Annotated in this window: 54 protein-coding genes (2 of these 54 running past the window's edge); 37 read left to right on the forward strand and 17 right to left on the reverse strand. The window is 69.9% G+C overall.

Going from position 1 to position 57,220, the window contains the following annotated elements; all coding sequences use genetic code 11:
* Positions 1-1,137: the 3' portion of an iron uptake system protein EfeO gene (efeO, locus tag BM349_RS07235; protein WP_091705611.1), read on the forward strand. The gene continues 93 nt to the left of window position 1, outside the view; 1,137 of the gene's 1,230 nt are visible here — the last part of the coding sequence; the start codon falls outside the window, past its left edge; it ends in the stop codon at positions 1,135-1,137.
* Position 1,138: 1 nt separating this feature from the next.
* The gene (gene efeB / locus BM349_RS07240; RefSeq protein WP_091705613.1) at positions 1,139-2,458 is read left to right on the forward strand and encodes an iron uptake transporter deferrochelatase/peroxidase subunit; all 1,320 of its coding nucleotides are present in this window, start codon (positions 1,139-1,141) and stop codon (positions 2,456-2,458) included.
* 34 nt (positions 2,459-2,492) lie between these two features.
* Here efeB and BM349_RS07245 read toward each other — a convergent pair whose 3' ends face one another.
* Positions 2,493-3,704: an acyltransferase family protein gene (locus tag BM349_RS07245; protein ID WP_091707179.1), complete on the reverse strand. Its 1,212-nt coding sequence runs from the start codon at positions 3,702-3,704 to the stop codon at positions 2,493-2,495.
* 51 nt (positions 3,705-3,755) lie between these two features.
* Between BM349_RS07245 and BM349_RS07250 the strand changes: the two genes are divergently transcribed.
* The 5 genes from BM349_RS07250 (at position 3,756) to BM349_RS07270 (ending at position 9,357) form a co-directional block, all read left to right on the forward strand.
* Positions 3,756-5,210: a carboxylesterase/lipase family protein gene (locus tag BM349_RS07250; RefSeq protein ID WP_091705616.1), complete on the forward strand. Its 1,455-nt coding sequence runs from the start codon at positions 3,756-3,758 to the stop codon at positions 5,208-5,210.
* Between the two features lie 13 nt (positions 5,211-5,223).
* Positions 5,224-6,111 carry an alpha/beta fold hydrolase gene (locus tag BM349_RS07255; RefSeq protein ID WP_091707180.1) on the forward strand — a complete coding sequence of 296 codons (888 nt, stop codon included), beginning with the start codon at positions 5,224-5,226 and terminating at the stop codon, positions 6,109-6,111.
* Positions 6,112-6,274: 163 nt separating this feature from the next.
* On the forward strand, positions 6,275-7,480 hold the full coding sequence (locus BM349_RS07260; RefSeq protein ID WP_091707181.1) for an LLM class flavin-dependent oxidoreductase: 1,206 nt from the start codon (positions 6,275-6,277) through the stop codon (positions 7,478-7,480).
* Between the two features lies 1 nt (position 7,481).
* Positions 7,482-8,132, forward strand: coding sequence for an FMN reductase (locus BM349_RS07265; RefSeq protein ID WP_091705619.1), 651 nt, complete (start codon positions 7,482-7,484; stop codon positions 8,130-8,132).
* Between the two features lie 70 nt (positions 8,133-8,202).
* Entirely contained in the window at positions 8,203-9,357 is a 1,155-nt protein-coding gene (locus BM349_RS07270) for a N(5)-(carboxyethyl)ornithine synthase (RefSeq protein WP_091705621.1), read from the forward strand.
* On the opposite strand, the gene BM349_RS19085 is transcribed toward BM349_RS07270, so the two are convergent.
* Positions 9,354-10,772 carry a DNA/RNA non-specific endonuclease gene (locus BM349_RS19085; RefSeq protein ID WP_368086666.1) on the reverse strand — a complete coding sequence of 473 codons (1,419 nt, stop codon included), beginning with the start codon at positions 10,770-10,772 and terminating at the stop codon, positions 9,354-9,356. The two genes, BM349_RS07270 and BM349_RS19085, sit on opposite strands and share 4 nt — an antisense overlap.
* Before the next feature lie 139 nt (positions 10,773-10,911).
* Between BM349_RS19085 and BM349_RS07285 the strand changes: the two genes are divergently transcribed.
* Positions 10,912-12,891, forward strand: a complete 1,980-nt coding sequence (locus BM349_RS07285; RefSeq protein ID WP_091705624.1) for a GDSL-type esterase/lipase family protein — start codon at positions 10,912-10,914, stop codon at positions 12,889-12,891.
* Positions 12,892-12,895: 4 nt separating this feature from the next.
* Here the strand turns inward: BM349_RS07285 and BM349_RS07290 are convergent, their stop codons facing one another.
* Both BM349_RS07290 and BM349_RS07295 read right to left on the reverse strand, forming a co-directional pair.
* Positions 12,896-13,579: a response regulator gene (locus BM349_RS07290; RefSeq protein ID WP_091705626.1), complete on the reverse strand. Its 684-nt coding sequence runs from the start codon at positions 13,577-13,579 to the stop codon at positions 12,896-12,898.
* Complete coding sequence (locus BM349_RS07295; RefSeq protein ID WP_091705628.1) at positions 13,576-14,847, reverse strand: ATP-binding protein; 1,272 nt, start codon at positions 14,845-14,847, stop codon at positions 13,576-13,578. Before BM349_RS07295 ends, BM349_RS07290 begins: the two co-directional genes overlap by 4 nt.
* A gap of 151 nt (positions 14,848-14,998) precedes the next feature.
* On the opposite strand from BM349_RS07295, the gene BM349_RS07300 reads away from it, so the two are divergent.
* Positions 14,999-16,444 carry a cation:dicarboxylate symporter family transporter gene (locus tag BM349_RS07300; protein ID WP_091707183.1) on the forward strand — a complete coding sequence of 482 codons (1,446 nt, stop codon included), beginning with the start codon at positions 14,999-15,001 and terminating at the stop codon, positions 16,442-16,444.
* Positions 16,445-16,501: 57 nt separating this feature from the next.
* Here BM349_RS07300 and BM349_RS18730 read toward each other — a convergent pair whose 3' ends face one another.
* Together BM349_RS18730 and BM349_RS07305 are read right to left on the reverse strand one after the other, a co-directional pair.
* Positions 16,502-16,642, reverse strand: coding sequence for a hypothetical protein (locus tag BM349_RS18730; RefSeq protein ID WP_175525236.1), 141 nt, complete (start codon positions 16,640-16,642; stop codon positions 16,502-16,504).
* An 11-nt stretch (positions 16,643-16,653) separates the two neighbouring features.
* Complete coding sequence (locus BM349_RS07305; RefSeq protein WP_091705630.1) at positions 16,654-16,836, reverse strand: DUF5302 domain-containing protein; 183 nt, start codon at positions 16,834-16,836, stop codon at positions 16,654-16,656.
* 379 nt (positions 16,837-17,215) lie between these two features.
* Here BM349_RS07305 and BM349_RS07310 point away from each other — a divergent pair, with 379 nt between their 5' ends.
* The 4 genes from BM349_RS07310 (at position 17,216) to BM349_RS07325 (ending at position 22,842) form a co-directional block, all read left to right on the forward strand.
* On the forward strand, positions 17,216-19,507 hold the full coding sequence (locus BM349_RS07310; RefSeq protein ID WP_091705632.1) for a polyribonucleotide nucleotidyltransferase: 2,292 nt from the start codon (positions 17,216-17,218) through the stop codon (positions 19,505-19,507).
* 254 nt (positions 19,508-19,761) lie between these two features.
* Complete coding sequence (locus BM349_RS07315) at positions 19,762-20,796, forward strand: aldo/keto reductase (RefSeq protein ID WP_091705634.1); 1,035 nt, start codon at positions 19,762-19,764, stop codon at positions 20,794-20,796.
* A 96-nt stretch (positions 20,797-20,892) separates the two neighbouring features.
* Positions 20,893-21,495, forward strand: coding sequence for a histidine phosphatase family protein (locus tag BM349_RS07320; RefSeq protein WP_091705637.1), 603 nt, complete (start codon positions 20,893-20,895; stop codon positions 21,493-21,495).
* Between the two features lie 189 nt (positions 21,496-21,684).
* Positions 21,685-22,842, forward strand: a complete 1,158-nt coding sequence (locus tag BM349_RS07325) for a hypothetical protein (RefSeq protein ID WP_091705639.1) — start codon at positions 21,685-21,687, stop codon at positions 22,840-22,842.
* Between the two features lie 46 nt (positions 22,843-22,888).
* Here BM349_RS07325 and BM349_RS07330 read toward each other — a convergent pair whose 3' ends face one another.
* Entirely contained in the window at positions 22,889-23,404 is a 516-nt protein-coding gene (locus BM349_RS07330) for a GNAT family N-acetyltransferase (RefSeq protein ID WP_368086667.1), read from the reverse strand.
* 3 nt (positions 23,405-23,407) lie between these two features.
* Between BM349_RS07330 and BM349_RS07335 the strand changes: the two genes are divergently transcribed.
* Entirely contained in the window at positions 23,408-26,617 is a 3,210-nt protein-coding gene (locus tag BM349_RS07335; RefSeq protein WP_139230895.1) for an ATP-binding protein, read from the forward strand.
* Between the two features lie 57 nt (positions 26,618-26,674).
* Here the strand turns inward: BM349_RS07335 and BM349_RS07340 are convergent, their stop codons facing one another.
* On the reverse strand, positions 26,675-27,490 hold the full coding sequence (locus tag BM349_RS07340) for an ABC transporter permease (protein WP_091705645.1): 816 nt from the start codon (positions 27,488-27,490) through the stop codon (positions 26,675-26,677).
* Positions 27,487-28,491, reverse strand: a complete 1,005-nt coding sequence (locus BM349_RS07345; RefSeq protein WP_091705647.1) for an ATP-binding cassette domain-containing protein — start codon at positions 28,489-28,491, stop codon at positions 27,487-27,489. The genes BM349_RS07340 and BM349_RS07345 overlap by 4 nt, the downstream gene beginning before the upstream one ends.
* 122 nt (positions 28,492-28,613) lie before the next feature.
* Between BM349_RS07345 and dapB the strand changes: the two genes are divergently transcribed.
* Positions 28,614-29,426, forward strand: coding sequence for a 4-hydroxy-tetrahydrodipicolinate reductase (gene dapB, locus BM349_RS07350; protein ID WP_091705649.1), 813 nt, complete (start codon positions 28,614-28,616; stop codon positions 29,424-29,426).
* Positions 29,423-29,872, forward strand: coding sequence for a hypothetical protein (locus tag BM349_RS07355; RefSeq protein ID WP_091705651.1), 450 nt, complete (start codon positions 29,423-29,425; stop codon positions 29,870-29,872). The genes dapB and BM349_RS07355 overlap by 4 nt, the downstream gene beginning before the upstream one ends.
* On the opposite strand, the gene BM349_RS07360 is transcribed toward BM349_RS07355, so the two are convergent.
* From BM349_RS07360 to BM349_RS07375, 4 genes are all read right to left on the reverse strand, one after another.
* Positions 29,869-30,789, reverse strand: a complete 921-nt coding sequence (locus tag BM349_RS07360) for a TIGR01777 family oxidoreductase (protein WP_254773782.1) — start codon at positions 30,787-30,789, stop codon at positions 29,869-29,871. The genes BM349_RS07355 and BM349_RS07360 overlap by 4 nt on opposite strands.
* Complete coding sequence (locus tag BM349_RS07365; protein WP_091707185.1) at positions 30,782-31,207, reverse strand: OsmC family peroxiredoxin; 426 nt, start codon at positions 31,205-31,207, stop codon at positions 30,782-30,784. The genes BM349_RS07360 and BM349_RS07365 overlap by 8 nt, the downstream gene beginning before the upstream one ends.
* A gap of 102 nt (positions 31,208-31,309) precedes the next feature.
* Positions 31,310-31,828 (reverse strand): DUF4395 domain-containing protein, encoded by a 519-nt coding sequence (locus BM349_RS07370; protein WP_091705656.1) that lies wholly within the window; start codon positions 31,826-31,828, stop codon positions 31,310-31,312.
* Positions 31,821-32,258 (reverse strand): TlpA family protein disulfide reductase, encoded by a 438-nt coding sequence (locus BM349_RS07375; RefSeq protein WP_091705659.1) that lies wholly within the window; start codon positions 32,256-32,258, stop codon positions 31,821-31,823. The genes BM349_RS07370 and BM349_RS07375 overlap by 8 nt, the downstream gene beginning before the upstream one ends.
* A gap of 125 nt (positions 32,259-32,383) precedes the next feature.
* Between BM349_RS07375 and BM349_RS07380 the strand changes: the two genes are divergently transcribed.
* From BM349_RS07380 to dapF, 17 genes are all read left to right on the forward strand, one after another.
* Entirely contained in the window at positions 32,384-33,193 is an 810-nt protein-coding gene (locus BM349_RS07380) for a thymidylate synthase (RefSeq protein ID WP_091705661.1), read from the forward strand.
* Positions 33,190-33,726: a dihydrofolate reductase gene (locus BM349_RS07385; RefSeq protein ID WP_091705663.1), complete on the forward strand. Its 537-nt coding sequence runs from the start codon at positions 33,190-33,192 to the stop codon at positions 33,724-33,726. Before BM349_RS07380 ends, BM349_RS07385 begins: the two co-directional genes overlap by 4 nt.
* Positions 33,727-33,736: 10 nt before the next feature.
* Positions 33,737-34,501 (forward strand): SDR family NAD(P)-dependent oxidoreductase, encoded by a 765-nt coding sequence (locus tag BM349_RS07390; protein WP_091705665.1) that lies wholly within the window; start codon positions 33,737-33,739, stop codon positions 34,499-34,501.
* 44 nt (positions 34,502-34,545) lie between these two features.
* Positions 34,546-35,523: a 4-hydroxy-tetrahydrodipicolinate synthase gene (gene dapA / locus BM349_RS07395; RefSeq protein WP_091705666.1), complete on the forward strand. Its 978-nt coding sequence runs from the start codon at positions 34,546-34,548 to the stop codon at positions 35,521-35,523.
* 71 nt (positions 35,524-35,594) lie between these two features.
* Complete coding sequence (locus tag BM349_RS07400) at positions 35,595-37,271, forward strand: ribonuclease J (protein WP_091705669.1); 1,677 nt, start codon at positions 35,595-35,597, stop codon at positions 37,269-37,271.
* 62 nt (positions 37,272-37,333) lie between these two features.
* Complete coding sequence (locus BM349_RS07405) at positions 37,334-37,825, forward strand: GNAT family N-acetyltransferase (protein ID WP_091705671.1); 492 nt, start codon at positions 37,334-37,336, stop codon at positions 37,823-37,825.
* A gap of 111 nt (positions 37,826-37,936) precedes the next feature.
* Complete coding sequence (locus BM349_RS07410) at positions 37,937-40,582, forward strand: FtsK/SpoIIIE family DNA translocase (protein ID WP_091705674.1); 2,646 nt, start codon at positions 37,937-37,939, stop codon at positions 40,580-40,582.
* Positions 40,582-41,154, forward strand: a complete 573-nt coding sequence (gene pgsA, locus BM349_RS07415) for a CDP-diacylglycerol--glycerol-3-phosphate 3-phosphatidyltransferase (protein WP_091705676.1) — start codon at positions 40,582-40,584, stop codon at positions 41,152-41,154. The genes BM349_RS07410 and pgsA overlap by 1 nt, the downstream gene beginning before the upstream one ends.
* Complete coding sequence (locus tag BM349_RS07420) at positions 41,151-41,657, forward strand: CinA family protein (protein WP_091705678.1); 507 nt, start codon at positions 41,151-41,153, stop codon at positions 41,655-41,657. Before pgsA ends, BM349_RS07420 begins: the two co-directional genes overlap by 4 nt.
* 157 nt (positions 41,658-41,814) lie before the next feature.
* Complete coding sequence (locus tag BM349_RS07425) at positions 41,815-42,123, forward strand: helix-turn-helix domain-containing protein (protein ID WP_091705681.1); 309 nt, start codon at positions 41,815-41,817, stop codon at positions 42,121-42,123.
* A 7-nt stretch (positions 42,124-42,130) separates the two neighbouring features.
* The gene (locus BM349_RS07430) at positions 42,131-42,355 is read left to right on the forward strand and encodes a DUF3046 domain-containing protein (RefSeq protein ID WP_091705683.1); all 225 of its coding nucleotides are present in this window, start codon (positions 42,131-42,133) and stop codon (positions 42,353-42,355) included.
* Positions 42,356-42,733: 378 nt separating this feature from the next.
* The gene (gene recA / locus BM349_RS07435; RefSeq protein WP_091705686.1) at positions 42,734-43,786 is read left to right on the forward strand and encodes a recombinase RecA; all 1,053 of its coding nucleotides are present in this window, start codon (positions 42,734-42,736) and stop codon (positions 43,784-43,786) included.
* Positions 43,786-44,439 carry a regulatory protein RecX gene (locus BM349_RS07440; RefSeq protein ID WP_091705689.1) on the forward strand — a complete coding sequence of 218 codons (654 nt, stop codon included), beginning with the start codon at positions 43,786-43,788 and terminating at the stop codon, positions 44,437-44,439. The genes recA and BM349_RS07440 overlap by 1 nt, the downstream gene beginning before the upstream one ends.
* 52 nt (positions 44,440-44,491) lie before the next feature.
* Positions 44,492-46,048: a tRNA (N6-isopentenyl adenosine(37)-C2)-methylthiotransferase MiaB gene (gene miaB, locus BM349_RS07445; RefSeq protein WP_091707186.1), complete on the forward strand. Its 1,557-nt coding sequence runs from the start codon at positions 44,492-44,494 to the stop codon at positions 46,046-46,048.
* On the forward strand, positions 46,045-46,992 hold the full coding sequence (miaA, locus tag BM349_RS07450) for a tRNA (adenosine(37)-N6)-dimethylallyltransferase MiaA (RefSeq protein WP_091705692.1): 948 nt from the start codon (positions 46,045-46,047) through the stop codon (positions 46,990-46,992). Before miaB ends, miaA begins: the two co-directional genes overlap by 4 nt.
* Positions 46,989-47,408: a GNAT family acetyltransferase gene (locus BM349_RS07455; RefSeq protein ID WP_091705694.1), complete on the forward strand. Its 420-nt coding sequence runs from the start codon at positions 46,989-46,991 to the stop codon at positions 47,406-47,408. Before miaA ends, BM349_RS07455 begins: the two co-directional genes overlap by 4 nt.
* 31 nt (positions 47,409-47,439) lie before the next feature.
* Positions 47,440-48,312, forward strand: a complete 873-nt coding sequence (gene dapF / locus BM349_RS07460) for a diaminopimelate epimerase (RefSeq protein WP_091705696.1) — start codon at positions 47,440-47,442, stop codon at positions 48,310-48,312.
* A gap of 12 nt (positions 48,313-48,324) precedes the next feature.
* Here the strand turns inward: dapF and BM349_RS07465 are convergent, their stop codons facing one another.
* Positions 48,325-48,966 (reverse strand): class I SAM-dependent methyltransferase, encoded by a 642-nt coding sequence (locus tag BM349_RS07465; RefSeq protein ID WP_091705698.1) that lies wholly within the window; start codon positions 48,964-48,966, stop codon positions 48,325-48,327.
* Between the two features lie 77 nt (positions 48,967-49,043).
* Between BM349_RS07465 and hflX the strand changes: the two genes are divergently transcribed.
* The gene (hflX, locus tag BM349_RS07470) at positions 49,044-50,561 is read left to right on the forward strand and encodes a GTPase HflX (protein ID WP_091705701.1); all 1,518 of its coding nucleotides are present in this window, start codon (positions 49,044-49,046) and stop codon (positions 50,559-50,561) included.
* 13 nt (positions 50,562-50,574) lie between these two features.
* Here hflX and BM349_RS07475 read toward each other — a convergent pair whose 3' ends face one another.
* The 3 genes from BM349_RS07475 to lexA all read right to left on the reverse strand — a co-directional run bounded on the left by BM349_RS07475 (position 50,575) and on the right by lexA (position 54,899).
* Complete coding sequence (locus BM349_RS07475; protein ID WP_091705704.1) at positions 50,575-52,482, reverse strand: alpha/beta hydrolase family protein; 1,908 nt, start codon at positions 52,480-52,482, stop codon at positions 50,575-50,577.
* 114 nt (positions 52,483-52,596) lie between these two features.
* Positions 52,597-54,111, reverse strand: coding sequence for a hypothetical protein (locus BM349_RS07480; RefSeq protein ID WP_091705707.1), 1,515 nt, complete (start codon positions 54,109-54,111; stop codon positions 52,597-52,599).
* 107 nt (positions 54,112-54,218) lie between these two features.
* Complete coding sequence (gene lexA / locus BM349_RS07485) at positions 54,219-54,899, reverse strand: transcriptional repressor LexA (protein ID WP_091705709.1); 681 nt, start codon at positions 54,897-54,899, stop codon at positions 54,219-54,221.
* 260 nt (positions 54,900-55,159) lie between these two features.
* On the opposite strand from lexA, the gene BM349_RS07490 reads away from it, so the two are divergent.
* The 3 genes from BM349_RS07490 to hisB all read left to right on the forward strand — a co-directional run.
* A complete protein-coding gene (locus BM349_RS07490) occupies positions 55,160-55,513 on the forward strand; it encodes a LysM peptidoglycan-binding domain-containing protein (protein ID WP_091705711.1) in 354 nt (117 codons plus the stop codon).
* A gap of 67 nt (positions 55,514-55,580) precedes the next feature.
* A complete protein-coding gene (locus tag BM349_RS07495; RefSeq protein WP_091705713.1) occupies positions 55,581-56,666 on the forward strand; it encodes a histidinol-phosphate transaminase in 1,086 nt (361 codons plus the stop codon).
* A protein-coding gene (gene hisB, locus BM349_RS07500; RefSeq protein ID WP_091705715.1) for an imidazoleglycerol-phosphate dehydratase HisB crosses the window boundary here: on the forward strand, positions 56,663-57,220 show its 5' portion. Its footprint extends 57 nt past the window's final position; 558 of the gene's 615 nt are visible here — the first part of the coding sequence; the start codon lies at positions 56,663-56,665; the stop codon falls past the right edge of the window. The genes BM349_RS07495 and hisB overlap by 4 nt, the downstream gene beginning before the upstream one ends.

Consider the following 57,220-nt stretch of genomic DNA (forward strand, 5'->3'; position numbering starts at 1 on the left):
GCCGACGGGCTCACGGTGAGAGCGACGGACACCGGCTGCGAGGTCTCTGACGCCGCTGCGGCGAGCGGCACGCTGACATTCGACGTGACCAACGCGGGCGCGGATGTCACCGAGTTCTATCTGCTGGCCGAAGACGGACTGCGCATCGTCGGCGAGGCGGAGAACATCGCTCCCGGCGCCTCCCGCACGCTGACGGTCGTCGCCCAGCCCGGGGAGTACTTCACGGTGTGCAAGCCCGGCATGATCGGCGAGGGGGTGGGACGGACGTCCTTCACCGTCTCGGGCGAGGCCGTCGCGATCGATGGACCGGATGCCGAGCAGAAGCAGCAGGCAGTCGACCTCTACGCCGCGTTCGTCAAGGACCAGGTCTCGCAGCTCGTGCCCGAGGTCGACGATTTCGTCACCGCCTACGAGTCCGGTGCGGATGATGCCGCCCGGGCCGCGTTCCCGCAGGTGCGCGCGTACTACGAGCGCATCGAGCCCATCGCCGAGGCGCTGGGCGACCTCGACCCCCGCATCGACTATCGCGAAGTGGATGCGGTCGCCGAGGGACTGGATTGGACCGGGTTCCACCGCATCGAGAAGGATCTGTGGGTTCCGGCACAGGACGCGCTCAACGCCGACGGTGAGACCCCGGCCTGGCAGGACTGGGCGCCCTCGACCGCCGACGAGCGTGCCGCCTTCGGGGACCAGCTGGTCGCCGACGTGTCCGAGGTGTACGACTATGTCCACTCCGCCGAGTTCGTGGACGCACTGACGACCCAGGGCATCACCGGTCTCAGCAACGGCGCGATCGCGCTGCTCGACGAGGTCGCGATGGGCAAGATCACCGGCGAGGAGGACTGGTGGTCGGGTACCGACCTCTGGGACTTCGCGGCGAACGTCGAAGGCTCGAAGATGGCGTTCTCCCTCGCGCGCGACTTCGCCGCCGCCAAGGGCGACGAGGGCGCTGCGCTGGTCGACGAGATCGATGCCGGTTACGCCGCCCTGGAGGAGTCGCTCGCCGAGCACGGCTCGCTCGCCGCCGGCTTCGTGAACTACTCCGAGCTCACGGAGGACGACAAGCGCGAGTTCACCGATCTCATCAACGCGCTGGCCGAGCCGCTGTCGCAGCTCACGGTCACCGTGCTGGAGTGACGTGACCGACGACGACACTCAGTCAGGGTCAGCGAGCGATTCCGGCGCCGACCCGTCCGTCGAGGCGGGCGTGAGCCGTCGAGGGCTCCTCGGACTGGTGGGCGCCGGAGCGGCCGGCGTCGCGATCGGAGCGAGCGCAGGCATGGCCGGCGGGCTGGGCGTCGCACGCGCGACAGAGCGCGCGAGCGCGGCATCCGAATACGACTTCTTCGGCCTGCACCAGGCGGGGATCACGACCCCCGTGCAGGACCACATGCACTTCGCGGCGTTCGACATGATGGCCCGCACCGACCGCGAGGACCTCATCTCGCTGCTGCAGGACTGGTCGTATGCCGCATCGCGCATGACCCGGGGGCTGGAGGTCAGCGCCACCGGCGCGGTCGGAGGCTCTCCGGAGGCGCCACCCGATGACACCGGCGAAGCGCTCGGGCTCACGGCCAGCGGGCTCACGATCACCTTCGGCTTCGGGCCGACCCTGTTCACGGTCGACGGCGTCGACCGATTCGGGATCGCGGACCGCCGGCCGACGGTGCTCGAGCGGCTGCCTGCGTTCCTCGGCGACGACCTCGATCCGGATGCGTCCGGCGGCGACCTCTGCATCCAGGCGTGCGCGGACGATCCGCAGGTCGCCGTGCACGCGATCCGCAACCTGAGCCGCATCGCGTTCGGGCGTGCGAAGATCCGCTGGTCGCAGATGGGCTTCGGCAGGACGTCGCGCACGACGTCGGCTCAGGCCACGCCGCGGAATCTGTTCGGGTACAAGGACGGCACGGCGAACATCCTCGCCGACGACCGCGCGTCGCTGCGCGACCACGTGTGGGTCGCCGACTCGGACTCGCCGGCCTGGATGGCGGGCGGCTCATACCTCGTGGCCCGCAAGATCGCGATGCTCATCGAGACGTGGGACCGTGTGAGGCTGTCCGAGCAGAACACGATCATCGGCCGCGACAAGGGGGAGGGGGCCCCGCTGTCAGGGGGCGACGAGTTCACCGAACCCGACTTCACGGCCACGGATGCCGCGGGCGCCCCGCTCATGCCCGAGACGAGCCACGTGCGCCTGGCGCACCCCGACATGAACGGCGGCGTGCGGATCCTCCGCCGCGGGTACAACTTCGTGGACGGCAACACCGACCTCGGCCGTCTGGATGCCGGACTGTTCTTCCTGTCGTATCAGCGGGCACCCGAGCAGTTCGTCACGCTGCAGCGGTCGCTGTCGACGGACGTGATGAGCGAGTACATCCGGCACACCGGATCGGGACTCTGGGCGGTCCCTCCGGGTGCGACACCCGGCTCCTACGTCGGCGTCGGTCTGTTCGCCTGACCCCAGCGGGCGTCGTCGGGGCGAGCGCCGAGCATCATCCGTTCTGACGCGGGTCGGCCTGGAGGCGAGTGGGGCGCGGCGCCTCCCGCGGCCGGCGCGAGCCGGTGGGGTCGGAGCGTCGGCCCTCGCGGCGGGCGAGGCTCGGGTCGGCGAACAGCCAGCCGGGCCGGGGCTCGACCAGCGGGCGGAAGATCGTGCGCACCGGCTTGGTCGCCAGACCCAGCGCGATCAGCACGGACGCGACGATCACGATCGGAAGCCAGATCCAGGTCGGCTCCAGGTCGCGCAGCACCCCCGTCTCGCGGAACGGGTAGAGCACGAACGAGTGCAGGAGGTACACGTACATCGTGTACTGGCCGAAATGCGTCCACCAATGCGTGCGGCGCGGCAGGAGTGCGAAGAACGCCGCCGACAGCACCAGCGCCACCGCCATGAGAGCCAGCCGCACGGCGCCCGCCCACCACTCGGTGCCGCCGATGGACGAGTAGTTCTCGTCGTAGAACAGCCATTCGCGGAGGTTCATCGCCCGCCATTGGTCGACGAAGAACCATGCGGCCCAGCCCGCGACCGCGAGAAGGCCGGCCGAGGCGGCGAAGACCCACCACGGTCGATCACGCAGCAGCCTCAGCCGGTCGACCACGTCGCGATCGCGCAGCCACCAGCCGAGTGCGAAGAACGGAAGCAGGCCCAGCGTGCGCGACAGGGAGAGGGTCGAGTCGATGTTCGGCAGGTACCCGGCGCCGATGGAGATGAGCACGGTCCACAGCAGCGGCCAGCGCAGAAGGGCGAGGTACGGGAGGACGAGCCGGAAGATGCCGAGTGCGAGCAGGAACCAGAGCGTCCACGACGGCTCGGTGATGTTCGGATTGGCCTGCCCTTCGACGATCCACTTCGTGAGGGTCCACAGCGCTTCGAAGATCACGTACGGGAGGAGGATGTCGGTGATCACCCGGGCCATCTGCCGGGCGCCCGGGGCGTCCGACTTGGAGAAGTAGCCGGAGATGATCGCGAATGCGGGCATGTGGAACGCGTAGATCAGCAGATACAGCCCGAGCGCGACATCGGAGTCGTGCGTGAGGCGCTGCGTCGCATGGCCGAGCACGACCAGCACGATGCAGGCGAACCGCGCGTTGTCCCAGAAGGGCACGCGACGTCTGGGGCGGGGCACGCCGGTCGTTCCGGTCGGTGGTCCGACGGCTTCGGGGGCGGCCGGATGAGGCGGCGACGCGTTCTGTGGTTCGGTCATGACGGCGAACGCCACCCTATCCTGGGGAGGCGCCAGACGAGGAGATCCCGCATGACCGACACCACAGTGCTCACTGTCTCCCACGGCGCTGTCCGCGGCGTCCGCGATGGCGGGATCGACCGCTACCTGGGCATTCCCTACGCGGCGGCGCCGTTCGGCGACCGACGGTTCATGCCGCCGGCGCCCGTCGCTGCGTGGGACGGTGTGCGGGATGCCATCGCCTTCGGGCCCACCGCACCGCAGGCACCCTACGGAGGCGGGCTCGAGAAGTACCTGCCGACCGTCGCGATCGCCGGGGACGACATCCTGACGGTCAACGTGTGGACCCCGGCCGATCGCGCCCCCGGCGCGTCGCTCCCGGTGCTCGTCTTCGTCCACGGGGGAGCGCTGACCCGTGGTTCGGCGGCACTGCCCGGATATGACGGATCGACGTTCGCCGCGGCGGGTGTCGTGTACGTGTCGGTGCAGTACCGCGTCGGGCAGGAGGGCTTCGCAGTGCTCGACGACGTGCCGCAGAACCTGGGCGTGCTCGACCAGGAGGCCGCGCTGCGGTGGGTGCGCAGCGAGATCGGCGTGTTCGGCGGCGATCCCGAGCGCGTCACCGCGATGGGGCATTCCGCCGGCGCATCGACACTGACCGCGCTGCTGGCGCTCCCGCAGGCCGAGGAGCTGTTCGACCGCGTCATCCTGCAGAGCGGACCGCTGAACGGCCAGCCGCCCGACAAGGCCGGGCGGATGACGCGGGCGATCGCCAAGCGGCTGGGGGTGGCCCCGACGCGCGCCGGCTTCGCCGGGATCGAGCCCGCGACCCTGGTGGCCGAGCAGGCGGCGGTTGCGGCGGCCGGATCGCCGCTCGGCGGCGCGCCGACCGTGACGCTGGCGATCGGCGGGGTCGCCGTGCCCGTCGATCCTCTGGCAGCGCTGATCGACGGCGCCGCGCGCGGCATCCCGGTCATGATCGGGTCGACGAGCGAGGAGTACCGACTGTGGTTCGTGCCGTCCGGCCGGCTGGGGAAGATCCGCCGTTCGACGCTGACGATCGCGCGCATCACCGCGCGGGTCCCGGCTCGCATCGTGCGCGCGCATCGACTCCGCCGCCCCGAGGCCACGCCTGGTGAAGTGCTCGGCGAGGTGATGTCGGACATGCTCCTGCGCGGCCCGCTGACCCGGTTCGCGGACAGCAGGACCGATGCCGAAGCGCCGACGTACGTCTACGAGTTCCGGTGGCGCAGCCCCCTCGACGACATGGGCGCCGCCCATGCGATGGAGCTCGGCTTCGTCTTCGACAGGCTCACCGCGCCGGACTCGATCGCGCTCGGCGGCCCGGATGCCCCCCAGGCGCTCGCGGATGCGATGCACCGCGCATGGATCGCCTTCGTCGTCGAAGGAGACCCCGGGTGGGAGCGGTGGTCGACCCGGCAGCCGGTGCTGGCCTTCGACGCCGACGGCGGCCACATCGATTACGCGCCTCGCGCGGATGAGCTCGTGGGCCTTCCGTCGCGATAGTGTCGGCGTCGCGATGACCACGATCGACGATGCACTCGACAAGGACCGGGCGATCCCGGACCTGGACTGGCGCGTGTTCCCCGAGGGAACGGTGCGCGATGTGTTCCCAGCACCCAGCGGGGGTCTCGCGCGACTGTCGCTCGGCACCGGCGACCGGGGTCGCGTCGTGCTCATGCCCGGCGTCACCGGGTCGAAAGAGGACTTCACCCTCATGTTCCCGCTGCTGGCGGATGCCGGCTATCGCGTCGAGTCGTACGATCTGGCGGGTCAGTTCGAATCGCACGCGGCCGGGCCCGAGCACCTCGATCCGCCTCGGGCGAAGTACGACTACCGGCTCTTCATCGACGACCTGTTCGCGGTCCTCGAGTCGGGGACGACGCCGGCCCACGTGCTGGGCTACTCGTTCGCCGGCCTCGTCGCGCAGCTCGCGCTCGCCGAGCGACCCGAGCTGTTCGCGAGCCTCACGCTGCTGTCGACGCCTCCCGCCGCCGGCCAGGTCTTCCGCGGCGTCAAGCGCATCGGCTGGCTGAGCAACCACCTCACCCCCCACCAGGCCGCGGGACTGCTGATCTGGGGGGTCAGCAACAACCTCAACAAGGTCCCGCCGCAGCGGTTCGCGTTCGTGAAGGCGCGCTTCGATCTGACCCGGCGTGCCAGCGTGGACGACATCGCCGGCACCGCGATGCACACGCCCGATGTCATGGCGCAGGTCCGTGCGACGGCGATCCCGAAGCTCGTCGCGGTCGGTGCGCACGATCTGTGGCCGACCGCCCAACATGCCGCGTTCGCCGGGACGATCGGTGCTCGGCTGGCCGTCTACGAGACCGGGCACTCGCCGTGCGAGACCGCCCCGCATCAGCTCGTGCGCGACATGCTCGACCTTTTCGCCGCGAAGGCGTGAGTCCGCGCGCGGGACGCGTCGAGCGCTGCCGGTGCGTGCGGGAATAGATTCATAGCGATGGTGTTCTACCAGATACATTCATCTGAATAGAACCGGATGCCGCGGCATCCCGAATCGGAGAGCGATCGTGAACGACACCACCACAGCGTCGAAGGCGGCGGCCATGCAGTTCGGCATCTTCACGGTGAGCGACATCACCGAAGACCCGACCACAGGCCGCACGCCCAGTGAAGCGGAGAAGATCCGCAACACGATCGCTGTCGCCAAGCACGCCGAAGAGGTCGGACTCGACGTCTTCGCCCTGGGAGAGCACCACAACCCGCCGTTCTGGTCGTCTTCGCCCACCACGACCCTCGCGTACATCGCCGCTCAGACCGAGCGCCTCGTGCTCTCGACCGCCACGACCCTGATCACCACGAACGACCCGGTGAAGATCGCGGAGGACTTCGCGATGCTCCAGCACGTCTCGGGCGGTCGCACCGACCTCATGCTCGGCCGCGGCAACACCGGCCCGGTCTACCCCTGGTTCGGGCAGGACATCCGCCAGGGGCTGCCGCTCGCGATCGAGAACTACGCGCTGCTGCACAAGCTGTGGCGAGAGGACGTCGTCGATTGGGAGGGCAAGTTCCGCACCCCGCTGCAGGGCTTCACCTCGACTCCGCGTCCGCTCGATGACGTGCCTCCGTTCGTGTGGCACGGATCGATCCGTACGCCCGAGGTCGCCGAGCAGGCCGCCTACTACGGCGACGGCTTCTTCGCGAACAACATCTTCTGGCCGTCCGAGCACTATCAGCGGCTCATCACCCTCTACCGTCAGCGGTTCGCGCACTACGGGCACGGCACTCCCGAGCAGGCGATCGTCGGGCTCGGCGGACAGGTGTTCATGCGCGCCAACTCGCAGGACGCCGTCCGCGAGTTCCGTCCGTACTTCGACAACGCCCCGGTCTACGGCCACGGACCGTCGATGGACGACTTCACCGAGATGACGCCGCTCACGGTGGGCTCTCCGCAGCAGGTCATCGACCGCTACGCCGGGATGCGCGATCTGTTCGGCGACTACCAGCGCCAGCTCTTCCTGATGGACCACGCCGGACTCCCGCTGAAGACCGTGCTCGAGCAGCTCGACATCCTGGGCGGCGAGGTCGTGCCGGTGCTTCGCAGGGAGCTCGCGAAGGATCGCCCGGCCGACGTGCCCGACGCTCCGACCCACGCATCGCTCGTAGCCGCCAAGTACGGCGATCAGGGTCCGCAGGAGAAGATCCCGAACGCGAACCGCGGCGACAACCTGACCGGCGGCACGCCGTACCGCGAAACCGCCGTCGCGGCCGGCTCGTCCTTCGGCGCCGCAGCCACCCGGACGGGAGCCTGAGATGACCGCGCGACGCATCGCCGTCATCTCGGCCGGCCTGTCGAACCCGTCCTCGACCAGACTGCTCGCCGACCGGCTGGCCAGTGCCACCGTCCGCGCCCTGGCCGAGACCGGGGAGGCGATCGGAGCCGAGGTCGACGTGTTCGAACTGCGCGACTACGCGCACGACATCACGAACAACCTGCTGACCGGGTTCGCGCCTCCCGCGCTGGAGACGATGATCAACACCGTGGTGTCGGCGGATGCCGTCATCGCCGTCACGCCGATCTTCTCGACGAGCTACTCGGGCCTGTTCAAGTCGTTCATCGACATCCTCGATCCCGACGCGCTGACCGGGAAGCCGGTGCTCATCGGCGCGAACGCCGGGACGGCCCGCCACTCGCTGGCCATCGACTACGCGATCCGCCCGCTGTTCACCTACCTGCACGCCGAGCCCGTCTCGACCGGCGTGTTCGCGGCGTCCAGCGATTGGGGCGCGTCGGGAGATCAGGTCGCACCGCTCGGGGAGCGCGTCGAACGGGGTGCCCGCGAGCTCGCCGAAGCGATCGCACGTCGCTCGCCCGCGGTCGAGACCGACCCGTACGACCCGGCGAACTACCTGGGCGAGGGGCGCTCGTTCGGGCACCTGCTCGGCGGACTCGCGGGGGAGTAGGCGCGACCAGGCCCTGGTAGCGTCGAGGTCACGGAGTCGGTTCGGCCCCCGCAAAGGGAAGAAGACGACCATGACCGCGCGCACACCACTGGTCCTGGGCGTCGTGGGCGCCTCGCGCAAGCCGGACGAGCGGCGCGTTCCGCTGCACCCCGGCCATCTGGACCGGATCCCCGACGAGCTGCGCTCGAGCGTGCTCCTCGAGACCGGGTACGGCGACCGGTTCGGGGTGTCGGATGACGAGCTGCGACCTCTGGTCGGCGGCATCCTGGACCGTGCAGAGCTGATCGCGGCTGCCGACGTCCTCCTGCTGCCCAAACCGCAGCACGAAGACCTCCGGGAGATGCGCGACGGGCAGGTGCTGTGGGGGTGGCCGCACCTCGTGCAGGACGAAGCGATGACCCAGATCGCCCTCGACAAGCGCCTCACCGTGATCGCGTTCGAAGCGATGAACCACTGGGGCAGCGACGGCACCTTCGGTCTGCACGTGTTCCATATGAACAACGAGATCGCGGGTTACTGCTCGGTGCTGCATGCCCTGCAGCTGTGCGGCTCCACCGGCGACTACGGCCGGCGGCTGACGGCCGTCGTGATCGGGTTCGGCGCCACCGCCCGTGGGGCGGTCACCGCTCTGCGCGCGCACGGGGTCCACGATGTCCGCGTGCTGACCAATCGCCGCACTGCATCGGTGGCGGCGCCGATCCACGCCGCGCAGATGATCCAGTTCGATCACGACGACGGTCCGTATCTGAGCGAGGTCATCACGGATGACGGTCGGGTGCCGCTGGCGCCCTTCCTCGCCGAGAGCGACATCGTCGTGAACTGCACGCTGCAGGATCCGAATCGACCGCTCCTGTACCTGAAGACGGCGGATCTCGCGGCGTTCCGCCCGGGCAGCCTGATCGTCGACGTGTCGTGCGACGAGGGCATGGCCTTCGAATGGGCGCGGCCCACGAGCTTCGTCGACCCGATGTTCACGGTCGGCGGCAGCATCAACTACTACGCCGTCGATCACAGCCCGTCCTACCTCTGGAACTCGGCGAGCTGGGAGATCAGCGAGGCGCTGCTCGGCTTCCTGCCGACCGTGCTCGCAGGCCCCGATGCCTGGGCCGCCAGCGACACGATCTCACGCGCGATCGAAGTCAGCGACGGCGTCGTGCGCAATGCCGCGATCCTCGAGTTCCAGCACCGACTCGCGGAGCAGCCCTACCCCGTCCTCACGCGCTAGAGGCGGATGTCGGACGCACGAGTCAGCTCGGTCCACTCGCTCGTGCGGGCTGCGGTTACCGGCATCACGTCGGCCGCCACCAGCGCGCCGAAGTCGATCGACGCGAGTTCGGCGATGTCGGCGATCGGCACCTGGAAGGTGCGGAACGAGCCGAGTCGGGCGACGCTCAGAGCGGATGGACCGAGATCGATCAGCTCGGTCTGATCCAGCACGAATCCGGCCGCTGCCAGCACGCTCGCACCGCCATCGGCGGCTTCGGCCCATGCGGCGACCTTCCAGAATCGGCGGGGGACGCGGATGCCGCGATAGGGCGGGTCCCCCTCTTCGAGCACCGGTGCCGTGAACACCGACACACGCTGATCGGTGGAATCCGCGAACTGGAGCACGTGGTCTTCGAGACCCACCCACAACTCCTTGGACTGGTTGAAGACGGATGCCTGCGGTGCGGCGTTCGTGTAGACGAATGTCGCTTCCGTGGCGGCGCGTGCCTCGGCGGTGGTGCCCCATCCGGGATCGCGACGACGCACGAGGTGCCCGCGATCCAGGTCGTTGTCGGCGTACACGGCCGGTCCTGCCTGCTCGGACGCGGGAACGCGGGGATCGAGGTCCCAGTCTCCGGTGCGGGGAAGGTCGTGCAGCGTGCTTCCGTCGATGTTGACGCCGGTCACGGCCGCCAGTCGCCTCTGCGTGTCGAGGATCACCGAGAACCGCGGGTACGAGAGTTCGACGACGTCCGGGTCGCCGAGCGGCCCCGGCATCCCGAGACGGATTCCGAGGAATCCGTCTCGATAGCCCGTGTCTTCCGCCGCGGTCGTCATCGTCCCATCATCGCGTGCCTCTCGACGGGCCAGCACCGCATCGACGGCGACGCCGAGGGCGACCGCGACGCCGATGGAGACCAGCACCGCCGTGATCGTGCTCCCGGGCAGGATCCACCCGATCGCCACGCCCGCGAACGCCTGGTAGGCGGCCCAGCCGAGACCCGCGGCGGCGACGATCGCGAGATAGCGAGGCGCAGGGACGCGGGACGCACCGGCGGTGAGGTTCACCGCGAGCCTGGCGAAGGGGATGAATCGCGCGGTGAACACGATCGCCGCCGTGCTCCGGCTCAATCGCACGCCCGCCCACGCGAACATCGCCCGCGCGCGAGGACGCCGCATCCATCGCCACCGCTGCAGTCCGGCCGCGCGGCCGATGAGGAAGCAGAGCGCATCGCCGACGAATGCGGCTGCGGCCGCGACCACCACGACGAACGCGATCGGCGGGCTGCCGGTCGAAACGGCGAGCGCGCCGAACGCGGTGACCGCGACCTCGCCCGGAACGACGACCAGGAACGCGTCGCCGACCACCAGCAGGAACAGCAGCGGCAGCGCCCACGGACCTGCCCCGAGCTGCGCGAGAAGATCATCCGCCACCCGGCCTGGGTAACAGGCGAGGGTGAACGACGACGAAACGGAACACGACCGGTGACGTCGTGCGGTGCATCCGGTGAACTCTCGGCGACCGCGGCCGGATTGCGCGATCCGGGCAATCGGCCGGCGGCACCCTGGAGGTGTGAGAGTCGCCCTGCTCGCAGAATCCTTCCTCCCGCACATGAACGGCGTGACGGGATCCGTCCTGCACGTGCTCCGCCACCTCGAACGCTCCGGCCACGAGACGCTCGTGATCGCCCCGCGCTCGGGCGAGGTGACGGCAGACCTGCACGGAGCGCGCACCGCGCTGCTCAGGTCTGTTCCGCTGCCGTCCTACCCGCAGGTCCGCGTGGTCTTCGCGCGGACCGCCAGGCTCACCGCCCTGCTGCACGACTTCGCACCCGACGTCGTGCATCTCGCGTCGCCGTTCGTGCTCGGATGGCAAGGAGTGGCGGCTGCGGACGCGCTGCGCATCCCCACTGTCGCGGTGTACCAGACGGATGTGGTGGCGTACGCGGAGAAGTACGGCGTGCCGGGCGGCGCGGCATTCGCGGCGTCCCACACGACCCGCCTCCACCGTCGCGCCACGCTGACCCTGGCGCCCTCCACCGCGGCCCTGCAGCAGCTCGAGTCATTCGGCGTCGATCGGCTCCGGTGGTGGGGACGTGGCGTCGACGCGGCTCGCTTCCACCCCGACCGACGCAGCGACGCGTGGCGCACCCGCGTCGCACCAGGGGAGATCGTCGTGGGGTACGTGGGTCGTCTGGCACCCGAGAAGCAGGTCGAGGATCTCCGCGCCCTGCAGGACCTCCGAGGAGTACGGCTCGTGATCGTGGGGGACGGACCCGCGCGGCCGGCTCTGCAGCGCATGCTGCCGGGCGCGGTGTTCACGGGTCATCTCGAGGGCCGCGAACTCGTCGAGGCGATGGCGAGCTTCGACGTGTTCGTCCACCCCGGCGAGAGCGAGACCTTCGGCCAGACGATCCAGGAAGCGCTTGCGAGCGGCGTCCCCGTCGTCGCGACCGGCGTGGGCGGCCCGGTCGACCTCGTTCGCAGCAGCGTCGATGGATGGCTGTATCGTCCCGGCGATCTGCCGGATCTTCGCGCGCGGGTCGCGGATCTGATCGGCGATGATGCGAAGCGGCACGCGTTCGCGCGCGCGGCACGCGAGTCGGTCCGCGATCGCACGTGGGAGTCGATCGGCGCCCAGCTGGTCGCGCACTACGAGGATGCGCGGGTGCTGCGGCCCATCGACGACGCCCTGCTCGCTCGAGGAGCCACCCGGCCCTCGGCGCCCGCGATCGAATCCGGCCCCGCCCCCCGGCACTGGCGTCGGTACGTCGCACTCGGCGACTCGCTGACCGAAGGGCTGTGCGACTCGTCCCGGATGCCGGCCGGCCGGTACCGCGGATGGGCCGACCGGCTCGCGCAGCTGCTGGCCCACGTCGGCGGTGACGGGGCGGACCCGTTCCGCTACGCCAACCTCGCGGTGCGCAGCAAGCGCATCCGCGACGTGATCGCCGATCAGCTGCCCCAGGCCCTCGCGCTGCGTCCGGACCTCGTCTCGGTGTTCATCGGCGCGAACGACCTGGTCGGCCGCAGGCCGGAGCCCCGAGCGCTCGCCCGGGAGCTGGAGGGCGCGGTGCGGCGCCTGCGCGAAACAGGCAGCGACGTGCTGCTGGTGACGCCCTTCCTCCCGCGCCGCCGCGCTGCGCGGCTCTTCGCCCCGCGCTTCGCCGCCTTCAACTCGGAGCTTCGACGCGTCGCCGATCGGACCGGTGCCCGGCTCCTCGACCTCGAGGCGCTCCCGGCCATCGGCGATCTCGGGATGTGGGGGTCGGACCGGGTGCATCTGCGCTCCCGAGGGCACCGGTTCCTCGCGTATCGCGCGGCCGATGCGCTGGGCGTCCCCGACGCGGAGGCTCTGGAGGGGCTCGATGCCGCCCTGCACTCGGACGACGACGATGTCACGGAGTCCGGATGGCTGCGCCGAGATGTGCTGCCGTGGATCTGGCGGCGCGCGCAGGGCCGGCGTGCCGGTGACGGTCGCACCGCCAAGCACGATGACTACGTCCTGATCGACAGCGGCGGGATGACGCGCCCGGTCGCCCCCGCGCACTGAGCCGTCACGGCTGCCAGCGGTATTCGGTCTCGGGGCGCCCCGGGGTGCCGTACCGCGGCGAGCGGATGACCCGCCCCGCGTCGGCCAGATGCTCCAGGTAGCGCCGAGCGGCCACCCGCGACATGCCGAGCGCCGCGGCCGCCTCCGCGGCGGACAGCGCCGTGCTCTCCCGCACGCCGGCCGTGACCCGCTCGAGGGTCTCGGCGGAGAGTCCCTTGGGCAGAGGCACCGGCGCGCTCGGGCGCAGTGCGCCGAGCATCGCATCGATCTCGGCCTGCGTGGCGGGCCCCGATGTCTCGCGGGCGCGATCCCGGTACGTGCGGTACTGCTCGAGCCGGTCGCGGAACACCGCGAAGGGAAACGGCTTGACGAGGTACTGGGCCACGCCGAGCCCGACCATCTGGCGCACGATCTCGGCGTCGCGGACTCCGGTCACGGCGATCACGTCGACGTCGGCCGCCCGCGCCCGCACGTGCCTCAGGACATCCAGGCCCGTGCCGTCGGGCATCGTCATATCGAGCAGGACCAGGTCGATGCCCTCAGCAGGCGGCTGCCCGAGGATCGCGGACACCGCGGCTCGTGCTCCCGTGCACTCCGCGACGACCTGGAAGCCCTCCAGGCGCTCGAGGTACGTGCGGTGCAGCTCGAGTGTGAGCGCGTCGTCGTCGACCAGGAGCACGTGGATCATGACCGCCTCCCGGGCAGGATGACCTGGAACGTCGTCGGCGCGGGGGAGTGATCGACGGCTCCGCCCACCCCCTCCACGATCGCGCGCACGAGTGCGAGCCCGACGCCGCGACCGTCGGCGCCGGCGGGTTTCGTGGAGAACCCGTGCTCGAAGATGCGCTCCTCCAACCCGGCAGCAACCCCCGCACCCGAATCGGACACGGAGACCGCGAGCGCACCGCCGGGAGCGGGGGCGAACACGACCCTCACCCAGCGCGGCTCGGGTCCCGCCGCCGCGGCATCCATCGCGTTGTCGATGAGATTTCCGACCACCGAGACCGCATCCACAGGGCTCAGTGCGCTCCGGGGCGCCGACGGGTCGATCTCGGCGATCCAATCCACACCGCGCTCGCGGGCCTGGGCGGCCTTGCCCAGCAGGAGCGCTCCGACCGTCGGGTCGCCGTCGCGCCGCGCGGCGACCTGATCGACGAGCTCCTGGCTCTGACGGGAGGTCTCGGTGAGGATGCCGATCGCCTCGTCGGTGCGCCCGAGCTCCAGCAGCGCCACGGCGGTGTGCATGCGGTTGCCGTGCTCATGCGTCTGCGCGCGGAGCGCTTCGCCGAGCGTGCGGACCGATTCGTAGGACGAGACCGCGTCGCGCACCGCGCTCGCCGGGAGGTCACCGGCGATGCGCCGCGTGAAGCGGCCAGCGAGCCATGCCGCCGCCAGTCCCACGGCCGCGAGCGCCACCGCGACCGCGACGACGAACGGCAGCTGCCGCAGCACGCCGGTGCCGACGCTGCCGAGCGTGATGCCGGCCGAGACGAGCGCGACCACTTCGCCGGACGACATCACCGGGACGACCGAGCGCAGCGAGGGGCCGAGGGTTCCGGTCGCCTCCTCCGTCAGGGTGCGTCCCTCGAGGCCGGGCCCGATGGTGCCGAGGTACGGCTTGCCGATCTCGGCGGGGTCGGCGTGCGTCAGGCGGATGCCGTCGGTGGTCATGATCGTGACGAAGTCGATCGGCGTCTGGTCCATGATCTGCTCGGCGATCGGCTGGAGGATCTCCGTTGCGGCGGCATCGGAGCCGCCGGTGACGGCCGCTTCGACATCCGGCATCTCGGCGATCGTGCGGGCGACGGCGAGGGTGACCGCCTCGGCCTCTGCGCGCTCGGTCGCCTGGGCCTGGAACGCGAGCAGCACTGCCAGCAGGGCGGTGATGACGACGACCGCCCCGAGGAATGCGATGAAGACGCGGGATGCCGCGCTCGCGCCGTGTCCGGCAGCCATGGGCCTCCTCGCGTCGATCCGGTCGAGACCAATACGACCACAACCCGTCGCATCCGGCATCCCGCACGCAGAGTGATCGCAGGAGGGGTGGCAGATCGGCCGCCCGAGAACAGCGAAGTTTCAATCCGACTCGGAGGCGAAGATGGCTCAGATCCCCAGAACACAATCGTTCAAGCTCCCCGGCTACAACTGGCGGCGCGGCAAGACGGCGTGGGACAAGCACACGTGGCTCTACATCGCGGTCATCATCGCGGTGGTGCTCGGTGCCACGATCGGCCTCGTATGGCCCGAGGTCGGAATCGCGCTCGAGCCGATCGGCAAGGGCTTCGTCGCCCTCATCAAGATGATGATCGCCCCGATCATCTTCTGCACGATCGTGGTCGGGGTCGGCTCCATCGCCAAGGCCGCGACGGTCGGCAAGATCGGTGGCCTCGCGCTCCTGTACTTCATGATCATGACGACCTTCGCCCTGGCGATCGGCCTGGTCGTGGGCAACCTCATCCACCCGGGCGAGGGACTGAACATGGCGAACTCGACATACGACGCCACCGCGACCGAGGCCAAGACCACCCAGGAGTTCATCCTCGGGATCATCCCGACGACGTTCTTCTCGGCATTCACCGGCGAGAGTGTCCTGCAGGTGCTGTTCATCGCGCTGCTGGTCGGGTTCGCGCTCCAGCAGATGGGCCCCAAGGGCGAGCCCATCATGAACGCGGTGAAGCACCTGCAGGCGCTCGTCTTCCGCATCCTCGGCATGATCCTCTGGCTCGCCCCGCTCGGCGCGTTCGGCGCGATCGCCGCGGTCGTCGGCAAAACCGGTTTCGCGGCGATCGTGAGTCTCGGCATCCTGATGATCGCCTTCTACATCACGTGCGCCGTCTTCATCTTCGGCATCCTCGGCACACTGCTCTACGCGGTCACGCGGATCAACATCTTCGGCCTGATGAAGTACCTGGCGCGGGAGTACCTGCTGATCGTCGGCACCTCGTCGTCCGAGTCGGCGCTGCCGCGACTGATCGCCAAGATGGAGCACCTCGGGGTCGCCAAGCCGGTCGTGGGCATCACCGTCCCCACGGGGTACTCGTTCAACCTCGATGGCACCGCCATCTATCTGACGATGGCGTCGCTGTTCATCGCCTCGGGCATGGGCATGCCGATGTCGATCCCCGAGCAGATCGGGCTCCTCGCCTTCATGGTGATCGCCTCCAAGGGAGCCGCCGGAGTGACCGGGGCAGGGCTCGCGACGCTGGCCGGCGGACTGCAGGCCTACCGCCCCGACCTCGTCAACGGCGTCGGAGTGATCGTCGGCATCGACCGGTTCATGTCCGAGGGCCGCGCCATCACGAACTTCACCGGAAACGCAGTGGCCACCGTCCTCATCGGCACGTGGGTGAAGGAATTCGACTCGAGCCGCGCCCGCCAGGTGCTGCGCGGTGAGCTGCCGTTCGACGAGACCACGCTCTCCGGCGACGACCACGACGGCATGTCGGACGGGAAGGATGCCGTCGGCACCCAGGGTCTGGAAGAGGCCGCGATCGCCGAAGCGGAGGCGAAGGAGGAGCGCGCCCGGGAGCGCGAGGTCGCCCTGCGTTCCTGACGCCCGGACAGCACGAAGCCCGCCTGCTCGATGCAGGCGGGCTCCGTGGCGTCCGGGCTACTCCGCGCCCTCGGGCGGCAGGTCGTCGGCCTCGACGTCGGTGCCCAGGGGCTCCACGTCGTCGTCGTCGGATCCGTCCAGCTCCGGCAGCTCGTCGGCTTCTTCGGAGATCTCGTGGAACGTGGGATCGAAAACCATGACTGCTCCTCTCAGCCGCTCTTGCGGCGGAACTCGCGCTTGGTCTGCACGGCGCCGTGCGTCCCGTGCACGGGGGAGTCCCCGTCCAGGTGCGCCTCGCCGTCGCGGTGCTTCGCGTTCTTCTTGTCGAGCGCCTCCTTGAACTTGCGCTTCATCTCTGCCGCCTCGTCGGTGGGCTTGTCTTCGGTGCTCATGCCTCCCACACTAGGCATCCGCTCGACGAGGACGCCACCCTTGACGGCCCCGGGGGCGACGCCGCGGCCGGGCCGGTCAGCCCTGGTAGGCTTGTGCGGGTTGCCTCACGGCATCCGCTCAATTGAACATGAGCTACACGGAGCAGGCCGGCAGCAAGCTGGTCCCCTGTGGTGGACTCCCCGTCGTGCATTCGCCGGGTGCTCTTCTACTGGTGACCAGCGCAGGTGAAGCGCGACGGACTGTCGCGCGCCGATAATCTGCCTGTTCCTGCTCCTTCGAATGCTCGCGCGCCATACGGGTGCAGCGAGCTTAAAGAAGGGCACGGCGCCGCCGCACGCAGTTGCGGAGCGCTCGCCAAAACAGAAAGCGAGAGACCTCTTGGAAGGTCCTGAAATCACCGCCGCAGAAGCCGTTCTCGACAACGGCCGCTTCGGCACCCGCACCGTCCGCTTCGAAACCGGACGCCTCGCCCAGCAGGCGCAGGGCGCGGTCGCCGCCTACCTCGACGAGGAGACGATGCTCCTGTCGGCCACCAGCGCCGGCAAGCACCCTCGCGAAGGCTTCGACTTCTTCCCGCTGACCGTCGACGTCGAAGAGCGCTCGTACGCCGCGGGCAAGATCCCCGGTTCGTTCTTCCGTCGTGAGGGCCGTCCCTCCACCGAGGCGATCCTGGTCTGCCGCCTCATCGACCGTCCGCTGCGTCCGTCGTTCGTCGACGGCCTCCGCAACGAGGTCCAGATCGTCGTCACCGTCCTCTCGATCGCTCCCGGCGAGTTCTACGACGCGCTCGCGATCAACGCGGCGTCGCTGTCGACCCAGATCTCCGGTCTGCCGTTCTCGGGCCCGATCGCCGGCGTGCGCCTCGCGCTCATCCCCGGCCACGGCGAGCACGCCGACCAGTGGATCGCGTTCCCGACCGTCACCCAGCTCGAGGAGGCCGTCTTCGACCTCATCGTCGCCGGCCGCGTCATCACGGATGCCGACGGCAACGAGGATGTCGCGATCATGATGGTCGAGGCCGAAGCCACCGAGGGTTCCTGGAACCTGATCAAGGGCGGGGCCGTCAAGCCCAACGAGCAGGTCGTCGCCGAGGGCCTCGAGGCCTCGAAGCCGTTCCTCAAGCAGCTCGTCGGTGCGCAGAACGTCGTCGCGAACACCGCGGCGAAGGAGATCAAGGAGTTCCCGGTCTTCCTGCCGTACAGCCAGGAGACCTACGACTACGTCGCACACCGCGCGTACGACCGCCTCGTCGGGATCTACCAGATCGCCGACAAGGTCGAGCGTCAGAACGCGGACGACGCGCTCAAGGACGAGGTCAAGGGCCAGCTGCTCGAAGCCGTCGAGTCCGGCGAGCTCCAGGCCGTCGCGACGCTCGAGTTCTCGGCCGCCTACAAGTCGGTCACGAAGAAGATCGTGCGCGGTCGCATCCTCGCCGAGGGCGTCCGCATCGACGGTCGCGGCCTGGCCGACATCCGTCCGCTGGATGCCGAGGTGCAGGTCATCCCGCGCGTCCACGGCTCTGCGATCTTCCAGCGCGGCGAGACCCAGATCCTGGGTGTCACCACGCTGAACATGCTCAAGATGGAGCAGCAGATCGACTCGCTGTCGCCGGTGACGCACAAGCGCTACATGCACCACTACAACTTCCCGCCGTACTCGACCGGTGAGACCGGCCGTGTCGGCAGCCCGAAGCGTCGCGAGATCGGGCACGGCTTCCTGGCCGAGCGCGCCCTCGTGCCGGTGCTGCCAAGCCGCGAGGAGTTCCCGTACGCGATCCGTCAGGTGTCCGAGGCTCTCGGCTCCAACGGCTCGACGTCGATGGGCTCGGTATGCGCCTCGACCCTCTCGCTGCTCAACGCGGGTGTGCCCCTCCGGGCCGCCGTCGCGGGCATCGCGATGGGACTTGTCTCCGACGAGGTCGACGGGCAGACGCGCTACGCCGCACTGACCGACATCCTCGGCGCCGAGGACGCCCTCGGCGACATGGACTTCAAGGTCGCAGGCACCGCGGAGTTCGTCACCGCGATCCAGCTCGACACGAAGCTCGACGGCATCCCGTCGTCGGTGCTGACCGCCGCGCTGCAGCAGGCCCACGAGGCCCGCCTCACGATCCTCGGTGTGCTCAACGCCGCGATCGACGGTCCGGACGAGATGGCGCCGACCGCCCCGCGCGTGATCAGCGTGCAGATCCCGGTGGACAAGATCGGCGAGCTCATCGGCCCCAAGGGCAAGACGATCAACGCGATCCAGGACGAGACGGGAGCCCAGATCTCGATCGAGGAGGACGGCACCGTCTACATCGGCGCGACCGACGGCCCCTCGGCCGAGGCCGCCCGCGCCCAGGTCAACGCGATCGCGAACCCCACTAACCCGGAGGTCGGCGAGCAGTTCCTCGGCACCGTGGTGAAGCTCGCGACGTTCGGCGCGTTCATCTCGCTCCTGCCCGGCAAGGACGGACTGCTGCACGTCAGCGAGGTCCGCAAGCTCGCCGGCGGCAAGCGCGTGGAGAACGTGGAAGACGTCCTGAGCGTCGGCCAGAAGCTGCTCGTCAAGATCACGAAGATCGACGACCGCGGCAAGCTGTCGCTCGAGCCGGTCCTCGAAGAGGCCGCCGACCAGGAGGGTCGCGCAGCGGCCAACCCCGGTCCGGAGGGCCCTGCCGAAGGCTGAGCCGACTGATCACGGATGCCCGTTCCCTCGACTGGGGGAGCGGGCATCCGCATTTCGTCGATATGTCCCCCGAACAGGGGACAAATGGGGCATCATAGCGCCTTTGTGACCTAAGCGTTATGTAATATTTACCGACTGGTCGCCGGAATGACCGGCTCCGGTCCTCGAACGGCCTAACCTCATAGGAAGCGCCGGGGGGCGCGAACTTCGTAGTCACGGAAGCTCCACCCGGAGTCGACGTGAGGGGGTGGGACATGGCTGTATTCGGCGTTGGCTCGGCCGTCTCCTCGGAGAGCCTGCCCGCCGCTCCCGCTCCCGGGAACGTGCATCCGTCCGCACCCATTCCGGTGCAGGGTCCGCCGATCGGGCAGAGCGTGCGCGTCCCGCTCGGCGAGACCGGGGCGGAGATCTTCCCCCTCATCCTGGGCGGGGCAGAATTCGGCTGGAACGTCGATCTCGAATCCAGCCACGAGATCATGGACGCCTACATCGAGCGAGGCGGCAACGCGCTCCACACCGCCGACAGCTTCGCGGGCGGTCGCAGCGAGCACATCATCGGGCAGTGGCTGCATTCGCGGGGACTCCGCGACGAGGTCACGCTCGCGGTCCGCATCGGCGGACACGCCGACAACCCGGGCCTGGGTCCGGTCAACCTGGTGCGCGCAGTCGAGGCGTCCCTGACGCGCCTGCGCACGGATCGCATCGACGTGCTCTATCTGGATGCGTCCACCGGGCCGACCGATCTCGAGGAGACCCTGGCCACCGCGGAGTGGCTGGTCGAGTCCGGCAAGGCGCGCGCGCTCGGCGCCGCGGGCTTCACCGCCGCGCAGCTGGTCGAAGCCCGCATCTACGCATCGGCGGGCTACCCGCGCATCACCGTGCTCGACGTCCCGTTCAACGTGCTGCGCCGACACGAGTTCGACGCCGACCTGCGCCTGGTCGCGGGCGCGCAGGGTGTTGCGGTCACGCCGTCGCATGCGCTCGAGCACGGATTCCTCGCGGGCCGTCAGCGCACGAGGCTCCGCGGCGGGCTGTCGGTGCGCGGAGCGCAGATCGCAGCCAACATCAACCGGCGGGGCAGCCGGACGCTCCGGGCACTGGACGCGGTGGGCACCGACCTCGGGGTGCCGGATGCCGCGGTCGCCGTCGCATGGCTGCTCGCGCAGAAGCTCGTGACCGCGCCGATCGTGAACGCCTACGCTCCGCAGCATGTCGAGGAGCTCGTGCAGGGCATCGGCGTGCGTCTGAGCCGGAGCCAGCTCGCCGACATCGCGCGCGCGTCCGAGTAGTCGCACACGCGCCCGGCGCCGGGCCCGAGCGCACGCCGTGACGTAGGCTGGACGGGTGCTTCCGGGCACGCGAATCCCCCGACGAAGTGAGCTGGCGTGACGCACTACATCTATCTCGTGCGGCACGGCGAACATCAAGACGCCGAGCACGGTCTGATCGACGGGCCACTGTCTCCGCGAGGGCGTCGTCAGGCCGCGTTCCTCGCGGATCGGCTGTCGGGCGTGCCCTTCGACGCCGTCTGGCACTCTCCGCTCGAACGCGCGAGCCAGACCGCGCGGGCCGTCGCCGAGCGGATGCCGTCGCTGTCGCCGCAGCCGTCGGCGCTGCTGTTCGACTGCGTTCCCACCGGAATGACCCCCGAGACGCCGGCCGCGTTCGAGCCGTTCTTCGGGAGCGTGACCGAGGCCGAGATCGAGGCCGGCAGCGCGCAGATGGCCGATGCGGCCAGCGAATTCCTCGCCCGCAAGCGCGGCGAGGTGCATGAGCTGCTGATCACGCACAACTTCGTGATCGGATGGTTCGTCCGCGAGGTGCTGCAGGCGCCGGAGTGGCGCTGGATGGCTCTGAACCAGGCGCACTGCGGACTCACGGTGATCGCGCAGAAGCAGGGCAGACCGTGGACGCTGCTCTCGCACAACGACCTCGCGCACCTGCCGGTCGAGCTTCGGACGGGACTGCCCGAGGTCTATCCGGTCTAGGTGCGGCGCCGCCGCGCTCGTGCGATCGCGGATCGCGCCGAGCGCGCGCGATCGCGCCCGGAAAGACCTGAGGCAAAGCTGAGCATGCGTCAGGTGCGGGGGTGTGGGCTCGGCGCTACGCTTCTCGCATTCTGTGTTGCCTGAGCCGGCGAGACGGGCCGGCTCACTCCCGAAAGGCCGCATCACCTCATGCCCGATCTGGTCAGCGCGCGTCCGCGTCGCAACCGCGACGACGACGGGAATGTGCGCGTCGTCGCGGAAATCGAAGACTCCGTTCCCCTGTGGTTCTCCGTCGCTCCGGATGACGAAGAGCTCCTCGCCGAGCGAGCCGACCACGTCGCGGTCGCGCTCCTGCTGCCCGCCATGCGGTACGGCCGCGACCTCCGGGTGGGCGGGGCGGTGACGGACAGCCTCCTTCACCGGCTCAATCACGATCTCCAATCGCTCGTGCGGGTCGTGCACCCGAACTACCACGCGATCACCGTCACGGCCGACGAGACGCTCCCCGCCGGTGCCGCCCCGGCGGGAGTGGCGACCGGCTTCTCCGGCGGCGTCGACAGCTTCGCGACGCTGACCGAGTACGCGTCATCCACCGGCGTCCCACCGGCGCTGCGGGTCACCCATCTGCTGAACAACAACGTCGGAGCGCACGGCGATGGAGGTCGGACGCTCTGGCGGAAGCGATTCGACGCGCTGCAGCCGGTGGCCGCGGATCTCGGACTGCCGTTCATCCGCGTCGACAGCAACATCGACGAGCACTACCCGCGCATGGGCTTCATGCAGACGGTGACCTTCCGCAATGCCGCCGTCATGCACCTCCTCGGAGGCGGCATCGGGCGCTCGTACCACGCATCCGAGGGGACGTTCCGCAATCTCCGCATGCCGCCACCGCACGGTGACATCGGCCTGGCGGGCGCGATGACCTTCCCGCTGCTGTCGACTCCGGCGCTGACGGTCGAATCGACCAGCTCGGGCATGTCCCGGATCGAACGGACGCTGGCGCTCGTCGGGGGACCGTACGCGCGCTACCTGGACGTGTGCATCGATGCCGATCCGGATCGGACGACGAACTGCTCGCAATGCTGGAAGTGCATGCGCACCATGCTCACGCTGGAGATCGCGGGCAGCCTCGACGAGTTCATCCCCGAGGTCTTCGTGCGCGCCCCCTACGAACGGCGGCGCTCCCAGTACTACGCCGAGCTGCTGTCGTCGAGTGAGCCGAACGACACCGAACTCGTCGAATTCGGCGACATCAACGGCTGGCGGTGGGGTCCGGTCGCCCGCGGTCGCGCGGCGGCTCGGCGTGCCACTCGCTGGGCCCGCGATCTGGCCAGGTCGGTGCGCTGACCGAGCCGACGCGGAGTGTCCGGCATCCGGGCGCGGCGACGATGGGCTAGTCGAGAAGCTTTCCGTACCAGCGGGTGGCGTTCGGATTGTCGTTGTACGGGTCGATCGTCTCGAACCCGGCGGCTTCGTAGAGCCCGCCCGCTGCCTGCAGGGTGTGGTGGGTGTCGAGCACGAGCTCGGCTGCCCCGAGTGAGATCGCGCGCCGTTCCAGGTCTTCCAGCAGCAGTCGGCCCCACCCGCGCCCTCGCGTCTCCGGGCGGAGGTAGAGGTGCTTCACCTCGTATCGCGGTCCGTGGTCACCGTCGTCGATGCGACGGATGCCGCCGCATCCGACATTCTCGCCCTCGTCGTCCCGGACGATGACGAAGACGCCCGCAGGCGGCTCGAACACCGATGGATCGGGGAACACCGTCGTATAGGTGTGCCCGGGGAAGGTCGCGGTGCGCATCGCGAAGTACTCGGCGAGGAGCTCGTGCGCGACGGGTGCATCGACGTGTTCGTCGCGCAGGGTCACCATGCCCTCAGCGTAGCCGCGGCCGATGACGGCCTGGCCTATGCTCACCGTGTGCCCCTCGCCGATCAGCCTCGTGTCATGCTGCTCGGCCCTGTCCGCGTGCGCACGTCGGATGGTGGGATCCACGTCCCGCCGGGCGCACCGACACGCGCCTTGATCGCGGCGCTCGCCGTCGGAGCCCAGGTCGGCGAGCCCCGTTCGATCGCCGCGCTGGCCGACGACGTCTGGGGCGACTCTCCGCCGCAGAATCCGCGTGCCGCGCTGCAGTCGCTGGTATCTCGACTGCGCGCCGTCGCCGGATCCGAGCTGGTGCGGAGCTCTCCGGCGGGGTACGCGCTCGGCACCGCCGATGTCGATCTCACCCTCGCCGACGCCCTGTCGCGGCGGGCCGACGAGCTCGATCCCGCACACCCTGATCGTCTTGCGCTCATCGACGAAGCGCTGGCGCTGTGGCTCGGCGAACCCGCGGCGGACCTGGGCGACGCCCCGGTCGCGGAGTCGATCAGCACGCTCGCCGGTCGCGTGCACGAGCGGCTCCGGCGGGCTCGAGCGGAGACTCTGATCGCGTCCGGTCGCCACTCCGAGGCCGCCGCGGAACTCCAGCTGCTCGCGGCCGCCCGCCCGTTCGACGAGGCCGTGCACATGCAGCTGATGAGCGCACTCGCGCACGCCGGGCGCGCCCAGGAGGCCATCGCCGTGTTCGCGTCCGTCCGGCAGCGGCTGCGCGACGAGCTCGGCACCTCACCCGGAGCCGAGTTGACCGCACTGCACACCCGGCTCCTGCGCGGCGACGCCTCGCCCACGACCTCGCGCGTGCGGATCGGCCTGCGGACCGCCCCCAACGAGCTCATCGGCCGGGATGCCGACATCGCGGCTGTCGCCGCCATGCTGAGCCGCGCGAGGCTCGTCACCATCCTCGGCGCGGGCGGTCTCGGAAAGACCAGGCTCGCACAGGCGACGGCTGCCGCGTCCGCGGCCCCGTCGGTCATCGTGGTCGAGCTGGCGAGCGTCCGCGCCGACGACGACGTGCCTCTGGCGATCGCTTCCGAACTCGGCATCAGCGAGGCCGCCCCCGGCGGAAGATTCGTCGACGCCCGCTCGCGCCCGGACCTCCGCGCGCGGGTGGTGTCGCTGCTCGGCGAGCGGGAGACGCTCCTCGTGCTCGACAACTGCGAGCAGGTCATCGACGGCGTCGCGGCCTGGACCTCCGACATGCTCGAGTCGGCGCCGACGCTTCGCGTGCTCACGACGAGCCGGACTCCACTGGCGATCACGGCGGAGTCCGTGTACCCGCTCGAGCCGCTGGCCACCGTCGCAGATGAGGCCGCCGCGGCCACCGGGGCCGCCGCGGGACCGGCCGTCCGGCTCTTCATCGAGAGGGCGACCGCAGTACGGCCGGCAGCAGCGCTGCCGCTCGATGTCGTCGCGCGGCTGTGCGAGCACCTGGACGGACTGCCCCTGGCCATCGAACTGGCAGCGGCCCGCGTGCGGACCATGACCCCGGAGCAGATCGAGTCGCGCCTGCGTGATCGATTCGCGCTGCTGACAGCGGGGGATCGCACCGCCCCCGAACGACATCGGACCCTCGAGGCGGTGATCGCCTGGAGCTGGGACCTGCTCGACGCCGAGGCCCGCAGCGCGTTGGCCCGGCTCTCGATTCTGCCAGGCGGCTTCTCTGCGGCCACGGCCGCGGCGGTGCTGGGCGACGGTGACGCCGACGACGCGCTCGACCGGCTCGCCTCGCAGTCCCTGCTCGTCGTCGTGGACGACCCGATCACCAGTCGGGTGCGATTCCGCATGCTCGAGACCGTGCGCGAATTCGGCCTGGCCCGCCTGCGCGAAGCACGCGCCGCGGACGCCGCGTGGGCGGGCGCATTCCGGTGGGCCCGGATGTTCGCGGCCGAGCGTGTCACGAACGTGTTCGAAGTCGCGGTCTTCCGTGAGATCCGCGCCGAGCACGACAACCTCATCGCGGTGCTCCGGCGCGCGGTCGAGCGGGACGAGGCCACGGAGGCTGTCGCGGTGTTCTCCATCCTGAGCCAGGCGTGGTTCATGCGGGGCGCGTTCTCGGAGTTCCAGACCTTCGGGCCCATCGTGCTCCCGCTCGTCGACCGCGTCACGTCGGCTGACGTGTCAGTCGATGTGCTCGCGCTCGTGCTGCTCATGTCTGTGATCACGATGCAGATCGGCGAGGGCTCCGCGCGACCGCGCGTCGTCGCGCGCCTGCGCATCCTCCGGAGGCGGCACACGGACCTGGCCACGATGACGGCCGCACTCATCGATGTCGCCGGCGCCGGCACGAGCGAGCGGGCCCTCGCAGAGATCGCGCGCCTGCGGGCATCGTCCGACCTCGAGGAAGCGCTCGTCGGCGAGATGCTGATGGCCCAGTTCGCGGAGAACGAAGGCGAACCGGCGGTCGCGATGGCAGCGGCCGAACGTGCCTGGGAGCTGGCGGATCGCACGGACCGGCTGTGGCTGGCCTCGATGGCCGCGAATGCCGTCGGCCAGCTGGCGAGTCAATCGGCGCGTCCCGCCGAGGCCCTGGACTGGCTCGACCGCGCCGCTCGCGGCCTCGCCGAGTTCGGAGCCGACGAGGAGCTGCATCAGCAGCGCTGGTTCATCGGCGGAAACCTCGTCGGCCTCGGCAGATTCGACGAGGCGCGCGCCCTGTTCACCCAGCTCACCACGATCCGCGAGCTGACCAACGACGGCCTCGAGCTCGCCTCGATCGGCTGGATCGGGCTCGCCGAGGTCGACCGCGCCGACGGCGACACGGCGGCGGCCGCACGCAGCTACGAGCATGCGCTGGACACCTTCGCGACGAATGACCAGCGCAACTCCCCGTGGTACCTGATGGCGATGGCGGGCCTCGTCTCCGCCACCACGTTCGACGGCTCGCTGCCCCCGGAGCGCATCGCCGTGTGGGCGCGGAGGCTGCGGTCGAGGGCACTGGCGACCCGTCGGATCCGCAGTGACTTCATCGACAAGCCGGTGCTCGGCACGGTGCTCGCCGGGTGGTCGGCGTGGGCGCTGAGCGAGCCGTCGACGCGGGATCGCGGGATCGAGGCCCTCGCGCTGGCAGAGGTCCTCGGCGCGCGGCAGGACCTTCGCAGTCTCCATCTGGACACGCACCGGAGCGAGGCCGAGCAGATCGTCGGCGCACAGGCGATCGCGGACGCCTGGGCGGCGGCATCCGCTCTACCCCGCGAGACGCTCGCCGGTCGAGCATTCGACGTGCTCTCGGACCCGGCCACGGCATAGTCGCCGTTCACGACGAGAGGGAGCCGCCGGCGGGCGACTCCCTCTCGGTCCTATGCGTCACGCCTTGCGCATGTACGCCCGGACGGTGAGCGGTGCGAAGACCGCCACGATCACCAGTGCGCCGATCAGCGTCGAGACGACATCGGCGCTCGCATCGGCGCCGGACGTGAGCAGACGTGCAGCCGTCACGAGGTGCGAGACCGGGTTGATGCCCACGAACCACTCGAGTGCGGGCGGAAGGGTGTCCGCCGGCACGAACGCGTTGGACAGGAACGTGAGCGGGAACAGGATCAGGAACGAGATCCCCTGCACGGATGCCGCGGACCGCGCGATCACGCCGAAGAAGGCGAAGATCCAGCTGATCGCCCATGAGGCCGCGATGACGAGCAGCCCTGCCGCCACGACTCCGGCGAGACCGCCCTCTGGCTGGTATCCCATGATGTACCCGGTCGCGAACGTGATCGTCGTCGCGATCGCATAGCGGACCGTGTCGCCGAGGAGCGCACCGGCCAGGGGTGCCACTCGCGCGATGGGCAGCGAACGGAAGCGGTCGAACACGCCCTTGTCCATGTCTTCGCGCAGCTGGACCCCTGTGACGACCGAGGTCGTGATGACGGTCTGCACGAGGATGCCGGGCAGCAGGAACGGCAGGTAGTCCGCCACGCTGCCGGCGATCGCGCCGCCGAAGATGTACGTGAACATCACGGTGAAGACGATGGGCTGCACGGTGACGTCGATCAGCTGCTCGGGCGTGCGGCGCATCTTGATGAGGCCGCGTGCGGCCATGCTCAGCGAATTGCGCACCGACTGCCCGATGCTGACGTGATTCTTGAGCGACCGTGCGGACGCGGGCGAGATGGTGAGGGTGGTCATGCGAGGCTCCTTTCGAGCTCGGCTTCGGTCGCGGCATCCGCGTCGGGTTCTTCGACGCCGTGGCCGGTGAGAGTGAGGAACACCTCGTCGAGCGTCGGCTTCTGCACGCTGAGCTCGCTCAGATGGATGTCCGAGCTGCGGAACTCCAGGAGCAGATCGGCCACGCGATCGGCGTCGCGCATCGGCGCGGTGAGCCGGCCCGCCTCCGGCGAGACCACGGCGGTCACGCCGAGCACGCGCTCGATCGCCGCGCAGGCGGCGGGGATGTCCGCCATATCGGTGATGCGCAGCTGGAGGCTGGACTCTCCGATCGACGCCTTCAGCTCGTCGGCGGTGCCTTCGGCGACGACCTTGCCGGTGTCGATGACGGCGATGCGGTCGGCCAGCTGGTCGGCCTCGTCGAGGTACTGCGTCGTGAGCAGCACGGTGGACCCGCTCGCGACGAGCTCGCGGATCGTGTCCCACATCTGCCCACGCGTGCGGGGGTCCAGTCCCGTCGTCGGCTCATCGAGGAAGATGAGCGGCGGCTGCGCGATGAGGGATGCGGCAAGGTCGAGGCGCCGCCGCATGCCTCCGGAGAAATTCTTCAGCGGGCGCTTGGCGGCGTCGGTGAGGCCGAATTGCTCGAGCAGCTCGGCGGCCTTGCGGCGCGAGTCTGCGCGGGAGAGCCCGAGGAGCCGGCCGAAGAGCATGAGGTTCTCGTTGGCCGACAGATTCTCGTCGACGGACGCGTACTGCCCCGTCACGCCGATGAGCTGCCGGACGATCTGCGGCTCCTTGATGATGTCGTGGCCGAAGATTCGTCCTGTCCCGCCGTCGGGACGCAGCAGCGTCGCGAGCATGCGGATCGCGGTGGTCTTGCCGGCGCCGTTCGGACCGAGGACGCCGTAGACGGTGCCGGTCTTGACTCGGAGATCGACGCCGTCGACCGCCCGGTTCCTGCCGAACACCTTCACGAGTCCCTCGGCCTCCACGGCCCAGTCGGAATTGAAAGTTGTCATGTGACAAGCATCCGCATCGCCGCTGTCAGAGCGGTGCCGTCGCACTGTCACGTGCTGTCGGCGCCCACCGCCTGTGACAGCGGACCGCCGGCCGCGCGACGCACCGCCGATACGATGGATCCATGACGACGCGGGTGGCCATTGTCGGCGGCACAGGCAAGCTGGGCGGCATCATCCGCGACGTGATCGACGGGGAGTCCGGCTTCGAAGTCGTCGCGACGCTCTCGTCGCACTCCGCCCTCTCCGAGCTCGAGGGCGCGGACCTCGTCGTCGACGCGTCGACTCCGGCCGTCTCGATCGACGTGGTGCGCGCCGCGATCGAGCGTGGGATCAACGTCCTCGTCGGCACGTCGGGCTGGTCGGCCGAGCGCATCGCCCTCATCAGGCCGCTCGTGGATGCCGCCGGAACCGGCGTCGTGTTCATCCCGAACTTCTCGCTCGGCTCCGTGCTCGGATCGGCACTGGCAGCCGCGGCGGCGCCGTTCTTCCCGTCCATCGAGATCATCGAGGCGCATCGCGAGACCAAAGTCGATTCGCCCAGCGGCACCGCCGTTCGCACCGCGGAGCTCATCGCCGCGGCACGGGCGGAGGTCGGACCGGTCGAGTCGCCGCACGTGGACCAGCGCGCCCGTGGTCAGCAGGTCGCGAGCGTGCCGATCCACTCGCTGCGCCGGCCCGGGGTGGTCGCGCGCCAAGAGGTCGTGCTGTCGGGGCCGGGGGAGGCGCTCACCCTGACGCACGACACGGTCGATCCGGCGCTGGCATACGCGCCCGGCATCCGGGTGGCGCTGGCGGCTGCGCGCGACGCCCGCGGCGTGACCGTGGGTCTGGACAGCTTCCTCGACATCGGCATCCGCGTGCCGCGTCCGGCGCGGGAGCGTCCCGTGGACGAAGGCGGCGTCCCCGGTCAGGTCGCGCGCGCGACCAGCGCATGAGCGCACGGATCGGCGTCGCCCTCATGGCGGTGCTGCTCGCGCTGTACATCGTCCTGGTCGCCCAGCGCGCCTGGCTTCTGCTGCTGAGCGGCGAGCCGATCGGGATCGCGATGGGCGCGGCGCTCGTGATCCTGCCGATCATCGCCGCGTGGGCCCTGGGCAGGGAGCTGTGGTTCGGGGTGCGCGCCGAGCGGCTTGCACGCCGGCTGGAAGCCGAGGGAGGTCTGCCGGAGGAGCCCGTCTCGGTGCGCCCCAGCGGCAGGGTCATGCGCGAGGACGCCGACGCGCTCTTTCCCACGTACCGTGCCGACGTGGAGGCGCACCCCGACGACTGGCGCGCGTGGTACCGGCTGGGGCTCGCGTATGACGCCTCCGGCGACCGCCGGCGGGCGCGCGCGGCGGTGCGGCGCGCCATCCAGCTCGAGACGGCGAAGCCGCCGCGCTAAGCGTCGGCCGCGGGCACGGCCGCCTCGACGGCCTGTTCGACGGTCGTGTGCGTGAAGGTGAAGCCCGACTGCTCGAGCACACGGGGAGCGACGGTCGCATCGGTCGTGAGCAGCGCCTCGGTCGCGTCGGCCCCGAGCACGAGCCTGATCGCCCAGACCGGCGCGCGCAGCAGGAACGGCCGGTTCATCCGCACCGCGAGCGCGAAGCCGAGGTCGTTCGCGCTCGCCGGGGTGGGTCCGACGAGATTGACCGGGCCGGCGATCTGCGAGTCGATCACATGGCGGATGCCGCGCACCTCGTCATCGAGCGAGATCCACGGCCACTTCTGGGTGCCGCGCCCGATCGGTCCGCTCACGCCGAACCGGGTCAGGAGCATGAGCGGCTTGAGCACGCCCTGTGGATGCACGATCGGCGCGGTGCGCAGCATCGCGACCCGGGCGTGATCGCCCGAGGCCAGCGCTGCAGCCTCCCACTCGCCGCAGAGGTCGGCGAGGAACGTCTCCCCGCGTGGCGACTCCTCGGTGAGCACACGCCCCGGCGCGGACCCGTAGTAGCCGACGGCGGATGCCGACACGAAGGCGGGTGCATCGCTGCCGAGCTCGCGAACCGCGCGCGCGATGGCCTGCGTCGGCGTGATGCGCGACCACAGCAGCGAGTTCTTGTAGCGGGCGGTCCACGGGAACCGGCCGATCGTCGCGCCGTTGAGCCCGACGACAGCATCCGCTCCGTCGAGCACCGCAGGATCGAGCGGCCCGGAACCGGTCAGCCACTCGACCTCGTCGGGCTGCTCGGCCGGGCGGCGCACGAGCGTCGTCACGCGGACGCCGTCGGCGCGCAGGCTGTCGACCAGCGCGGAGCCGATCAGGCCCGATGCCCCGGCGACGACGACCCGTCTGTCCCCGTCGGGGTCAGGCAAGCGTCGCCTCGAGCGTGATCTCGATGCCCGCGAGGGCCTGCGAGACCGGGCAGTTCGCCTTCGCATCGGCCGCGAGCCGGTCGAAGTCCTCGCGCTCGAGGCCCGGGACGACGGCATTCACGTTGAGGTGACTGCCCGTGATCCCGGTGCCGGGCGTGAACGTCACCGACACCGTCGTGTCGATCGACTCCGGAGGAGTGCCGTTCTGGGCGAGCGCAAGGGAGAAGGCCATGCTGAAGCAGGACGAATGCGCGGCGGCGAGCAGCTCTTCCGGGGTCGTCACGGATGTGGAGCCCTCGCTGCGCGCCTTCCAGTTGACGTCGAAGATCCCGATACCCGATGACTGGAACGCGACCGTTCCGGAACCGTCGATCAAGCCGCCCTTCCAGACGGTCGTGGCTTCGCTCGTGACGGTCATCGGAACCTCCTGATCGACGTGCGCCCGCACTCCGGGCACCTCGCGGTCAGCCTAACCGCGGCGCACCCGCATCGCGACCGATCGGCGCAGATCGCGGACGACTCAGGCCGCGGCGGGACGCTCGCGGCCGACGATGCCCACCCGCTGGAGGAGGAGGTACAGCTGGCACCCGAGGCACACGCCGAACACCGCGTTCAGGAACGCCGCCACGAACGCCGCGGCGGCCGCGATCGTCAGCGCCCACGGGACGCCGATGAGATGCAGGACGAGCCCGATCGACACCACGAACAGGCCCACGCCCTGGGCGAAGCGCGGTGGGCGCGGGTCTTCGAAGTCGGTCGGCGGGCTCAGGCGCGGCTGCACGAGCGAGCGGAACAGGACTCCCCACGGCGCGGTGCGCGGCGAGAGCACGCCCCACAGGAACAGCAGCGCGATGGCCAGCAGCAGGAGGAAGGCTGGTTCCGAGGCGCGCTGCGCGACGGTCGCGCCGATCGGGGTGATCAGGCCGAGGAACACGTCCACCAGCAGCAGCAGCGCGGTGATCCCTGCCGTGAACCGAGGGCCACGCGAGTCGATGCCCTTCGAGGGCGGTCGTGCCGCGGCATCCGTCCGATCAGACATGTGCGGTCTCCCCGGTCAGGCGGTTGAGCTCGAGCTCCAGGACGTCGCGATTGGGCACGCCGCCGAAACGCGTCTGCACGACCCCGGCGCGGTCGAGGACCAGCGTGGTCGGGGTCTGCAGGATGTGGAAGTGCTTGGCGATGTCGGGCCGATGCGTCAGGTCGATGTCGAGGTGGCTGACACCCTCCCGGCCGTCGGCGACCGCGGCGAGCGTGCGGTGCACGCCGGGACAGCGGGAGCACAGCTCGGTGCTGAACTGGAGCAGCGTCGCGGTGCTTCCCAGGGAGTCCGCACCCAGGCGCGCCGGCTCGATGACCTCGTGGGCGATGTGCCTGCGCGGGCGCCCCTGGCGCCACTGGATGAAGACGCCGAACGCGACCGTCGCCGACAACAGGAGGGCGAGGCCGACGAGGGCGCTTAAGAGAGTCACAGCTCCCCAGGCTAACTGAATGCGGCTGAATAGGAGCAGGATGCCGCTCCTGTGACACGACGGGTCGTAACAATCGCTCGATCGGCTCCGCCCAGGGGCTGCGGGCGAGGGATACCATCGACTCGATGTCAGAGACCATCCCGACGCCCTACGAAGACCTCCTGCGCGACGTGCTCGAGCACGGCACCGTCAAGACCGATCGCACCGGAACCGGCACGCGCAGCGTCTTCGGGCGCCAGCTGCGCTTCGACCTGTCGCAGGGCTTCCCGCTGGTGACCACCAAGCGCGTCCACATGAAGTCGATCGCGTACGAACTCCTGTGGTTCCTGCGGGGCGAATCCAACGTCGCGTGGCTGCGGGATCACGGCGTGACCATCTGGGACGAATGGGCTGATGAGCAGGGGGAGCTCGGCCCCGTCTACGGAGTGCAGTGGCGATCCTGGCCGACCCCGTCGGGCGAGACGATCGATCAGATCGCCGGGGTCGTCGAGGAGATCCGTCGCAATCCCGACTCCCGGCGCCTCATCGTGTCGGCCTGGAACCCGGCCGACATCCCCGACATGGCGCTCGCGCCCTGCCACGCGCTGTTCCAGTTCTACGTCGCCGACGGGCGGCTGTCGTGTCAGCTCTATCAGCGCAGCGCCGACCTGTTCCTCGGCGTGCCGTTCAACATCGCAAGCTACGCGCTGCTCACGCACATGATCGCCCAGCAGACCGGTCTCGCGGTCGGCGACTTCGTATGGACGGGCGGCGACTGCCACATCTACGACAACCACGTCGATCAGGTCCGGCTGCAGCTCGAGCGTGAGCCGTTCGCGCCGCCCGCACTGCGCATCCTCCGCACACCCGACTCGATCTTCGACTACGAGTACGACGACTTCCTCATCGAGGACTATCAGCACCATCCCGCGATCCGCGGGGCCGTCGCGGTATGACCCGTGCTCCTCGGATCGGCCTGATCTGGGCGCAGGCGCAGGACGGCGTCATCGGTCGCGACGGCGGAATGCCGTGGTACGTGCCGGAGGACCTGGCGCACTTCAAGGCCATCACGGTCGGCTCGCCGGTCGTCATGGGGCGCGGCACCTGGGACTCGCTGGACCCCCGCTACAAGCCGCTTCCGGGACGCCGCAACATCGTGGTCACCCGGCAGGACGACTGGGAGGGTGAGGGCGCGGCACGCGCCGGCTCGCTCGACGAGGGACTCCAGCTGGCCGCAGCCGACGAACCGGAGTGGATCTGGGTCATCGGCGGCGGCGCGATCTTCGCCCTCGCCATCCCCGACGCGGATCGCCTCGAGGTGACCGAGCTGACCGATGTCGCCGGTTTCAGCCCGCTGCCCGACGACGTGCGCGCACCCGCGATCGAGAAGACGCGGTTCCGCGTGATCGAGTTCGATCCGCCCGACGGCGCGCACACCTCGCGGAGCGGCATCCGCTATCGCTTCCTCCGCTACGAGCGCGCGTCCTAGGCTCGTCCGCATGGCCAAGACCGCACTGATCACCGGGGCGAGCTCCGGTCTGGGCGCGGAGTACGCGCGCCAGCTCGCCGCCCGGCATGTCGACCTCGTGCTCGTCGCCCGCGACAAGACGGCGCTCACGGCGCTTGCGGGCGAGATCTCCTCGCGCTCCCGCGTCGAGGTCGAGGTGCTCGCCGCCGACCTCGTCGTCCCGCGCCAGCTCGAGAAGGTGGTGCGCCGGCTCGAGGACGTCGAGCGCCCGATCGACATGCTCGTGAACAACGCGGGGTTCGGGCTCGACCTGAAATTCGAGCGCAACGACATCGACGACGAGGTGCGCCACCTCCAGCTGCTGGTCGAAGTCCCGATGCGTCTCACGCACGCCGCGCTCGGCCCGATGCTCCAGCGCCGGAGCGGCCGCATCGTCAACGTCGCCTCGGTCGCCGGCTTCATCCCGCGCTCGACCTACGGCGCGAACAAGGGCTGGCTGATCAGCTTCAGCCGCTGGGCGAACGGCCGGTACTCGCAGCGAGGCGTGACCGTGACCGCCGTGTGCCCGGGGTTCACCCATACGAACTTCCACGAGCGCATGGGTCTGGCTCCCGGCGCGGAGGGCGTGCCCGGCTGGATGTGGCTCGACGCCCGCGACGTCGTCGCGGAATCGCTGCGCGACGTCGCCCGCGGCAAGGCGGTCTCGGTGCCGTCCCTGAGGTACAAGGCGATCGTCGCGCTGACACGCGTCCTGCCGGCCGACCTGGTCGCGCGGGCGGGCGAGCGCGGGCGCTGACCGCGGCGGATGACCGCCCTCCGGCGAGCCGATAGCCTGAAGCCATGACGCACACCGGCAACCCCTTCGGTCAGGTGCTCGTCGCGCTCGTCACCCCCATGACAGCCGACGGCGAGGTCGATTGGCCCGCCGTCGAGAAGCACATGGACGACGTCATCACCGCCGGCGCGGACGGAATCGTGGTCACGGGTACTACCGGTGAGACGAGCACGTTGACGGATGCCGAGAAGATCCGACTGGTCGAGGTCGGCAAGGACGTCGCATCGGGGCGGGCGAAGATCATCACCGGCGGCGGCTCGAACGAGACCGCGCATGCGATCGAGCTGTACAAGGCCAGCGAGAAGGTCGGCGCCGACGGCATCATGATCGTCACGCCGTACTACAACAAGCCCACGCAGGCCGGCGTGCTCACCCACTTCCGGCTCGTCGCGGACGCCACCGACCTTCCGGTCATCCTCTACGACATCCCCGGGCGGACGGGCGTGCCGATCAGGTACGAGACGATCGTCCGGATCGCCAAGCACCCGAACGTGCTCGCGATCAAGGACGCGAAGGGCGACTTCAGCGAGGTCAGCCGCGTGCTCAACCAGACCGATCTGATGTACTTCTCCGGCGACGACGCCAACGTCCTCCCGCACCTGTCGATCGGCGCCACCGGTCTGATCGGCGTGACGGCGAACATCGCCGCCCAGCCGTATCGGGCGATCGTGGATGCCGTCAACCGGGGCGATCTGAAGGCCGCGACCGCCGCGCACCAGCAGGTCGAGCCGCTCGTCCGGGCCGTCATGACGCATGTGCCCGGCACCGTGTCGGCGAAGTACATCCTGCACGGGCTCGGCCGAATCGGGAGCCCGCGCGTGCGGCTGCCACTGGTCGGCCCCGAAGAGTGGGAGGCCGCGAAGATCGAGGACGAGCTCGCGCTCGTGCGCGATGTTCCCGGCGCCGACTTCTCCAACTTCCGCCCCGATCGCAACGCCGCCGCCGGCGGAGCGCTGCCGAAGGTCTCTGGAACCACAAGATGATGCGACACGCGAACCGCTGAGCGGTCGCGCGCGCGAAAGCGGATGCTCCGGCATCCCGAGGAAGGTGTCTGATGCCCAGCACCGTGTACGACCCGCCCGCCCTCGAGCCGGGAACCCTGCGCGTGACGCCGCTCGGCGGACTCGGCGAGGTCGGCCGCAACATGACCGTGTTCGAGTACGGCGGCAAGCTGCTGATCGTGGACTGCGGGGTCCTGTTCCCCGAGGAGCACCAGCCCGGCGTCGACCTGATCCTGCCCGACTTCGAGCCGATCAAGAACCGGCTCGACGACGTGGTCGCGGTCGTGCTGACCCACGGCCATGAGGACCACATCGGCGCGGTTCCGTACCTGCTCAAGCTCAAGCAGGACATCCCGCTCATCGGCTCCGGGCTGACCCTCGCGCTCATCGAGGCCAAGCTCAAGGAGCATCGGATCAAGCCGTACACGCTGACGGTCACCGAGGGCCAGCACGAGCGGGTCGGTCCGTTCGATCTCGAGTTCATCGCGGTGAACCACTCGATTCCCGACGCGCTCGCCGTGGCGATCCGCACGCCCGCAGGGCTCGTGCTCGCGACCGGTGACTTCAAGATGGATCAGCTTCCGCTGGACGGCCGGCTCACCGACCTGCGCGCGTTCGCGCGGCTCGGCGAGGAGGGCGTCGACCTGTTCCTCGTGGACTCGACCAATGCCGACGTGCCGGGCTTCACGCCGCTCGAGCGGAGCATCGGCCCCGTGCTCGATCAGGTCATCGGCAAGGCGCCGCGCCGCGTGATCGTCGCAAGCTTCTCGAGCCATGTCCATCGGGTGCAGCAGGTGCTGGACGCGGCGGCCGCGCACGGCCGCCGCGTCGCGCTCCTGGGTCGCAGCATGGTGCGCAACATGGGCATCGCCGAGGAGCTCGGCTACCTCCACGTGCCCGAGGGCGTCTTCATCGACTACAAGAAGGCGCGGGACCTGCCGGACGACAAGGTCGTCTACATGTCGACCGGCTCCCAGGGCGAGCCGATGGCCGTGCTCAGCCGGATGGCCAACAACGACCACGAGATCGAGCCCGGTCCGGGAGACACCGTCATCCTCGCCTCCAGCCTCATCCCCGGGAACGAGAACGCGGTCTACCGGGTGATCGACGGACTCACCAAGCTCGGTGCGAACGTCGTCCACAAGGGCAACGCGAAGGTGCACGTCTCCGGACACGCCGCCGCGGGGGAGCTGCTGTACTGCTACAACATCCTCAAGCCGCGCAACGTGCTTCCCGTGCACGGCGAGTACCGCCACCTGATGGCCAACTCGCGGCTCGCGCAGGACACCGGCATCCCTGCCGAGCGGACGATCCTGGGTGAGAACGGCACCGTGATCGACCTCAAGGACGGCATCGCGGAGGTCGTCGGCCAGCTCGACCTCGGCTTCGTCTACGTGGACGGCTCCACGGTCGGCGAGATCACCGAGGCCGACCTCAAGGATCGGCGCATCCTGGGGGAGGAGGGCTTCATCTCCGTGATCGTCGTGGTGGATGCCGCCACCGGGCGGATCATCACCGGGCCCGAGATCCACGCACGCGGCTTCGCAGAGGACGACACCGTCTTCGACAGCGTCAAGCCGAAGATCGCCTCGGCCCTCGCCGAGGCCGCGCAGTCGGGCGTGCGCGACACCCACGCGCTCTCGCAGGTCGTGCGCCGCGTGATCGGCCGCTGGGTCAACCAGCAGCTGCGCCGCAGGCCCATGATCGTGCCGCTCGTGATCGAGGCCTAGCCGCACGCGGGCGGACTGTCGCGCGGTCGGGGCGGGCCGCTGCGCCCGGGTAAAATCGGGCGATGGCATCCTTCAGCGTTCGTGCGGCCGGCCAAGCCGACGGCGCTTTCCTCGGCGACATGGTCGTCGAGGCCGCCAACTGGCGGCCGGGCGCCGCACGCCCCAAGCACCAGGTGCTCACCGAGCCCGAGCACAGCCGCTACGTCTCGGGCTGGAAGCGCCCGAGCGACGCGGGCTTCGTCGCGCTGGACGCCGCCGGCGAGCCGATCGGCGCGGCGTGGTACCGCCTGCTGCCGCGCAGCGATCCGGGCTTCGGCTACGTCGGCACCGGCGTCCCGGAGCTCATCATCGGCGTGCGCCCGATCTGGCGCGCGCACGGGGTCGGTCGGACGCTCCTGCAGGCGCTCACCCAGCAGGCCCGCACGGACGGCTACGCGCGACTGAGCCTGAGCGTCGAGCGCGGCAACTTCGCCGTGACGCTGTACCGCAGCGAGGGCTTCGCGGTCACCCAGAGCGGGATCGGCCGCGACACGATGGTGAAGCGTCTGCGGTGAGGATGCGCCTGCGGTGACAGGTGCGTCTGCGGTGAGGATGCGCCTGCCGTGACGGGTGCCCATGCCGCGTCGTTGCGGGCGTTTCACACGCCATCGCCGTAGCGTGGGGACATGGCCAGGAGCACAAGCCCGACCAAGAACGGTCGCGCGCCCGCGAACGCGTCCTCCTCGCGCGCCCGCAAGCCCGCCCCGGCACCCAAGCGCTATGTCGGCGAGTCCGAGAAGCCGCCGCTCGTGGTCCGCGCGTGGATGGGCATCGCGCACGGCACCGGCGGCCTGTTCCGGGCCTTCGGGCCGGAGACCCTGGAGAAGGACCAGCGCCGAGACGGGCTCCCGTTCCTCATCGTGCTGCTCGCGATCGCCGGCGCGGTCGTGGAGTGGTTCTTCATCGGCAACCAGATCGCGCAGACCATCAGCGCCTACACCGCCGGCGGCCTGGTCGGCCGGGTGGCGTTCGTGCTCCCGGTGCTGCTGCTCCTCCTCGCCGGCTGGCTCTTCCGGCATCCGGCATCCGTGCACGACAACGGCCGCATCGGCATCGGTTTCTCTCTGTTCGTGCTCTCGATCGCCGGCTTCTGCCACATCGGCGGGGGCCGGCCGCAACCCCGCGAAGGGCTGCCCGCACTGAGCGAAGCGGGGGGCGTGTTCGGCTGGATGCTGGCCGAGCCGCTCGCGCTGCTGATCACCGACATCGGCGCCGGGGTCGTCCTGGGTGTGCTGACCGCGCTCAGCATCCTGATCCTCACCAAGACACCGCCGAACCGGATCGGCCGCCGGCTCGGCGACCTGTACACCTGGATGTTCGACGCCGAGCGCCCCGTGCCCGCCGACGACGCCGAAGGCGATGATGGCGCCGACGACGACCCGTCGCTGCCGTGGTGGCGGCGGAACAAGACCGGCCGCGAGAAGGACGTCGACGGCGGGATCGGATCGCAGGATCTCACCGAGCTGCTGCCGCCCGGGGCCGCGCAGGGCGGCTTCGAGCAGGCCGCCGTGACGATCCCGCCACCGCCGCCCTCGGAGGCGCTCACCGAGGTCATCGATCCGGCGATCCTCGCGGGCGGCGCGCGCGCCGCCAAGAAGGCCGAGACCGGCATCCGCGACGACGAGACCGCCACGCCGCTCGACGACGGCGTGCTCCCCGGCCTGTCCGGTCTCGGCGGCGACGGTCCGCGGCAGGCGCCGATCGCGCCGTACCGCCTCCCCTCGGTGAACGCGCTCGCGGCGGGCACGCCGCACAAAGCCCGTTCCGCCGCGAACGACGCCGTCGTCGCCTCGATCACGAGCGTGCTGCAGCAGTTCCAGGTCGACGCCCGGGTGACCGGATTCTCCCGGGGGCCGACCGTCACCCAGTACGAGATCGAGGTCGGACCCGGCGTCAAGGTCGAGCGGATCACCGCGCTCACGAACAACATCGCCTACGCGGTCGCCTCGAACGAGGTGCGCATCCTCGCGCCGATCCCCGGCAAGAGCGCGATCGGGGTCGAGATCCCCAACGCCGACCGCGAGATCGTGACACTCGGCGACGTGCTGCGCTCGGCGGCGGCCCAGCAGGCGACGCACCCGATGACGATCGGCGTCGGCAAGGACGTCGGCGGCGGGTACGTCGTCGCCAACCTCGCCAAGATGCCCCACCTGCTGGTGGCGGGCTCCACCGGCTCCGGCAAGTCGAGCTTCGTGAACTCGATGATCACGAGCCTGCTGATGCAGGCCAAGCCCTCCGATGTGCGCATGGTGCTGATCGACCCGAAGCGCGTCGAGCTGACCTCCTACGCGGGCGTGCCGCATCTGATCACCCCGATCATCACCAACCCGAAGAAGGCGGCCGAGGCGCTGCAGTGGGTCGTCAAGGAGATGGACATGCGGTACGACGACCTCGCGTCGTTCGGCTACCGCCACATCGACGACTTCAACCGCGCAGTCGTCGCCGGCGAGGTCGTCGTGCCGCCCGGCAGCGAGCGGGTCCTCAAGCCCTACCCGTACCTCCTCGTCGTCGTCGACGAGCTCGCCGACCTGATGATGGTCGCCCCGCGGGACGTGGAGGACTCGATCGTGCGCATCACGCAGCTGGCCCGGGCATCCGGCATCCACCTCGTCCTGGCCACGCAGCGTCCGTCCGTCGATGTCGTGACCGGCCTCATCAAGGCGAACGTGCCTTCGCGGCTCGCGTTCGCCGTGACGAGCGTGACCGACTCGCGCGTCATCCTCGACCAGCCCGGCGCCGATCGCCTGATCGGGCAGGGCGACGGGCTCTTCCTCCCGATGGGCGCCTCGAAGGCGATCCGCGTGCAGGGCGCATGGGTGAGCGAGGCGGAGATCGAGCGTGTCGTCAAGCACGTCACCGCGCAGGCGCGGCCCGAGTACCGCGAGGTCGCCGTCGTCGCCGAGAAGAAGGAGATCGACGCCGACATCGGCGACGACCTCGAGCTGCTGCTGGCCGCCACCGAGCTCATCGTCTCGACGCAGTTCGGCTCGACCTCCATGCTCCAGCGCAAGCTGCGGGTCGGCTTCGCGAAGGCCGGGCGCCTGATGGACCTGCTCGAATCCCGCGAGATCGTGGGGCCCTCCGAGGGCTCCAAGGCCCGCGATGTGCTGGTCAGCGTCGAGCAGCTGCCCGAGGTGCTCGCGAGGCTGCGGGGCGATGACGCCCCCTCCGCCTCCGGTGACCCGGTCGACGCGCAGTTCGACGGGTATCCGGTCGTCGACGCGGATGCGGACGGCGACGAAGACGCCTGGGGACTGACGGGTCGCGACTGATGGCCGTGCCGCGGCAGCTGCCCAACACGATCACGATCGTGCGCATCCTGATGGCGCCGGTCTTCCTCTGGATGCTGCTCGTCGACGGCGGAGCCGACGGACCGCTGCGCTGGTGGGCGGCAGTGCTGTTCATCGTCGCGATCGCGACCGACGGCATCGACGGCTGGATCGCCCGCAGGTATGAGATCGTCACCGACCTCGGCAAGCTCCTCGACCCGATCGCCGACAAGGTGCTCACCGGGTTCGCATTCATCGGCCTGTCGATCCTCGGCGAGCTGCCGTGGTGGATCACGATCGTTGTGCTCATCCGCGAGGTCGGCATCACGGTGCATCGCCTGATCGTGGCCAGCGACCACGTGGTTGCGGCCGCATGGATGGGCAAGCTCAAGACGCTCGCGCAGGCCGTCGCACTCTCGCTCGCGCTGCTGCCGCTGTGGACCGTGCTCGGCGACTGGATCTTCTGGGTCAACGGGGTCACGATGACGATCGCGGTCATCCTCACGGTCGCGAGCGGCATCGACTACGTCATCACCGAAGTGCGGGGGGCCCGTCGCGGCAGGAGCGCCGCGTGACGGATGCCGCGCTCGAAGCGGCCGAAGTGACCGCCGCCGCCGTGGTGGATCGCCTGACCGCGCGCGGCTGGACGGTGGCGGTCGCCGAATCTCTGACCGGGGGACTCGTGGTGGCCGCGCTGATCGCGATCCCGGGCGCATCCGCGTCCGTCCGCGGCGCCGTCGTCGCGTATGCGACGCCGCTCAAGCACACGCTCCTCGGGGTGGATGCCGCGCTCCTGGAGGCCGAAGGCGCGGTGCACCCGGAGGTCGCGCGGCAGATGGCCGAGGGCGTTCGCCGCGCCGCTGCAGTGGACGGCATCCCGGCCGATGTCGGGATCGCGACCACCGGTGTCGCCGGCCCGACTGCCCAGGACGGCCGGCCGGTCGGCACCGTGCACATCGCGGTCGCGACGCCGGATGGCATCCTCGTGCGGTCGCCGGCGCTGTCCGGGACCCGGCCGCAGATCCGCGCCGAAGCGACCCGCAGCGCTCTGTCGCTGGCGCTGGAAGCGCTGCGCTGACATCGACGGCGACGTCGGGAACAGACAGTGTTTCGTGTCGGTTACATTCGGCGATTCCCACCCATTCCCCAGCACACGGGATTAGATTGACCTCATCCGGTGTTGTACTGTTATCCACCCGGATACGGCGGAATCAGAAGTGAGGAGGGGGCCCATCATGATCCTGGTACGACAAGAAATCGGCGAAGTCCTTCGTGACTTCCGGCAGCAGAAGGGCCGTACCCTCCGTCAGGTCGCGAGCCGCGCCAGCGTCGCGCTCGGCTACCTGAGCGAAGTGGAGCGCGGTCAGAAGGAAGCGTCGAGCGAGATCCTCGCGTCGGTGGCGGAAGCCCTCGACGTGCCCATCTCGATCATCATGCGCGAAGTCGGAGACCGCATCTCCGTGCTCGAGGGCATCCAGACCTTCCCCGACGTGGTCCCGGACGACCTCGTCGCCTCGGTCGACGCCGAGCTCTCGCTGCGCTGACCGCCCCGTGCGTCGCAGCGAATTCGACCGCGCCGTCAAGGACGAGTTCGGCGCGCAGGGCAGCGCCCTCCTCGCGGATCTGGTGCTGGCGGACGTCGGCGACCGCACTGCGACGCAGGCGCTCGACGCCGGCATCCCGGCACGCGAGGTGTGGCTCGCGCTCTGCGCCGAGATGGACGTTCCGCTCGAACGCCGGTACGGCGTCGGGCGGCTCGAGGCGAAGCAGCGCTGACCGGGCCTTTGCCCGGGCGCTGACGGATCGGCGCCTTCGGCGCGCGTGCCGTCGTGTCTCGAAGACGCGCAGCGAACCAGATTTCTGCACGGCGTGTCGTCGTTTCTCGATGCGCGCGCTGCGCGCGCTACTCGACAACCGATTTCTGCACGGCGTGTCGTCGAATATTCGTTCGACGAATGCATAGGCTTCTGCACAGCAGGTGTCGCGAGTGCGTTTTGCACAGGACGGGTGAGGAGCGAAGACCGATGTCGGAGCCCATCCCTAGCGTGAACGACGTCAGACGACACCACACGCCTTGTCGCAGCATCCCCGCCGAGCCTCGGCACGGAGCGCGACAGCCTACAGGCGACGGAACGCGAGCATAAGGAGCACGCCATGCCATCACCCGAAAACCGCGAGAAGGCTCTCGAGTCGGCCCTCGCCCAGATCGACCGGCAGTTCGGCAAGGGATCCGTCATGCGACTGGGCAGCGACGAGCGCGCGCCGGTCGAAGTGATCCCGACCGGGTCCATCGCCCTCGACGTGGCACTCGGCGTCGGCGGACTCCCTCGCGGGCGCATCGTCGAGATCTACGGTCCGGAGTCGTCGGGAAAGACGACACTCACGCTCCACGCGATCGCCAACGTCCAGAAGCAGGGCGGCATCGCCGCATTTATCGACGCGGAGCACGCTCTGGATCCCGAGTACGCGCAGAAGCTCGGCGTCGACATCGACCAGCTGCTCGTCTCGCAGCCCGACACCGGAGAGCAGGCGCTCGAGATCGCCGACATGCTCATCCGTTCCGGCTCGATCGATCTGATCGTGATCGACTCGGTTGCGGCCCTCGTGCCCAAGGCCGAGATCGAAGGCGAGATGGGCGACTCGCACGTCGGTCTGCAGGCCCGCCTCATGTCGCAGGCGCTGCGCAAGCTCACCGGCGGTCTGAACACGACCAACACCACGATGATCTTCATCAACCAGCTGCGCGAGAAGATCGGCGTGTTCTTCGGAAGCCCCGAGACCACCGCCGGCGGCAAGGCGCTCAAGTTCTACGCCTCGGTCCGTCTCGACATCCGACGGATCGAGACGCTCAAGGACGGCACGGACGCGGTCGGAAACCGCACGCGCGTCAAGGTGGTCAAGAACAAGATGGCGCCGCCGTTCAAGCAGGCCGAGTTCGACATCCTGTACGGCACGGGGATCTCCCGCGAGGGCAGCCTGATCGATTTCGGTGTGGAGCACGAGATCGTCAAGAAGTCCGGCGCATGGTACACGTACGACGGCGAGCAGCTCGGCCAGGGCAAGGAGAACGCCCGCAACTTCCTGCTCAAGAACCCCGACATCGCCGCCGACATCGAGTCCAAGATCAAGGTCAAGCTGGGGATCGGCCAGCCGAAGCCGGTCGCCGAGCCGATCAGCGACGAGCTGGCGAAGCGCCGCCCGGCCTGATGACCGACAATCACGGTGACGGGGGCGCGCGACTGGCCCCCGTCACCTACCTCCCCGGCGCAGCCCCCGCAGACGACGCGCCCGCCCGATGGGCGATCCCGCTCGAGTCGACGCCCGATGATCACGATCGGACGGAGACTCCCGTCGAGGAGGCCGAGTCTGAGGGGCCATCGATCGAGGACGCCGAAGACCTGCTCGCGAAGCGCCTGCGACGCAGCGCGCTGTCCGAGCGCGAAGCGCGCGCGTTCCTCGTCCAGCGCGGGATCGACGGCTCCGTCGCCGAGACGACCGTGGAGCGGTTCACGAGCCGCGGGTGGATCGACGACGCTGTGCTCGCCGAGCAGCTCATCTACGCAGGTACGAGCCGCAAGGGCCAGGGCAGGCGGGCGATCGCCCAGACGCTCAGCGGTCGAGGCATCGCCCGCGACATCGCCGACGCCGCATTGGCGGCGCTGCCGGACGACGATGACGACCGCGCGCTCGAGTACGCACGAAGCAAGGCGCACGGTCTGCGAAGCTACGACCTCGAGACGGCCATGCGGCGGCTGATGGGCCAGCTCGCGCGTCGGGGCTACGGCGGTTCGGTCGCATCGACCGCGGCGCGCACAGCCCTGACCGAGCAGCGCGGAGGCAGCGGAGTGCAGTTCCGCTGAGCCTGGGTGGGCGGCCGGTCCTCCCGGCCGCGCACGTAGAATGGCACCCATCATGACCACACCGTCCTCAGCGCCGACGACGATCGCGCCGTCACCAGCAGCGCTCTCATCCGACGGTCGCGTCCGCACCTACGAAGTGCGCACGTTCGGCTGCCAGATGAACGTCCACGACTCCGAACGCCTGTCCGGATCGCTCGAGAGCGCCGGCTACCTCCCCGCCCCCCTCGGCGAGGAAGCGGACGTCGTCATCATCAACACCTGCGCGGTCCGCGACAACGCCGCCGGCAAGCTCTACGGCACGCTCGGGCATCTGGCCTCGGTCAAGCGGCGCAAGGACGGCATGCAGATCGCCGTCGGCGGGTGCATGGCGCAGATGGACAAGCAGGCCGTGCTCGAGAAGGCACCGTGGGTCGACGTCGTCTTCGGCACCCACAACATGGGCTCGCTGCCCAGCCTGCTGGAACGGGCCCGGCACAACGGCGAGGCCGAGCTCGAGATCCTCGAATCGCTCGAAACGTTTCCCTCGACGCTGCCCACCAAGCGCGACAGCGTCTACAGCGGGTGGGTGTCGATCTCGGTCGGGTGCAACAACACCTGCACGTTCTGCATCGTCCCGAGCCTGCGAGGCAAGGAGAAGGACCGCCGCCCAGGCGACATCCTCAATGAGATCCGGCTGCTCGTCGACGACGGCGCGATCGAGGTCACCCTCCTCGGGCAGAACGTCAACTCCTACGGCGTCGAGTTCGGCGACCGGCACGCGTTCGGAAAGCTCCTGCGTGCTGCGGGCGAGATCGAGGGGCTCGAGCGCGTCCGCTTCACGAGCCCGCACCCCGCGGCGTTCACCGACGACGTGATCGACGCGATGGCCGAGACGCCCGCGGTCATGCCCCAGCTGCACATGCCGCTCCAGTCCGGCAGCGACCGCATCCTCAAGGCGATGCGCCGCTCATATCGCAGCGACAAGTTCCTCGGCATCCTCGACCGCGTGCGCGACCGCATGCCGGACGCGGCGATCACGACCGACATCATCGTGGGCTTCCCCGGCGAGACCGACGAGGACTTCGCGGAGACGATGCGGGTCGTCGAGCAGTCCAGGTTCTCCAGCGCGTTCACGTTCCAGTACTCCATCCGCGAAGGCACTCCGGCCGCCACGATGCCCGACCAGGTGCCCAAAGCGGTCGTCCAGGAGCGGTACAACCGGCTGATCGCGCTGCAGGAGCGGATCTCGCTCGAGGAGAATCACGCCCAGCTCGGCCGCGCCGTCGAGGTGCTCGTCTCGATGGGTGAGGGCAAGAAGGATGCCGAGACGCACCGCCTGACCGGTCGCGCCGAAGACAATCGTCTCGTGCACTTCGAGGTGACCCCGGGCAGTGAAACCCCTCGACCGGGTGACGTCGTCTCTGTCACGATCACCCACGCCGCTCCGTTCCACCTGCTCGCCGACTCGGACGGCACTCCGCTGCGCATCCGCCGGACGCGCGCTGGAGACGCATGGGATCGTACGCAGGCCGAGTCCTGTGCGATCCCGGCGACGGGAGCCGCGGCGGCCGCTGATGGCGGCCCGCGTGCGGTCTCGCTCGGGCTTCCGACGCTGCGCGTCGGGGTGTGACGCCTCGACCGACCGACGGTCCGGCAGCAGAGTCGGGGCCACGGCTGTACGCGGTCGTCGGCGCCACGGGCACCGGCAAGTCCGAACTGTCACTCCGGCTGGCCGAGACCCTCGCGGCGCGCGGTCGCCCTGCTGAGATCGTGAACGCGGACGCGATGCAGCTGTATCGCGGCATGGACATCGGCACCGCGAAGCTCCCGGTGAGCCAGTGGCGCGGCATCCCGCATCATCTGCTCGACGTGCTCGATGTCACGGACGACGCGGCCGTGGCCTGGTATCAGGAGGCGGCGCGCGCCGCCGTCACCGCGGTCCTGGACCGCGGGGCGCACGCGATCCTCGTGGGGGGATCGGGGCTGTACGTGTCGAGCGTGCTGTTCGACTTCCGGTTCCCGCCGCGGGACGAGGCGCTGCGGGTGAAGCTCGAGGCGGACCTGGATCGTGATGGACCCGGCGTCATGTACGAGCGGCTCCGCGCGGCCGATCCGCACACGGCAGAGCGCGTCGATCCGCGCAACGGCCGCAGGATCGTGCGGGCGCTCGAAGTGCTCGCGCAGGGGGAGGCGACCCACGGCGCGACGCTTCCCGATGAGCCGGTCCCGTGGCGCGCGTCGACGATCATCGGACTCGCGGTGCCGCGCGATCAGCTCGTCGTGCGGCTCGACGAGCGAGTCGAGGGCATGTGGCGCGACGGACTTCTCGAGGAGGTCGAAGGTCTGAAAGCCCGGGGACTCGAACGGGGCGTGACCGCGCGCCGCGCGATCGGCTACGCGCAGGCCCTCGGACAGCTCGACGGTCGCATGACGCAGGCTGAGGCCATCGCCGAGACGCAGGCCCTCACGCGTCGGTACGCCCGTCGTCAGGTGTCCTGGTTCAAGCGCTACCCCGGTGTGCACTGGTCGGAGTCGAGCGCGGATGTCGCCCTGGCCCCGATACTTGGTTCATGACCTCCATCCGAGCGTTCGCCCTGCGCGACACCGAGTCCGTCATCGCCCTCTGGCAGGCCACGGGGCTGACGCGGTCGTGGAACAATCCGCACCTCGACATCCAGCGCAAGCTCACGGTCCAGCCCGAGCTGTTCCTCGTCGCGGTGGATGCCGATGAGATCGTCGGCACGGTGATGGCCGGGTACGACGGCCACCGCGGGTGGCTGTACTACCTCGCTGCCGACCCGATGCGGCGCGGTCAGGGCATCGGGCGAAAGCTCGTCGGCGCGGCCGAAGAGCTGCTGCTCGAGCTCGGCTGCCCCAAGGTGCAGCTGATGGTCCGCCCGGACAACGACGACGTGCTCGGGTTCTACGACTCCCTCGGCTACGAGCGGTTCAGCACGACGACCACCGGTAAGCGCCTCGTCGTCGACTGAGCCGGTGCGGCGGCGCCCATAGGCTAGGGACATGCCGCAGACGATCGCCTTCACCAAGGGACACGGGACGGGCAACGACTTCGTCCTGCTCCCGGATCCGGACGGCGAACTCGAGCTGACCGACGATCAGGTCGCGGTGCTGTGCGACCGTCGATTCGGGATCGGAGCGGACGGCATCCTCCGCGTCGTGCGGTCCGCCGCGATCGACGAGGGCAGGGATGCGGTCACCGCCGGAGCCGAATGGTTCATGGACTATCGCAACGCCGACGGCTCCAAGGCCGAGATGTGCGGCAACGGCATCCGGGTGTTCGCGCGGTACCTGGCCGACGGGGGCTGGGCGACGATCGATGAGACCCCACTGCTGATCGGCACTCGCGCGGGCGTGAAGTCGGTGACCCGCAGCGAGCTGGGGTTCGAGGCGGACCTGGGGACCTGGCGGGTGGACCCGGCAGAAGTGCTGGTGCGGGCGCGCGGTCTCGGCGTGCCTCGGCCCGGCCTCGGGATCGACGTCGGCAACCCCCACATCGTCGTGGCGATCTCGAACGCCGACGAACTCGAGGCGCTCGATCTCACGGTCCGCCCTCAGCTGCAGCCGGACCCGCCGCGCGGCGCGAACATCGAGTTCGTGGTGCCCAGCGATCCGCTGGTCCGCGAAGGGGTGGGATCGATCCGCATGCGCGTCTTCGAGCGCGGGGTCGGCGAAACCCTCAGCTGCGGCACCGGGGTCGCGGCGGCAGCACTCGCCGTGCGGCACTGGGCCGGCCAGGCGGCGCCCGACCGATGGACCGTCGAGGTTCCGGGTGGCACCCTCGGGGTGCGGATGCAGCGCGTGCGCGGCGATCTGCACGTCCTGCTCTCGGGTCCCGCGTCGCTCGTCTACTCGGGCGAGGTCGCGCTGGCCTGAAGCGGTCGTCGCTCAGGGCAGCGAGATCTCGTCCGTATGCGGGCTGCCGTGCTTCCGCACCTTCAGGACCCGGAATCCGCGACCCGTCGCCGCGCGGTGCACGCTGTAGCCGGGTGTGAAGGATGCGGCCAACCAGCGCTGCAGCGAATCGGATCCGAGGTTGCGCTGCACCACGAGCCACGCGTCGGACCGCTCATCCAGGCGTGGGATCCACCGCTCCAGGAGCCCGTGCAGCTCGTGCTTGCCGACGCGGATCGGAGGATTCGAGCGGATGGTGCGGAAGGTCACGTCGTCGGGAACATCGTCGGGCCTCACGGCGTTCACATTCTCAAGGCCCAGCGAATCGGCGTTGCGTCGCACCAGGTCCAGAGCCCGCTCGTTCACATCGACCGCCCACACGGTCGCGTGCGGCGACTCGATGGCCAGTGACAGTGCGATCGGCCCCCAGCCACTGCCCAGATCGAGCAGATGTCCACCGGGCGGCGGGGGAGGCGTGTTGGCCAGCAGGACGGCGGTTCCCGAATCGATGTGATCCGGACTGAACACACCGCCTGCCGTGGTCACCTCGGCCTCGGAGCCGGCCAGCGTGACACGGATGCGGCGGAGATTCTCGGCACTGGCGGGTGACGCGCTGAAGTAGTGGTCATCCCCCATGCTCCCCATGCAGCGAGCGTAGCGGAGGAGATCCCGGACGAGGGAGTTAGAGTTCTAGGGCATTGCGGAAGGAAGACATGACGGATACGACAACCCCGACGAGCACCGACGAGACACCGATCGACCCGGTGGCCCGTGTGCTGGAGCGCGCCGACGCGCATTCGGGCGTGCGCGTCTTCGGTCCTGCCCAGGCGCTGCAGGATGAGGCCGCGTTCACGCAGACCCAGACCGACGGCGAGCAGTGGGATCGCGAAGAGCGCGCCGCGCTGCGCCGCGTCCCCGGACTCTCGACGGAGCTCGAAGACGTCACCGAGGTCGAGTACCGCCAGCTGCGGCTCGAGAACGTGATCCTCGTCGGCGTGCACCCGCAGGGCGAGCAGGAGGATGCCGAGAACTCGCTGCGCGAACTCGCCGCACTCGCCGAGACCGCCGGCGCGGTGGTGCTCGACGGTGTCATGCAGCGCCGCCCGCACCCCGACCCTGCGACGTATCTCGGCCGCGGCAAGGCGCAGGAGCTCCGGGACCTCGTTGCCGCCCTCGGCGCCGACACCGTGATCGCCGACACCGAGCTCGCGCCCAGCCAGCGGCGTGCGCTCGAGGACGTCGTCAAGGTGAAGGTCATCGACCGGACCACCGTCATCCTCGACATCTTCAGCCAGCACGCCAAGAGCCGAGAGGGCAAGGCGCAGGTGGAGCTCGCGCAGCTCGAATACCTGCTGCCGCGCCTGCGCGGTTGGGGTGACTCGATGAGCCGCCAGGCCGGTGGCCAGGTCGGCGCCGGCGGCGCGGGCATGGGATCCCGTGGTCCCGGTGAGACGAAGATCGAACTGGATCGCCGCCGCATCCGCACGAAGATGGCGCTGCTGCGCCGCCAGATCCGCGACTTCGCCCCTGCCCGCGAGGCCAAGCGCGCCGAGCGCAAGCGCAACACGATCCCCTCGGTCGCCATCGCGGGCTATACCAACGCCGGCAAGTCGAGCCTGCTCAATCGGCTCACCAGTGCCGGAGTTCTCGTGGAGAACGCGCTGTTCGCGACGCTGGATGCCACGGTCCGCCGTGCCGAGGCATCGGACGGGCGGGTCTACACGCTCACCGACACTGTCGGATTCGTCCGGAACCTGCCGCACCAGCTGGTCGAGGCGTTCCGATCCACCCTCGAAGAGGTGGGCGATGCCGATGTCATCGTGCACGTCGTCGACGCCGCGCACCCGGATCCCGCCGCGCAGCTGCAGACCGTGCGCGACGTGATCGGCGACGTGGGCGCGCGCCACATCACGGAGATCGTGGTGTTCAACAAGGCCGACCTCGTCGACGACGACGCGCGGATGGTGCTGCGCGGCCTGGAGCCTCGCGCGCTGTTCGCCTCATCGCGGACCGGCGAGGGCATCGACGAGCTTCGGGCGGCGATCGAGGCGGCGCTCCCGCTGCCGGCCGTCGAGATCCGGGCTCTCGTTCCGTACGACCGGGGCGACCTGGTCTCGGCCGCGCACGAGTCGGGGCACATCATCTCGCAGACCCATGAAGCGGGCGGGACCGCGCTGCACGCGCACGTGTCAGAGCGACTGGCCGCCGAACTGGCTCCGTTCGCGGTCTGAGCTCGCGGCAGCCTCAGCTCAGCGGAAGCGGGGGAACCCCCGGCGTCTCGAAGCCGAACACCGCACCGAGGAAGGCCAGCTCGCTCTCCAGGGCGTTGACGATGTTCTCGGCGCGCCGGAAACCGTGCCCCTCGCCTTCGTAGACGATGTACGCGTGCGGGATGCCGCGTTGAGCGAGCGCATCGCGCAGCGCCTCGGACTGCGCAGGCGGCACCACCGGATCGTCAGCCCCCTGCAGGATCAGCAGGGGGACGCGCAGCCGTTCGGGATGCGACAGCGGTGAGCGCTCGAGATACAGCGGCTCGGCCTCCGGGAGGGGACCGATGAGGCCGTCGAGGTACCGCGATTCGTAGTCGTGGGTGTCGGTCGCCAGTGCCCGCGCGTCGCCGACGCCGTAGCGCGAGATGCCGGCCGCGAACGCGTCGGTGCCGACCAGTGCGGCGAGCACGGTCCAGCCTCCGGCGGAGCCGCCGGCGATCGCGATGCGCGCCGGATCTGCAGCGCCCGTGCTCGCGAGTCCTGCGGCGGCGGCCGCGACGTCCTGGACGTCGACGACCCCCCACTGCCCGCGCAGCCGCTCGCGGTACGCGCGGCCGTAGCCGCTCGAGCCGCCGTAGTTCACATCCAGCACCCCGATCCCGCGACTCGTGAAGTACGCGATGCGGCCCGATGCGGCCCCGCCGCGATGGACGGTCGGGCCGCCGTGCACGTACACCAGATAGGGCGGACGCTCACCGTCCGGACCCTGCGCCTGCGGATTCGTCGGGGGATAGTCGAACGCGTGGACGGGCCCGGTCGGACCGTCGAAGGTGACTGCGCGGGGGAGCGGCATCCATTCGGTTCCCCACGGCGCCGGTCCTCCATGGATCAGCTCGCTCGTCTCGGGATGGTCGACGTCGATCACCCACAGGCCGCTGGGGGAGTCGACCGACGCTCCGGAGAGGAGGACGCGTGTGCCGCTCGCATCCTCGACGACGACCTCTGAGGTCGCGGGCACGTGCAGCGGCGACGTCGCGCCGTCCTCCTGGATCAGCACGACCTCGTCATCGCCGTTCGTGCGGACCGCCACGACCCGGCCGTCCTCCAGTCGCGCGTACCAGCGGGTGCCCAGTGCCCACAGCGGCCCACCCGTGTCGGCGTCCGCCGCGGAGAGCGGGTGCCGTTCGAGGTCCGCAGACAGGTGTTCGCGCCAGAGGTTCCAGCGCCCGGTCGAGTCGTCCGCGTAGAGGAGATCGTCGTCGTCCGCCCACAGCGGCTGCAGCGGAGCCGAGTCCTCTCCCGCGATCGTCGTCCACTCCACGACGACGCCGTCCTCGAGACGGCCGACGCGCACCTCCGAGCGATCCCACGGCATGTCCGGGTGATTCCACGCGACCCAGGCGAGATGGTGCCCGCTGGGGGAGAGCGAAGGGTGCGCCAGGAAGTCGCTGTCGTCCACGAGCGAGGACACACCAGAGCCGTCCAGCGCGATCCGGACGATGTCCCGTCGCGGTACGGGCGACCGACCGTGCGTCTCGCGGACGGCGAGCAGCTGCCCGCGCTGCCAAGAGAGCCCGCCGAATCGCATCCCGCGATCGGGGGGTGTCAGCACGCGGGGTTCCTCGCCCGGACGCATGGCGTACACGCACTGGTCGGTCTTCTCGACGAAGAGCAGCGTGCCGTCCTCGGTGGCCGTCCACGCGCCACCGCCGTACTCGTGCACGCGCGAGCGCGCGTTCCACGGCGGGGGAAGGACATCGCGCACCCGCCCGTCGACTGCGCGGCGTCTCACCGCGGTCCGGCCGGCCTCTTCGGCGACGCCTTCACCCCACCAGACGTCGTCGCCGACGAACCGCGCTCCATCGATCCGGGGTGTTGCGGCGCCGACCGCGGCCGCGGTCAGCGGCGACGGCCAGGAGCCGAACGACCGTGTCTGAATCATGCGTCAACCGTATTCTGCGCGGGCTCCCGGCGTCCCGCAGGACGGTGTTCCGCCGGGCCCTACGGCATATCCAACATCGTGGAAGCGTCCCGCGGGTACGGGACCGCGCGACCGTCAGCGCTTCGGGGTCTTCTTCGCAGCGGATGCCGCGGCCGGCGTGGTCGCGGCATCCGCGGTGTCCGCGCCGACCAGCACCTCGGTGTCCGTGGCGTCGGCGTCTTCGACCACCACGGTGTCGGCGATCACGAGCGTGTCGGCGCCGGCCTCCTCGGCATCGGTCGCGACGGCCGTGGGCTCGGCATCCGTCACGACGACCTCGTCATCGCGACGCTGGAGCAGCTCGAGGATCCAGCCGACCAGGAGTGCGACGACGAGCACGAGGAGGATGTCGCCGATCGAGAGCGGCCGCATGGCGAACAGCCACAGCACCGCGAGCACGGCGATGCCAGTGCGCACCAGGACGCGGTGGCGTCCGATCCACGTGCCGAACGCTCCGGTGTCCAGGCCGCGCTCGGCGAGCTGCCTGCGGGCGGACGCGTTGACGCCCTCCGTGGCGCTGCGGACGCCGAGCGCGGGGCGGGAGCCGCCCATGAGCCAGCCGATGACGGCGACGAGGACGCCGAGGAGCATCGTGACCAGAGCGGTCTGGGTCATGGCGCCCACGAGCTGCTGGTAGATCACATCCAGCGCCGTCGGCGAGAGGTCGAGGTCGCCCGCGACGATTCCCACCGCGGTGCTCCCGATCGAGAGGCTCGCCGCGAGGGTCGCGCTGCCGATCGCCAGAGCGAGGCCGGTTCCGAGGATCGCGGTGCTGCGCCGCCGCGCGATGAGGATGCCGAGCCCGAACAGGGCGAGTGTGATGACCGGCAGCCACAGCCCCATCGTGGCGGCGATCGCGTACCCGGTGCGGATCGCGGCGAGGTTGTTGCCTTCGCCGATGATGATGACCTTGTCGATCGTCGGGATCAGCTGCGCGACACCGAGCCCACGGTCGACGAGGTTCTGCTTGACGCGCTCGACCACGGCTCCGAGCTGGATGCCGACGCCGTCGTCGGTCTTGACGACGAGCCCGCCGCCGTCCGAGGTCGCCGCGGTCGTGAGCGCGCGGTGCGCCGCCCGCGTGGCGGTGGCCCAGACGTCGGAGAACGCGTCCGATTCCACGACGCGGGTCACCGTCTGATTGACGAGGTTCTCGAGTCCGTCTGCCGCGGGCGCCTGCAGGAGCCCGAGTGCCTGCACCGCGCGCGGCGGCAGGCCGAGGTCGGCGATGCCGTCGAAGACGTTGGCGGTCAGCTGATCGAAGTCGACCTGTGCGGTGATGCCCGCCATGGTCTCGTCGATGATGAGGTCCTGGACCGCCGGGTCGTCGACGAGCGGCGCGAGCGTGTTGACGAACGCGTCCTCGTCCACCAGCTGCACCCGCGCCCAGGCTCCGACGATCGAGACCGGCACGAGGATCGCCGCGATCACGATGCAGAGGGCGGAGACGACTGCGCGCCAGCGCCCTGCCTTCCGGGCCGCCGGTGCAGTCCCGTCCGCGACCACGGCGGTCTGCGCGCGAAGGCTCTCGTTCTCGGCGCGCAACGCTTCGAGCTGCGCCTGCAGGTCGTCGTCGGCTGTAGCGGGCATGATGCCTCCTCGGTGCGGATGACCTCATCATGGCGCAAGTGCGCTCCGCGCATCCCACCCGGATCGGGTGATTCTGCGCGAGCCGATCCGCAGACGCGGTGGCCCGATCAGACCGCGCGCAGCACCGCGACGACTTTTCCGAGCACGACGGCGTCGTCGCCGAGGATCGGCTCGAACGCGGAGTTGCGGGGGAGCAGCCACGTGTGCCCGTCGCGCTGGCGGAACGTCTTGACGGTGGCCTCTTCATCGAGCATCGCCGCGACGATGTCGCCGTTCTCGGCGTTCTGCTGCTGTCGGACGACGACCCAGTCCCCGTCGCAGATCGCCGCATCGATCATCGACTCGCCCGAGACCTTGAGCATGAACAGATCGCCCTTGCCGACCAGCTGTCGTGGTAGCGGGAAGATCTCCTCGACCTGCTGCTCCGCCGTGATCGGCACGCCTGCCGCGATGCGGCCGACCAGCGGAACCATCGCCGCGTCGCCGACGCTCGGCGCGCTGTCCGCGGGGTTCTCCGTCGACATGCCGGGCAGGTCGATCAGGACCTCCATGGCACGCGTCTTGCCGGCATCCCGCCGCAGGTAGCCGCTCAGTTCGAGCTGGTTGAGCTGGTGCGTCACGCTGGAGAGCGACTTGAGCCCGACGGCGTCGCCGATCTCGCGCATGCTCGGCGGGTAGCCGTACCGTGCGATCGAGCGCTGGATGACCTCGAGGATCGCGAGCTGCTTGTCGCTCAGGCTCTTGCGCCGGCGCGTCTGCGGCTTCTCGCGTCCGTTCGCCTCGGTCATGATCTCGCTCCTGTCTCGCCCGATCGGGGCACCGGTCTTCGAATGTCGGAGGCCCGTGGTGGGGTGTTCTCATCGAAACCGTATCCGGTATCCGTCCGTCAGAGCCGCAGCACGTCCGCGTGTCGCGTTCGAAAGACGAGACCTTCAACCGCCGGTTGACATCCTAGAACGTCGAAGATACATTCGGAAGAGAGATTCGCATCCCCGGCTCCCGGCCGAGCCGCGGATGCGAACCTCTTCCCTTTCCGCAGGAGGACGACATGACGGCGATCGGCATCACGGCACCCGGCGCGACACGGATGCGCCTGACGACGCGAGGTCGCCGGACGGTGGCGGCGCTGGCCGCGCTTCCCGCGGTCATCGCGCTGAGCATCGCGGTCATCAGCGGCGGCAGCGCGCTGGCGTCTCGCGACATCGGAGCGCCTGCAGGCTCGTTCACGACGATGACGGTCACCGCGGGCGAGTCGCTGTGGTCGATCGCCGAAGAGGTCGCGCCGGGCGCGGATCCGCGCGACGTCGTCGACGCGATCGTCCGGCTGAACGCCCTCGACGGCGTCACCGTGTCGGCAGGTCAGCAGCTTGCGATCCCGGCGGAGTACGCCTCAGCCCCCTGACCAAGAGCCGGCCGTTCCGTCGTCACCGAGCCGATCGGTCCCGGTCCCGGGCTCTACGATTGGCGGGGTGAGCATCCGCCTCGACGACCTGCCCCTTCGCGACGACCTGCGCGGTTTGACACCCTACGGTGCACCGCAGGCGGCCCTTCCCGTCGCCCTCAACGTGAACGAGAACACTCATCCGGTTCCGCAGGAGGTCGCGGACGACATCCTGGATGCCGTCGCCCTCGCGCTGCGCGACGTGAATCGGTACCCCGACCGCGAGTTCACCGAGCTGCGCGAGGGGTTCGCCGATTACCTCGGCTACGGACTCACCCGCGAGCAGCTCTGGGCCGCGAACGGGTCCAACGAGGTGCTGCAGCACGTGCTGCAGGCGTTCGGCGGTCCCGGGCGCACGGCGTTCGGATTCGCGCCCACCTATTCGATGTACCCGCTGCTGACGCGGGCCACGGGGGCCGAGTGGATCGCCGGGTACCGGGCCGCAGACTTCTCGATCGACGCGGACAGCGCGGCGGCGCAGGTCGCCGACGCCGCGCCCGACATCGTCTTCCTGTGCGCGCCGAACAACCCCACCGGGACCCCGATGACGCTGGAGGTGATCGAGGCGGTCTACGACGCGACCGCGGGCGTGGTCGTCGTCGACGAGGCGTATCAGGAGTTCGCCCCGCGCGACTCCGGGTCGGCACTCGCGCTGCTGCCGGGGCGCGAGCGTCTCGTGGTGTCGCGCACCATGAGCAAGGCGTTCGCGTTCGCGGGCGCCCGCGTGGGGTACCTGGCGGCCGATCCGGCGTTCGTGGACGCGCTGCGCCTGGTCCGTCTGCCCTACCACCTGAGCTCGCTGACCCAGGCGGCGGCGAGTGCCGCCCTCCGGCACGCGCCGACGATGCTGCGGATGGTCGACGAGATCGTCGCCCAGCGCGATCGGATCTCGGCCACCGTCGAGGCGCTCGGGTATGACGCCTACGAGTCGTGGACCAACTTCGTGCTGTTCGGCGGCGTCGAGGACTCGGCGGCGACCTGGCAGGGTCTCTACGATCGCGGGGTGCTCATCCGCGACGTCGGAATCCCGCGCCACCTGCGTGTGACGGCCGGCACTGAACAGGAGACGGCCGCGTTCCTGGACGCACTCGCGTCGCTAGACTCGGCCTCATGACGCGCTCCGCAGGCCCCCGCACGGCGTCCGTGCGTCGCGCGACGAGCGAGTCCACCGTCGAGCTCGAGCTCGACCTCGACGGCTCCGGCCGCAGCCACATCGACACGACCGTGCCGTTCTTCGATCACCTGCTGACCGCGTTCGCGAAGCACTCGCTGACCGATCTGACCGTGCGCGCCTCGGGCGACACCGACATCGACGCGCACCACACGGTCGAAGACGTCGCGATCGTGCTCGGCCAGGCCATCCGGGAAGCGCTGGGCGACAAGTCCGGCATCTCGCGCTACGGCGATGCCCTGGTGCCGCTCGACGAGGCGCTCGCCCAGGCAGTGGTCGACATCAGCGGCCGCCCGTATCTCGTGCACAGCGGTGAGCCGGCCGGGTTCGAGCTGCACCTGATCGGCGGGCACTTCACCGGTTCGCTCGTGCGCCACACGTTCGAGGCGATCGCCTTCCACGCCGGTCTCACCGTGCACGTCACGGTGCTCGCGGGCCGCGACCCGCACCACATCGCCGAGGCCGAATACAAGGCGTTCGCGCGGGCCTTCCGTCAG

The sequence above is a fragment of the Microbacterium sp. cf046 genome (genome assembly GCF_900114345.1).
Taxonomy (GTDB): Bacteria; Actinomycetota; Actinomycetes; order Actinomycetales; family Microbacteriaceae; genus Microbacterium.

Coding starts and splice junctions, on each gene's coding strand:
- BM349_RS18730 (WP_175525236.1), bottom strand. CDS start 16,642: ATGGTTTTCGATCCCACGTTCCACGAGATCTCCGAAGAAGCCGACGAG.
- BM349_RS07315 (WP_091705634.1), top strand. CDS start 19,762: ATGGCTGTATTCGGCGTTGGCTCGGCCGTCTCCTCGGAGAGCCTGCCC.
- BM349_RS07255 (WP_091707180.1), top strand. CDS start 5,224: ATGACCACGATCGACGATGCACTCGACAAGGACCGGGCGATCCCGGAC.
- BM349_RS07440 (WP_091705689.1), top strand. CDS start 43,786: ATGACCGACAATCACGGTGACGGGGGCGCGCGACTGGCCCCCGTCACC.
- BM349_RS07385 (WP_091705663.1), top strand. CDS start 33,190: ATGACCCGTGCTCCTCGGATCGGCCTGATCTGGGCGCAGGCGCAGGAC.
- BM349_RS07475 (WP_091705704.1), bottom strand. CDS start 52,482: ATGATTCAGACACGGTCGTTCGGCTCCTGGCCGTCGCCGCTGACCGCG.
- BM349_RS07250 (WP_091705616.1), top strand. CDS start 3,756: ATGACCGACACCACAGTGCTCACTGTCTCCCACGGCGCTGTCCGCGGC.
- BM349_RS07270 (WP_091705621.1), top strand. CDS start 8,203: ATGACCGCGCGCACACCACTGGTCCTGGGCGTCGTGGGCGCCTCGCGC.
- BM349_RS07325 (WP_091705639.1), top strand. CDS start 21,685: ATGCCCGATCTGGTCAGCGCGCGTCCGCGTCGCAACCGCGACGACGAC.
- BM349_RS07400 (WP_091705669.1), top strand. CDS start 35,595: ATGCCCAGCACCGTGTACGACCCGCCCGCCCTCGAGCCGGGAACCCTG.
- recA (WP_091705686.1), top strand. CDS start 42,734: ATGCCATCACCCGAAAACCGCGAGAAGGCTCTCGAGTCGGCCCTCGCC.
- BM349_RS07260 (WP_091707181.1), top strand. CDS start 6,275: ATGCAGTTCGGCATCTTCACGGTGAGCGACATCACCGAAGACCCGACC.
- dapB (WP_091705649.1), top strand. CDS start 28,614: ATGACGACGCGGGTGGCCATTGTCGGCGGCACAGGCAAGCTGGGCGGC.
- BM349_RS07345 (WP_091705647.1), bottom strand. CDS start 28,491: ATGACAACTTTCAATTCCGACTGGGCCGTGGAGGCCGAGGGACTCGTG.
- BM349_RS07410 (WP_091705674.1), top strand. CDS start 37,937: ATGGCCAGGAGCACAAGCCCGACCAAGAACGGTCGCGCGCCCGCGAAC.
- BM349_RS07465 (WP_091705698.1), bottom strand. CDS start 48,966: ATGGGGGATGACCACTACTTCAGCGCGTCACCCGCCAGTGCCGAGAAT.
- BM349_RS07290 (WP_091705626.1), bottom strand. CDS start 13,579: ATGATCCACGTGCTCCTGGTCGACGACGACGCGCTCACACTCGAGCTG.
- BM349_RS07305 (WP_091705630.1), bottom strand. CDS start 16,836: ATGAGCACCGAAGACAAGCCCACCGACGAGGCGGCAGAGATGAAGCGC.
- dapF (WP_091705696.1), top strand. CDS start 47,440: ATGCCGCAGACGATCGCCTTCACCAAGGGACACGGGACGGGCAACGAC.
- lexA (WP_091705709.1), bottom strand. CDS start 54,899: ATGACCGAGGCGAACGGACGCGAGAAGCCGCAGACGCGCCGGCGCAAG.
- hflX (WP_091705701.1), top strand. CDS start 49,044: ATGACGGATACGACAACCCCGACGAGCACCGACGAGACACCGATCGAC.
- BM349_RS07295 (WP_091705628.1), bottom strand. CDS start 14,847: ATGGCTGCCGGACACGGCGCGAGCGCGGCATCCCGCGTCTTCATCGCA.
- BM349_RS07245 (WP_091707179.1), bottom strand. CDS start 3,704: ATGACCGAACCACAGAACGCGTCGCCGCCTCATCCGGCCGCCCCCGAA.
- BM349_RS07490 (WP_091705711.1), top strand. CDS start 55,160: ATGACGGCGATCGGCATCACGGCACCCGGCGCGACACGGATGCGCCTG.
- BM349_RS07370 (WP_091705656.1), bottom strand. CDS start 31,828: ATGTCTGATCGGACGGATGCCGCGGCACGACCGCCCTCGAAGGGCATC.
- BM349_RS07455 (WP_091705694.1), top strand. CDS start 46,989: ATGACCTCCATCCGAGCGTTCGCCCTGCGCGACACCGAGTCCGTCATC.
- BM349_RS07390 (WP_091705665.1), top strand. CDS start 33,737: ATGGCCAAGACCGCACTGATCACCGGGGCGAGCTCCGGTCTGGGCGCG.
- BM349_RS07340 (WP_091705645.1), bottom strand. CDS start 27,490: ATGACCACCCTCACCATCTCGCCCGCGTCCGCACGGTCGCTCAAGAAT.
- dapA (WP_091705666.1), top strand. CDS start 34,546: ATGACGCACACCGGCAACCCCTTCGGTCAGGTGCTCGTCGCGCTCGTC.
- BM349_RS07380 (WP_091705661.1), top strand. CDS start 32,384: ATGTCAGAGACCATCCCGACGCCCTACGAAGACCTCCTGCGCGACGTG.
- BM349_RS07405 (WP_091705671.1), top strand. CDS start 37,334: ATGGCATCCTTCAGCGTTCGTGCGGCCGGCCAAGCCGACGGCGCTTTC.
- BM349_RS07365 (WP_091707185.1), bottom strand. CDS start 31,207: ATGACCGTCACGAGCGAAGCCACGACCGTCTGGAAGGGCGGCTTGATC.
- BM349_RS07265 (WP_091705619.1), top strand. CDS start 7,482: ATGACCGCGCGACGCATCGCCGTCATCTCGGCCGGCCTGTCGAACCCG.
- BM349_RS07480 (WP_091705707.1), bottom strand. CDS start 54,111: ATGCCCGCTACAGCCGACGACGACCTGCAGGCGCAGCTCGAAGCGTTG.
- BM349_RS07355 (WP_091705651.1), top strand. CDS start 29,423: ATGAGCGCACGGATCGGCGTCGCCCTCATGGCGGTGCTGCTCGCGCTG.
- pgsA (WP_091705676.1), top strand. CDS start 40,582: ATGGCCGTGCCGCGGCAGCTGCCCAACACGATCACGATCGTGCGCATC.
- miaB (WP_091707186.1), top strand. CDS start 44,492: ATGACCACACCGTCCTCAGCGCCGACGACGATCGCGCCGTCACCAGCA.
- BM349_RS07425 (WP_091705681.1), top strand. CDS start 41,815: ATGATCCTGGTACGACAAGAAATCGGCGAAGTCCTTCGTGACTTCCGG.